The sequence below is a fragment of the Gordonia sp. McavH-238-E genome (assembly GCF_022348225.1).
Classification (GTDB): domain Bacteria; phylum Actinomycetota; class Actinomycetes; order Mycobacteriales; family Mycobacteriaceae; genus Gordonia; species Gordonia terrae.
This window is the reverse complement of sequence record NZ_JAKRFE010000027.1, coordinates 1-46,890: the sequence shown is the minus strand read 5'-3', so window position 1 is coordinate 46,890 and position 46,890 is coordinate 1. Positions and strand designations below refer to the sequence as shown.

The 46,890-nt window shown below is 69.1% G+C and carries 27 protein-coding genes and 1 rRNA gene; 22 read left to right on the top strand and 6 right to left on the bottom strand.

The genetic code is table 11. The features are described from left to right. Positions 1 to 13,324 (top strand): non-ribosomal peptide synthetase (locus MHN80_RS24865; protein ID WP_275448150.1); only part of this gene is annotated, 13,324 nt, incomplete at its 5' end. Between the two features lie 34 nt (positions 13,325 to 13,358). On the opposite strand, the gene MHN80_RS24860 is transcribed toward MHN80_RS24865, so the two are convergent. The 4 genes from MHN80_RS24860 to MHN80_RS24845 all read right to left on the bottom strand — a co-directional run bounded on the left by MHN80_RS24860 (position 13,359) and on the right by MHN80_RS24845 (position 18,511). Continuing rightward, positions 13,359 to 15,707 (bottom strand): ATP-binding domain-containing protein, encoded by a 2,349-nt coding sequence (locus MHN80_RS24860; protein WP_239404043.1) that lies wholly within the window; start codon positions 15,705 to 15,707, stop codon positions 13,359 to 13,361. Then, positions 15,704 to 16,399 (bottom strand): hypothetical protein, encoded by a 696-nt coding sequence (locus MHN80_RS24855; RefSeq protein WP_033206411.1) that lies wholly within the window; start codon positions 16,397 to 16,399, stop codon positions 15,704 to 15,706. Before MHN80_RS24855 ends, MHN80_RS24860 begins: the two co-directional genes overlap by 4 nt. A gap of 106 nt (positions 16,400 to 16,505) precedes the next feature. Beyond that, positions 16,506 to 17,600, bottom strand: coding sequence for a DoxX family protein (locus MHN80_RS24850; RefSeq protein WP_101821517.1), 1,095 nt, complete (start codon positions 17,598 to 17,600; stop codon positions 16,506 to 16,508). Between the two features lie 212 nt (positions 17,601 to 17,812). Continuing rightward, complete coding sequence (locus MHN80_RS24845; RefSeq protein ID WP_239404042.1) at positions 17,813 to 18,511, bottom strand: MBL fold metallo-hydrolase; 699 nt, start codon at positions 18,509 to 18,511, stop codon at positions 17,813 to 17,815. A 243-nt stretch (positions 18,512 to 18,754) separates the two neighbouring features. Between MHN80_RS24845 and uvrA the strand changes: the two genes are divergently transcribed. After that, complete coding sequence (uvrA, locus tag MHN80_RS24840; protein WP_064572033.1) at positions 18,755 to 21,637, top strand: excinuclease ABC subunit UvrA; 2,883 nt, start codon at positions 18,755 to 18,757, stop codon at positions 21,635 to 21,637. 45 nt (positions 21,638 to 21,682) lie between these two features. On the opposite strand, the gene MHN80_RS24835 is transcribed toward uvrA, so the two are convergent. Together MHN80_RS24835 and MHN80_RS24830 are read right to left on the bottom strand one after the other, a co-directional pair. After that, positions 21,683 to 21,970 carry a hypothetical protein gene (locus MHN80_RS24835; RefSeq protein WP_004018749.1) on the bottom strand — a complete coding sequence of 96 codons (288 nt, stop codon included), beginning with the start codon at positions 21,968 to 21,970 and terminating at the stop codon, positions 21,683 to 21,685. An 89-nt stretch (positions 21,971 to 22,059) separates the two neighbouring features. Then, the gene (locus MHN80_RS24830; protein WP_064572034.1) at positions 22,060 to 22,485 is read right to left on the bottom strand and encodes a DUF1844 domain-containing protein; all 426 of its coding nucleotides are present in this window, start codon (positions 22,483 to 22,485) and stop codon (positions 22,060 to 22,062) included. Between the two features lie 266 nt (positions 22,486 to 22,751). On the opposite strand from MHN80_RS24830, the gene infC reads away from it, so the two are divergent. The 20 genes from infC to MHN80_RS24730 all read left to right on the top strand — a co-directional run. Then, the gene (gene infC, locus MHN80_RS24825; RefSeq protein ID WP_239404045.1) at positions 22,752 to 23,393 is read left to right on the top strand and encodes a translation initiation factor IF-3; all 642 of its coding nucleotides are present in this window, start codon (positions 22,752 to 22,754) and stop codon (positions 23,391 to 23,393) included. Positions 23,394 to 23,524: 131 nt separating this feature from the next. Beyond that, positions 23,525 to 23,719, top strand: a complete 195-nt coding sequence (rpmI, locus tag MHN80_RS24820; RefSeq protein WP_004018754.1) for a 50S ribosomal protein L35 — start codon at positions 23,525 to 23,527, stop codon at positions 23,717 to 23,719. A gap of 43 nt (positions 23,720 to 23,762) precedes the next feature. Further along, on the top strand, positions 23,763 to 24,143 hold the full coding sequence (gene rplT, locus MHN80_RS24815; RefSeq protein ID WP_004018755.1) for a 50S ribosomal protein L20: 381 nt from the start codon (positions 23,763 to 23,765) through the stop codon (positions 24,141 to 24,143). A 47-nt stretch (positions 24,144 to 24,190) separates the two neighbouring features. Next, positions 24,191 to 25,000: an RNA methyltransferase gene (locus MHN80_RS24810; protein WP_064572035.1), complete on the top strand. Its 810-nt coding sequence runs from the start codon at positions 24,191 to 24,193 to the stop codon at positions 24,998 to 25,000. Positions 25,001 to 25,046: 46 nt separating this feature from the next. Next, positions 25,047 to 27,518: a Tex family protein gene (locus tag MHN80_RS24805; protein WP_308219801.1), complete on the top strand. Its 2,472-nt coding sequence runs from the start codon at positions 25,047 to 25,049 to the stop codon at positions 27,516 to 27,518. Between the two features lie 162 nt (positions 27,519 to 27,680). Beyond that, positions 27,681 to 29,090 (top strand): acyltransferase, encoded by a 1,410-nt coding sequence (locus tag MHN80_RS24800; RefSeq protein ID WP_239404041.1) that lies wholly within the window; start codon positions 27,681 to 27,683, stop codon positions 29,088 to 29,090. A 125-nt stretch (positions 29,091 to 29,215) separates the two neighbouring features. Further along, a complete protein-coding gene (pheS, locus tag MHN80_RS24795) occupies positions 29,216 to 30,268 on the top strand; it encodes a phenylalanine--tRNA ligase subunit alpha (protein ID WP_004018759.1) in 1,053 nt (350 codons plus the stop codon). Positions 30,269 to 30,331: 63 nt separating this feature from the next. Further along, positions 30,332 to 32,809 carry a phenylalanine--tRNA ligase subunit beta gene (gene pheT / locus MHN80_RS24790; RefSeq protein ID WP_239404040.1) on the top strand — a complete coding sequence of 826 codons (2,478 nt, stop codon included), beginning with the start codon at positions 30,332 to 30,334 and terminating at the stop codon, positions 32,807 to 32,809. A gap of 65 nt (positions 32,810 to 32,874) precedes the next feature. Beyond that, a complete protein-coding gene (gene argC / locus MHN80_RS24785) occupies positions 32,875 to 33,933 on the top strand; it encodes an N-acetyl-gamma-glutamyl-phosphate reductase (protein WP_239404039.1) in 1,059 nt (352 codons plus the stop codon). Then, positions 33,930 to 35,198 (top strand): bifunctional glutamate N-acetyltransferase/amino-acid acetyltransferase ArgJ, encoded by a 1,269-nt coding sequence (gene argJ / locus MHN80_RS24780; RefSeq protein ID WP_101821501.1) that lies wholly within the window; start codon positions 33,930 to 33,932, stop codon positions 35,196 to 35,198. Before argC ends, argJ begins: the two co-directional genes overlap by 4 nt. After that, positions 35,195 to 36,112: an acetylglutamate kinase gene (gene argB / locus MHN80_RS24775; RefSeq protein ID WP_239404038.1), complete on the top strand. Its 918-nt coding sequence runs from the start codon at positions 35,195 to 35,197 to the stop codon at positions 36,110 to 36,112. Before argJ ends, argB begins: the two co-directional genes overlap by 4 nt. Continuing rightward, on the top strand, positions 36,109 to 37,302 hold the full coding sequence (locus tag MHN80_RS24770; protein ID WP_239404037.1) for an acetylornithine transaminase: 1,194 nt from the start codon (positions 36,109 to 36,111) through the stop codon (positions 37,300 to 37,302). The genes argB and MHN80_RS24770 overlap by 4 nt, the downstream gene beginning before the upstream one ends. Then, on the top strand, positions 37,299 to 38,222 hold the full coding sequence (gene argF, locus MHN80_RS24765) for an ornithine carbamoyltransferase (protein WP_004018765.1): 924 nt from the start codon (positions 37,299 to 37,301) through the stop codon (positions 38,220 to 38,222). Before MHN80_RS24770 ends, argF begins: the two co-directional genes overlap by 4 nt. A gap of 47 nt (positions 38,223 to 38,269) precedes the next feature. Beyond that, positions 38,270 to 38,776 (top strand): arginine repressor, encoded by a 507-nt coding sequence (locus MHN80_RS24760; RefSeq protein ID WP_004018766.1) that lies wholly within the window; start codon positions 38,270 to 38,272, stop codon positions 38,774 to 38,776. Between the two features lie 159 nt (positions 38,777 to 38,935). Beyond that, a complete protein-coding gene (locus MHN80_RS24755) occupies positions 38,936 to 40,135 on the top strand; it encodes an argininosuccinate synthase (protein ID WP_004018767.1) in 1,200 nt (399 codons plus the stop codon). Continuing rightward, on the top strand, positions 40,132 to 41,604 hold the full coding sequence (gene argH / locus MHN80_RS24750; RefSeq protein ID WP_239404036.1) for an argininosuccinate lyase: 1,473 nt from the start codon (positions 40,132 to 40,134) through the stop codon (positions 41,602 to 41,604). Before MHN80_RS24755 ends, argH begins: the two co-directional genes overlap by 4 nt. 94 nt (positions 41,605 to 41,698) lie before the next feature. Next, positions 41,699 to 44,695, top strand: coding sequence for an AMP-binding protein (locus tag MHN80_RS24745; protein WP_101821497.1), 2,997 nt, complete (start codon positions 41,699 to 41,701; stop codon positions 44,693 to 44,695). 5 nt (positions 44,696 to 44,700) lie between these two features. Next, the gene (locus MHN80_RS24740) at positions 44,701 to 44,916 is read left to right on the top strand and encodes a Trm112 family protein (protein WP_033206417.1); all 216 of its coding nucleotides are present in this window, start codon (positions 44,701 to 44,703) and stop codon (positions 44,914 to 44,916) included. A gap of 87 nt (positions 44,917 to 45,003) precedes the next feature. After that, a complete protein-coding gene (gene tyrS / locus MHN80_RS24735) occupies positions 45,004 to 46,320 on the top strand; it encodes a tyrosine--tRNA ligase (protein WP_239404035.1) in 1,317 nt (438 codons plus the stop codon). Positions 46,321 to 46,767: 447 nt separating this feature from the next. Continuing rightward, positions 46,768 to 46,890: ribosomal RNA gene (locus MHN80_RS24730) — 16S ribosomal RNA — on the top strand; the annotation flags it as partial.

The following is a 46,890-nucleotide window of genomic DNA, read 5'->3' as shown; positions in this document are numbered from 1 at the left end:
GTATCGGACGGGTGATCGGGTGCGGTGGAGTGGTGTGGGTGAGTTGGAGTATGTGGGTCGTGTTGATTTTCAGGTGAAGTTGCGGGGGCAGCGGGTTGAGTTGGGGGAGATCGAAACCGTCCTCGCCGGCGCCGACGACGTGGTCGCCGTGGCGGTGGTGGTGCGCGACGACCGACTGGTCGCCTATGTCGCCGGCCCGGAAGGGTCTGCGGTACCGCGGATACGAGAGCACGCTGCCCGCCGGCTCGCGTCGTACATGGTGCCCGACACGGTCGTGGTGCTGGATGCGCTGCCGCTGAACACGGCGGGCAAGGTCGACCGCAAGGCGCTGCCCGCACCGGACTTCGTCTCCGCTGCACGGGTCGAACCCGACACCGACACGGAACGAGCCATCCTGGCCATTGTCGCCGAGGTGCTCGGGCGCGAGCGGGACGCCCCGGCCATCTCGGTGGTGGACAGCTTCTTCGAGATCGGCGGGCACTCGCTGTCGGCAACTCGGGTTGCCGCGCGCATCGCGCACGTCTTCGGTGTCCGGTTCGGCGTGCGCGAACTGTTCGACGCGCCGACGGTGCGGACGATGGCCGCGTATGTCGATGCCATGTTCGGCGATCGCGGGGGTCGCCGGGCCGGCATCGTCCCGGTCACGGACACAACGGAATTGGGGTCCGTCCCGCGTCCCACACGTCCGCCGCTGTCGACCGCACAGCAGCGCATGTGGTTCATCAACCAGTTCGACCCGACGTCATCTGCCTACAACATCCCGATCGCGCTGCGCGTGCAGGGGCGTCTCGACGTGGTCGCTCTCCGCGCGGCGCTGGCCGATGTGATGGAGCGGCACGAGGTCCTGCGGACGCGATACCCGCAAGGCGCCGACGGCCGGCCGTGGCAGGACGTTGCCCCGGCATCGGAGATCACCGTCGATCAGTGGTGGCGGAACACCGGCGTGGACACGTTGTCCGCGGAACCGTTCGACGTCACCCGCGACCTGCCGATCCGGGCGGGGATCGCCGATTCCGTCCCGACTCGGGACCGTCCCGACGACCAGGTGCTGGTCGTCGTCGTGCATCACATCGCAGCCGACGGCGAGTCCATGGTGCCGCTCGTCGACGATCTCCTGCAGGCCTACCGCTCTCGAGTCGCCGGTGTCGCGCCGGTCCGCGCTCCGCTGGCGGTGCAGTACGCGGACGTGGCCCTGTGGCAGCAGCGGGCACTGGGCTCGGTGGACGACCCGGCCTCCGAGCTCGGTCGACAGGCCCGCTGGTGGCGGAGTCGGCTTGCCGACCTACCCGAGGTCCTCGAACTGCCCGCCGACCGGCCCCGGCCGCCGGTGGCGTCTCACCGCGGTGCGGTGGTGGAGTTCGATCTCCCGGATGACCTGGCGCCTCGGATCGAGCAATTCGCCCGGACCCACGGTGTGACGGTCTTCATGGTGCTGCATGCGTCGGTCGCCGTCGTGCTCGCCCGTCTGTCGGGTACCTCGGACATCGCGGTGGCTTCGCCGGTCGCCGGCCGTGGGCGGGCCGAGCTCGACGCCCTGATCGGGATGTTCGTCAACACCCTGGTGCTGCGCACCTCCGTCGATTCCGCGGCGACATTCGGTGAGATGGTTCGGCTGGTGCGGGACACCGATCTCGACGCGTTCGCGGCGGCGGACGTGCCCTTCGAGTACCTGGTCGAGGCGCTGGCACCCACTCGCAGCGAGGCCTTCGCCCCGCTGGCCCAGGTGCTGCTGACCCTGGAGCAGACGTCGGTGGGGGAACTGACGGCACCGGGCCTGACGCTCACGCCCGTCGATGCCGGTCCGCCGGCCGCCCGGTTCGACCTGATGATCGGGATGACCGCCGACCGGGATCCCGATGGTGCCCTCGCCTCGCTGGCCGGCCGGATCGTCTACGCGACCGACCTCTTCGACGCGCGCACGGCGCACCGCGTCGCTGCCCGCATCGTCGATGTTCTCGACGCGGGCCTCGCCGATCCCGAGGTGATCGTCGGCGACATCGATCTCGTGGACGAGGGGGAGCGCGCGGCCATCGAGGGTTGGTCGCGTGGTGTGGGTGTGGGTGTGGGGTTGGGGTGGTCGGGTCGTTCGGTGGGGTCGGTGGTTGCTGAGCGGGTGGGGTTGTCGGTGGGTGATGTGGCGGTGTGGGTGGGTGAGCGGGTGGTGTCGTATGGGGAGTTCGGTGGGTTGGTGGGGGGTGTGGCGCGGGAGTTGGCGGGGTTGGGTGTGGGTGTGGATTCGGCTGTGGGTGTGGTGATGTCGCGGTCGTTGGAGTTGTTGGTGGCGGTGCATGCGGTGGTGGCTGTGGGTGGTCGGTATGTGCCGGTGGAGGTGGATGCGCCTGCGGAGCGGGTGGGGTTCATGTTGTCGACGGCTGGTGTGGGTGTGGTGGTGGTGCGTGCGGGTGATGTGGGTGGGGGTGATGTGTTTTCTGGCGTTGAGGGTGTTGGGGGTGTGCGGCGGTTGGTGGTGGATTGTGGTGAGGGGGTGGGTGTTTCGGGTGTTGGGGGTGCGGGGTTGTTGGGTGGGGTGGTGTCGGGTGTGGGGGAGGTGCCGGGTGGTGCGGGTGTGTACACGTTGTTCACGTCTGGGTCGACGGGGCGGCCGAAGGGTGTGACGGTGTCGCAGGCTGCGGTGGTGAATCGGTTGGGGTGGATGCAGTCGTTGTTCGGGTTGGAGCAGCGGGATGTGGTGTTGTGGAAGACGCCGGTGTCGTTTGATGTGTCGGTGTGGGAGTTGTTTTGGCCGTTGATGGTTGGTGCGTCGGTGGTGGTGGCGGAGCCGGGTGGTCATCGGGATCCGTGGTATGTGGCGTCGGTGGTGGAGCGGTTCGGGGTGTCGGTGTGTCATTTTGTGCCGTCGATGTTGTCGGTGTTTGTGGATGCGTTGCGGGATTCGGGTGTGGGGGATTCGGGTCGGCGGGGTGTGGCTGGGTTGGGGTCGTTGCGTGAGGTGTTTTGTTCGGGTGAGGCGTTGGGTGTGGGTGCGGTGGAGGGTTTGCGGGGGTTGGTGCCGTCGGTGCGGGTGGTGAATTTGTATGGGCCGACTGAGGCTGCGGTGGATGTGACGTCGTATGTGGTGGCTGGTGGTGAGGTGGTGGTGCCGATTGGTCGGGCGGTGCCGAATGTGTCGGTGTGGGTGTTGGATTCGCGGTTGCGTCCGGTGCCGGTGGGTGTGGTGGGTGAGTTGTATCTGGGTGGTGTGCAGGTGGCGCGGGGGTATGCGTCGCGGGCTGGGTTGACTGCGGAGCGGTTTGTGGCGGATCCGTTTGGTGGGGTGGGTGTGCGGTTGTATCGGACGGGTGATCGGGTGCGGTGGAGTGGTGTGGGTGAGTTGGAGTATGTGGGTCGTGTTGATTTTCAGGTGAAGTTGCGGGGGCAGCGGGTTGAGTTGGGGGAGATCGAAACCGTCCTCGCCACCGCCCCGGGTGTCGCCCAGGTGGTCGTCTCGGTCATGGAACTCCCTGCGGGACAGCAACTCGTCGCTCACGTCACCGGAACGGGCGTCGAGGTCGAGGCGCTGCGCGCGACGGCCGAGCAACTACCTGCGTACATGCGTCCCACGTCGTGGGTCGTGCTGGATGCGTTGCCGCTGAACACGGCGGGCAAGGTCGACCGCAAGGCGCTGCCCGCACCGGACTTCGTCTCCGCAGCGCGGGTGGAACCCGACACCGACACCGAGGTCGCCATCGCCGGTGTCTTCGCCGACGTACTCGGATTGCCGGCCCCGGACTCGGTGTCGGTGACCGACACCTTCTTCGACCTCGGCGGCAACTCGCTGGCCGCCACCCGGCTCGCGGCCCGCGTCTCCCGGATGCTCGGCATGACGGTACGGGTCCGGGACGTCTTCGACGCGCCGACGGTCCGCGACCTGGCGCGCCTCGTCGACACTTCCCTCGCCGACACCGTCACACCGGCGGTCGGCCGTCCCGCCGTGGTGCCCCGACCTTCCGTGGTGCCCCGCCCTTCCGTAGTACCTCTGTCCAGTGCGCAGCAGCGTATGTGGTTCATCAACCAGTACGAGCCCGACGTCGCGTCGTACATCATCCCGTTCGCCTTCCGCATTCGCGGCGAGGTCGACGTCGAGCACGTTCGTCGCGCGATCGCCGACGTGGTCGCCCGCCACGAGATCCTGCGGACCACCTACCCGATCGGCCGCGACGGGCGACCGGAACAGCTGATCCGCGACGTCGACCCGGGGGATTCCGGCATCGACGGTTCCACGTTCGACTGGGCGACCGTGGAGTCTGATTCCGAGGCGCTGGCCGTGACCACGGAACCCTATGACCTGACCCGCGACCTGCCGCTCCGCGCTCGCGCCCATGTCGAACCCGGCGCGGGTGCGCTGCTGGTGATCAGCATTCACCACGTCGCGGCCGACGGTGAGTCGGGTCGAGCGCTGTCACGTGATCTGCTCACCGCGTATGCGGCGCGACGTGACGGTCGGAGGCCGGATTGGATGCCCCTGCCGATCCAGTACGCAGACCATGTCGTGCGGTCGGCCGGGCGTGCGGGCGAGCAGGACGAACGCCGTCGGTGGTGGGTGCGGCAACTCGACGGCGCGCCGGTTCTGCTCGATCTACCGACTGTGCATCCGCGTCCGGTCACACCGACCATGCGCGGCGCGACAGTCGATTTCGTCATCCCGGGGCGGGTCGCGCAGGGGGTGGGCGCAGTCGCACGGAACGGCGACGCCACCGCCTTCATGGTGTTGCACGCGGCGTTGGCCGCCGTGCTGGGCCGGTTGTCGGGGACGCGGGATGTCGTCATCGGTACCGCCGCGGCGGGCCGGGACGGCGACACCGACGACCTGATCGGCATGTTCGTCAACACGATTGCGCTGCGTACCCCGATCGTTCCCGGACGGTCATTCGCCGACCTCCTGCGGGTTGTGCGCGAGGTGGACCTCGATGCGCTCGATCACGCTGACGTGCCGTTCGACGACGTGGTCGACGAACTCGGTGTGACCCGCGCCGCATCCCACGCACCTCTGGTCCAGGTGCTGCTGACCACCTCCGAAGTCGCCGATCCCGTCGCAACCGACGGCGGCGTCGCCGATCTCGACATCGAACCCGTTGCCGTCGCGGACAACTCGGCGAAGCTGGACCTCACCCTCGGTGTGCTCACCGACCCGGCTCCGGGGTCACCGTGGCGCGGTTCCCTCACCTTCGCGACGGACCTCTTCGACGAACCCGCCGCCCGCCGGCTCACCGAGCGATTCGTCCGCGTGCTGGCCGCCGCGGTCGAGGACAGCACGCGCCCGGTCGGTGACCTCGAGTTGCTGACCGGCGACGAGGAGATGGTGCCGGTCGTGTCGGGCGACCCCGATCCCGATCCGACGCTCCTCCCGGACCTGCTCGTCGGTGCGGCGCGGATGCGGCCGGGCCACCCGGCTGTCGTCGACCCGGCCGCCACCACCGGCGGGGAGACCTGGACCTACGCCGAACTCGATTCGGCGAGTTCGCATCTCGCGGCCGCGCTGATCGAGCGCGGCATCGGTGCGGAGGATGTGGTCGTGTGCGCCTTCCCGAGGTCGGCGACCGCGCAACTGGCGTTGTGGGCGGTGGCCAAGACCGGTGCCGTGTACTGCCCGATCGATCCCCGGTACCCGGCCGAGCGCATCGCCCGCGTCCTCGCGGCCGCGGATGCCGCACTCATCCTCACCGATGGGACTGTCGACGGACTGGGCGCCGGCCCGGTCGCGTCCACGGCGCGACTGCTGCTCGATCCGGCGCGCGTCAGTGACCTGCGGTCGCGTCCCGCTATCGCCCTGCGTCGTCGCCGTCGTCCGGTGACGCCCGATTCCGGCGCCTACATGATCTTCACCTCGGGGTCGACCGGAACCCCCAAGGGAGTGCTGGTGACGCACCGCGGGCTGGCGGGCGTCACCGCGGTCCTGCGCGACCGGCACCGCTCCGGGCCGGAGTCGCGCTGGCTGGGGATCAGCTCGCCGGCCTTCGACGCCGCCATGCTCGAGGTGCTCGGCGCCCACGGCAGCGCCGGGACGCTCGTCGTCGCCCCCGCCGACGTCTACGGCGGCCGAGAGCTCGCGGACTTCATCACGACGAACACGACCACGCACGCCTTCCTGGTGACCTCGGTGGCGGCGTCGCTGCCGGACCCCGGGCGTCTGCCGATGACCGACGTACTCGTGGGCGGTGAGTCCGTCCCCGACACCGAGAAGAACCGGTGGGCCCCGCATGTGCGATTCCACAACGGCTACGGACCGACCGAGACCACCATCATCAGCGTCACCTCGGCCCCGATCGGCGTAGACGAGCCGGTCCATCTCGGCAGCCCGGTTCCCGGTGCGAGCGCCGTCGTCCTGGACGAGCGGTTGCATCCGGTACCTCCGGGTGTCGTCGGGGAGCTGTACCTCGCCGGACCCGAACTCGCGCGCGGATATCAGGGGCGGTCGGCCCTGACCGCCGAGCGCTTCGTCGCCGCCCCGGCCGGTGAGCCGGGGGCACGGATGTACCGGACCGGAGACCTCGTACGACGATCCCGCAGTGGCGAACTGACCTACGTGGGCCGGTCGGACTTCCAGGTCAAGCTGCGCGGCCAGCGCCTCGAACTCGGTGAGATCGAGGCCGTCCTGACCGCACACCCCGAGGTGCGGACGGCCGCGGTCATCGGCGTCGGGAACCCCGTGAGCTCGCTGGCCGGTTACGTGGAACCCGTCGATCCCGGTGCCGGCCGGGTCCAGGTGCGACAGTTGACATCCGCGCTGCGGGAGCATCTCGCCGTCCACCTGCCGTCGCACATGGTGCCGGGCGCCCTCACCGTCCTCGAGTCCATGCCGCGCAGCCCGATCGGCAAGATCGACCGCACTCGGCTCCCCGCGATCGAACCGTCGGCCACCGACGCCGAACGGGTGCCGCCGTCGACCCACACCGAGCGGGTACTCGCCACCGTCGTCGGCGACGTCCTCGGCCTCGACGGCATCTCGGTGACCGCCGACTTCTTCGCCATCGGCGGCAACTCGCTCTCAGCCACGCGCGTCAGTGCCCGCGCCGGGGACGCCTTCGGGGTGCGCGTGGGGGTCCGCGACGTCTTCGAGGCGCCCACGGTGCGCCGGCTGGCGCGTCGCATCGACGCCGCCCATGACGACGCGTCCCGACCGCCGCCGTTGCGTCGCGCCGATCCGCGGCCGGCGCACATCCCACTGTCGTATGCGCAGCAACGGATCTGGTTCCTCAACCGGCTCGACCCGGAGTCGGGTGCCTACACCATCCCGCTGGCCGTCCGCCTGCGCGGACAGTTGGATCGACGTGCCCTGCACGACGCCGTCGTCGACGTTCTCGCCCGCCATGAGGTCTTGCGGACCGTGTTCCCGGCGCAGGGCGGTGAACCCCGGCAGGACATCCTGCCGATCGACGAGGCACGGGCCCGACTGCGCTGGGAGATCGTCGCGGCGACCTCGGGGCCCATCGATCCGGCCGGGCTCGTGGGCGATGCGACGTTCGACGTCACCACCGAGCTCCCGCTGCGGGTCCGACTCGTCGAGGTCGAGAACACCGAGCACATCCTGGTCGTGGTCTTGCATCACATCGCCGCCGACGGCGAGTCGATGCGTCCGCTCGTCGCCGACCTGTGGGGTGCGTATCTGGCACGTGCCGAGGGGCGGTCCACCGAGGTGGAGGCACCACTGATCCAGTTCGCCGATCACGCTCTGTGGCAGCGGGAGGCGCTCGGGGACATCGACTCGGCGGAGTCCGTCCTCGGTCGGCAGGTGGGCTACTGGACGAACCGGTTGTCGGGGATCCCCGACCTGCTCCCGTTGCCGACGGACCGCCCGCGACCGGCGGTGGCGTCGCAGCGTGGTGGTCGGGTGACGGCGAACCTCCCGGCCGATCTGCCGGCGCGGATCGCGGCCACCGCCCGCGCACACGGCGCCACCGAGTTCATGGTCGTCCACGCGGCTCTGTCGATCATGTTGGCGCGACTGTCGGCCACCCGCGACATCGTGATCACGACACCGGTCGCCGGACGCGGGCACGCAGACCTCGATGACCTCGTCGGCATGTTCGTCAACACCGTGGTCCTGCGCCTGGACGTGGACCCGCGGACGCCGGTCGGCGAGTTCCTCGACCGAGTGCGCGTCGACGACGTCAACGCTCTCGCGCGGACCGACGTCCCCTTCGAATACCTGGTGGATCGCCTCGCCCCGGTCCGGTCGGAGGCGTTCGCCCCGATCAGCCAGGTGATGCTGTCGGTGCTGCACGATCGCGACGGTGACGACGCGACCGGAACCGTCGCATCGCCATCGCGGGCGCTGGCCCTCGAACCGGTGGAGGTGTCCACCGACACCACCCAGCTCGACCTGACCGTCGCGGTGACGATCCGGCCCGACCGTCCGTGGGCCGTCGAGATCGTCTATGCCACCGACCTGTTCGACGAGCACACCGCGCGGACGGCGATCATCCGGCTGACCCGGGTTCTGGAGGCGGTCGTCGCCGCTGACGACCTGGCGGTCGGTGCCATCGATCTGACCGACCACGACGAGCGCGCGCGGATCGCCGCACTCGTGTCCGGACCTGACCTGCCGGTGCCGTGGACGACCGTCACCGATGCGATCGTGGCCGCCGCGCGACGCTCGCCGGAGTCGATCGCCCTCGTGGCAGGCGATCGGACGCTGACCTATTGCGAGTTCCTCGACCGGACCACCCGGCTCGCGGAGACCCTGAGCGCCCACGGCGTGGGTCCGGATGTCGCAGTGGGCGTGTGCATCCCGCGTTCCGTCGAACTCGTACTCGCGATCCATGCCGTGGTCATGGCCGGCGGCGGCTACGTCAGCATCGACCCGACGACGCCGACCGATCGGGTCGCGGCCATGGTCGACTCGGCATCGATCGCGATGGTGCTGACGGCGGACGTCCGCCCGCCGGCGCTGTCCGGTCTGGCCACGCCGACACTCGTCGTCGACGGAAGTGGACCGCTCGACGGCATCTCGCGTCCGGGTACGGACCTGCGCCGTCCGTATCCGGGCAACGCCCTCTACACCTTGTTCACCTCCGGATCGACCGGAACGCCCAAGGGCGTCACCGTCAGTCACGGTGCTGTGCTCAACCGCCTGGCATGGATGTCGGTTCGTTCCCCGCTGCGTCCTGATGACGCGGTCATGCTCAAGACACCGGTCACCTTCGACGTGTCCGTCCCCGAACTGTTCGAACCGCTGATGGCCGGCGCGCGCCTGGTCATCGTCGAGGACGGCCTGCACGTGGACCCGGCCCACGTCCTCGCCGAGATCGAGCGGCATCGGGTCACCTCCGTCCACTTCGTGCCGTCGATGATGGCGGCGTTCGTCGAGTACATCGGTGACCGCCCGCAACGGCGGGAGGCGCTGTCGTCGCTGCGGCGGATCAACGCCTCCGGTGAGGCCCTGCCCGCGGCGACCGCCGAGGCGATGGCCGCGTTGGCCCCGCAGGCCGACATCGACAATCTCTACGGCCCGACCGAGGCCGCCGTCGAGGTGACGGCGTATCGCTTCACTCCCGGTGACGCGGTCGTTCCGATCGGACGGCCCAACGCGAACACCACGACGTGGGTGCTCGACGACAGGATGCGCCCGGCGCCGGCCGGGGTGGTCGGCGAGCTCTACGTCGGCGGGGATCAGCTGGCGCGCGGCTACGCGGGCCGGCCCGATCTCACCGCCGAACGGTTCGTGGCCGATCCCACCGGGCCGACGGGCGGACGGCTCTACCGGACCGGCGACCTCGTACGCTGGGATGCCGACGGCGCTCTCGAGTATCTCGGCCGAGCCGACTTCCAGGTGAAACTGCGCGGGCAGCGCATCGAACTCGGGGAGATCGAGACCGTTCTGGCCCGCGTCGACGGCGTCACCCATGCCGCCGTCACCGTCCGGAGCGGCCCGGCGGGCGATGCGCTGGTCGGGTACGTGGCCGGCAACGTCGACCTCGAAGTGATCCGCGAACACCTCCGACAATCGTTGCCGCAGTACATGCATCCCACTCGATGGGTGATCCTCGATGCGGTCCCGATCACCGCGACCGGCAAACTGGACCGCCGGGCCCTCCCCGCGCCGAGCGACGACGCGACCGAGATGGTGCCGCCGGCCGACGCCGCCGAACGCGCGGTCGCGGTGGTCTTCGCCGAGGTTCTGGGACTCGCCGAGATCTCGGTGACAGCGCCGTTCTTCGACCTGGGTGGCAACTCGCTGGCCGCGATGCGCGTCGTCGCCCGGATCGGCGAACAACTCGGCATCGACCTCGATGTCCGCGACCTCTTCCGCGCCCCGACGGTCCGCGACCTCGCGCGGACCCTGGCACGACGCCGAGTCGCCGAGCATCCCCTCGTCGCGCGTCCCCGACCCGCCCGTATCCCATTGTCGTATGCGCAGCAACGACTCTGGTTCATCAACCAGTTCGACGTGACATCCCCGATGTACAACATGCCCGTCGCCTTCGACATCCGCGGGTTCCTCGATGTCGAAGCGCTGCGTGCCGCGGTGGTCGCCGTGATGACCCGTCATGAGCCCCTGCGAACCGTCTACCCGCTCGGCGAGGACGGCGTGCCCGCGCAGCACATCCTCGATCCGGCGACGGCCGCGGACGAACTGCGCTGGGAGTCGGTCGGCACGCCCGCGGACGCGATGGCGTGGTGCACGGAGGGATTCGACGTGTCGACGCAACTGCCGCTGCGGGTGGTGATCTCGGCGGTATCGGCGGAGGGTACGACGCCGCCGGTGCATCGGGTCGTGCTGGTCCTGCACCACATCGCCGGCGATGCGGCGTCCCTGTCGATCCTGGCGGCGGAGGTTCTCGGCGGATACCGCAGTGGCGGAGGCCCTTCGGCCGGGTCGATCGACGTCCCGGACATCGCATACGCCGATCACGCGCTCTGGCAGCGCGACGTGCTCGGGGACGTCGACGACCCGATGTCGCCGATGGCCGCGCAGTACTCGTTCTGGGCCGAGACACTGGCCGGTGTTCCCGCCGCGCTGGAGCTGCCCGGCGACCGTCCGCGCCCGCCGGTCGCCGACCCGACCGGTGGCCGCCTACCCCTCGAACTGGGCGAGCCGCGCAGCGCGGCGGTCATGGCGACCGCACGCGCACACGGGATGACCCCGTTCATGGTCTGTCACGCCGCGTTCGTCCTCACCCTGGCGCGGGTGGCCGACGTGGACGACGTCAGCGTCGGCGCCGCCGTGTCGGGACGCGGTCACGCGGCCACGGCGGGACTCATCGGCATGTTCGTCAACACCGTCGTGCTCCGGACCCCGCTGCGGGCCGAGGACACGGTCGGGGATCTGCTCCGTCGGGTCCGCGACGTCGATCTCGCGGCGTTCGCACACGCCGACATCCCGTTCGAGATGCTCGTCGAGCACCTCACGCCGGTTCGTTCCACCGCCCACGCGCCGCTCGTCCAGGTCATGATCAACTACCTCGCCGAGTCCTCGGGTGACAGCCCGCTTCCGGGGCCGGGTTCCGGCATCGAGGCAGCGGGTTTCACCGTGGACGGTCTCGAGGTGGTGCCCGTCGAACCGGGGTCGCCGCCCGCCAAGGTCGATCTGACACTCGGTCTCGCGGAACGGCCGGTCGGCACCGGCGTCGAGCTGGTCGGCGAGATCGATTATGCCGCAGCACTGTTCGATGTCGAGACGGTTGCGACGATACGCGACGTCTTCCTCCGCATGCTCGACGCGGTCACCGGCGATCTCGACACCGTCGTGGATCGAGTCCCGCTGGTCGCGGCCGACGCGACCGTTGCCGAGGATGGAGGGCCGGTGATCCTCGACAGCGCGGGCCGGGCGGTGCCGCCACGGGTGCCGGGCGAGCTGTACGAGCGCGGCGACGACGGTGCGCCGGCGCCGACCGGCCTACGAGCACGGTGGGTCGACGCGTCCACGACACGGCCCGAGATCCTGGGGCCGGTCGCGCGGCATCCCCGAATCGACGGTCGGCGAATCGATCTCGATGCGGTGGAGCGAGCGTTGGCCGAGGTGACGGGCGTGGCCGCGGCCGCCGTCGTGAGTGCGCCGACAGCCGACGGCGTCGAGGTGGGTGCCTGGGTCGTTGCCGACGGCGACCTGGGCGTGCCCGAGCTCCGGCGTGCGCTGTCGCAGGTGCTGCCCGCGCATTGGGTTCCCACTGCGATCGGCGTCGTCGACGCGATCCCGGCCGGGGCGGACGGCCGACCGGGGCGCCGCGAGATCGCAGCACTTCTGGAAGGGGGCGGAACCGGGCATGACGATGCCGGATCCGCGGCGCCGACCGGACGATGGGAGGTGGCGGTCGCCGAGGCGATGGCGGAGATCACCGGGAACCCGGTGGTGGACGCGGACCAGGGCTTCTTCGATCTGGGCGGAACGTCGCTGTCCGCGGTGCGGCTGGTGTCGCTGTTGCGCAGGCGAACCGGTGTGCCCGTCGAGGTCGCATGGGTCTTCGCCGGACCGACGCCGCGCGATCTCGGCGCCCGGCTCGCCGCCCACGAGGACCCGGCCGCCACGGGCGCCCCGGGGGACCAGGTGGTCGTGCCGCTGCGAGCAGAAGGCGGTCGCGCCCCGGTCTTCTGTGTCCACCCGGCCGATGGTCTGGCGTGGCTGTTCGCCGGTCTCACACCGTATCTCGACGACCGGCCGGTCTTCGGTCTGCAGGACCCCTTCGTCGTGGTCGGTGACACGGCCGACGCGTCGATCCGTGACCTCGCCGAGCGGTACGTGGCCGAGATCCGAAAGATCGTTCCGCAGGGTCCCTACCACCTCGTCGGCTGGTCCATCGGTGGCTTGATCGCCCAGGAGATGGCCGCCGAACTCCGTGCGCGGGGTGCGGAGGTCGGTTTCCTCGGGCTCCTCGACAGCTTTCCCGCCGTCGGCGACGAACTCGAGATCGACGACGCGGCAGGGGTTTCGGAGGTGTCACCGGACGACACGCGGTCGACGGTCGCGGACCTGCTCGGTGGGTGGCAGGCCGTCATCGACGTCGACGCGGTGGCGACGTCGGACGATCCGGCTGCCGTGGCCGCCGCGATCCGCGAGCGGGTCACCGGACTCGGCCTGCTCGACGGCGATGCGTTCGACCGCATGCTGCAGCGGATGGCGACGTCGGCCCGGCGCACCGTCGACCACCGGCCCCGACCCTACGACGGTGACGCGATGCTCGTCGTCGCCGCGGCCGGAGACGCGGATCCGGACAGAACGTCCGGACGTTGGGCGCCATTCCTCGGTGGACGGATCACCCGGGTCGATGTCGACGCCGATCACCTCGGGATCGTCGGCAGTGACGCACTGGTCGAGATCGGACCGCGGATCGACGCCGCGATCACCGCGGCCGAGGCGCGAGCCGGCGACGGCCCCGCGGCTCCCTGATCCGAACAATCGCGGACCCACCGGACCCCGCCGGTCAGCCGGCCGGCAGATCAGCGAGTGCGTCGGGGAGATCGTCGCGATGGACGACGACGAGTCGCTGCGTCGCCCGGGTGAGGGCCACGTACAGGTCGCTGAGTCCCCGTGGTGACTGATCGATGACGGCGGCGGGCTCGACGACGATCGTGGTGTCGAACTCCAGGCCCTTGCAGCTCCGTACGGTGTAGACCCGGGGCGGCTCGCGGTCCTCCAGGGCGAATCGTTCCGGGGACAATGCCGCATCGACGACCTCGCGCAGGTGGTCGGGGACCACGACGGCGGTGAGGCCGTCGGGTTCGGCGAGCTCGACGGCCCGGCGGACGGCGTCGACGATGTCCGCCGGTGCTCCACCGTCCGCGCGGATGGCTACCGGCTCGATCCCGTTGCTGCGCAACGAGGTCGGCGCCTTCTCGCCGTTGCCGATCTCATCGAGGACGCGGGCGGCGTACACCATGATCTCGCTGGGGGTTCGATAGTTGACCGAGAGTTCCTTGAACTGCCAGCGTTTGGCGACATAGGGTTCCAGGACCTCGCCCCATGAGCGGGTGCCCGCCTCATCGGATGTCTGTGCGGTGTCGCCGATGATCGTCATCCACCGATTCGGGATGCGCCGCATCACCATTCGCCATGCCATCGCGGAAAGCTCCTGGGCCTCGTCGACGATGACGTGGCCGAAGGTCCAGGTGCGGTCGCCATAGGCGCGTTCGGCTGTCGTGGCGCGCCGGGTCTCGGTCTGGCGGGAGGCGAGTTGTTCGGCGTCGATCAGGTCGTAGGCCATCAGGATCTCGGGGTCGAGTTCGTCCTCGAGGTCTTGCGGTGCCGAGCCGGTCAGGATGTCCAGGGCATCCTGGGCCTCGGCGAGCTGGCGGCGCCACCGTGCGCGCTCGGCCCGCTCGGCGTCCTCGGTGCCGTACCCGATCAGCTCGGCCAACTCATCCAGCAGTGGCACGTCCGCAGGGGAGAAGTCCTCACCTGATGTCGTCGCCGGCCGCGACGGCCGGTGCAGCGCTGCGCGGTCGGCGTCCGACCAGCCCGGGGTGGCCTTGCGGATCGCGCGTTCGTCGCCGAGGAGGTCGCGCAGCAGTGCCTGCGGGGTGAGGGTCGGCCAGTAGCGCAGCAGCGCGGCACGGATGTCGGGATCGCGACTCATGTCGTCGCGGATGTCGGCGATGTCCGCGGGGCTGAGCAACTGCGAACCGTCGAGCAGGCTCGATCCGATCGTCGCCGCATGCCGGGCGGCGAGTTCGGCGAGTCCGGCCTTGAGGAAGGCGTTCTGCGACAGGTTGTGCGCGCGTCGCGTCGCGCGGGCTTTGGCGCGCGCGGCCTTGATCAGCGCCGAGTCGATCTCGACCCGGTAGCTGTCGAAGTCCACTGCTTCGGGTCGGGACGGCAGTGACTGCTGGGCGCGCACCGCTCGCTTGAGGACGTCGACCATGCGTAGGCCGCCCTTGACCGCCGCGGCCGTCCGCGGATCGTCGGTGCCCGCCCGCACACCGGGGAACAAGTCGCCGATGGTCGAGAGAAGCACGCCGGACTCGCCCAGCGAGGGGAGCACCTGACCGATGTAGTTCAGGAAGTCGTCATTGGGCCCGATGATGAGAATGCCGCTGCGGGAGAGGTTCTCACGATGGGTGTAGAGCAGGTAGGCCGCGCGGTGGAGCGCGACCGCGGTCTTGCCGGTACCGGGTCCGCCCTGGATGACGGTGACCCCGCGGTGCGTCGAGCGAATGATCAGGTCCTGCTCGCGCTGGATGGTCTCGACGATGTCGGTCATCTCACCGGTACGCGCCGCGTTGAGGGCGGCCACCAACGCCGATTCGTTGACGACGTCGCCGTGTCCGAAGTCGTCGAGCAGGGCGTCGCCGGCGGTCAGGGACTCGTCGCTGACACCGCGGACCTTGCGGCTACGGGTCCGGATGTGGCGTCGGCGTGCGACGTCCTCGGGGGCCGCAGGCGTCGCCAGATAGAACGGCCGGGCCAGGGGAGCACGCCAATCGAGCAGGAGGGTGGCGTCGGTGGCGGTGGCGTCGAGCTCGCCGTCGTCGGCGAAACCGTCGTCGAGCACACCGATCCGCCCGATGCGCCGGATCTCGCCGTCGTCGAGATCGAGACGGCCGAAGTACAGATTGTGTTCGGCGGCATCGAATTTGGCGAGGTCTTCGTTGTACATCCGCTCGTACGACTCGCGTTCGGACAGTGCCTGTGGCGTGCCGCCGCGTTCGGACAGGGTCGACGACAACCGGCGCTGGGTGGTCCGCCGCATCCGATCGAGGCGGCCGTACACGCGGTCGAGGTGCCGCTGTTCCTCATCCACCCGGGGATCGGTGTCCGGCGAGAGGGCGGTCATCGATCGTGTCCGATCGACCGGGGTGAGCGGAGATCGTCGGACCGGGACAGGCCGGCGGCCCGCAATCGGGCGGTCACCGCCGGGGGATCGCCCGCCAGACGGGTACAGACGTCCGGCACCGGATCGGCGAGGGTCGCATCGTCGAGGCGTCGGGACAACCACGACAGAACGTCGGCCTGTGGGCCGAAGGGGATCGGGTCGCCGGTGACCGGGTCGGCGAGGACGCCGTGACGGGACACGTAGAGGTCGAACTCCGTGGGCAGGGGCGGCCGATCCTCGGGGAGGAAGGGGGTGGGCCGGCCATGGATCAGGGGGTGGTCGCGCGTATTCACTGTCTGTCGATGATAGTTCGGTTCGGTGGCGTCGAGCGCCTCGATGTGGTCGGGACCCAGCCATGCCGCGATGGTCGTGATCGACCGCTGACCTGCGAAGATCGGGGCGGCAGGTAGATAGCCGCGGGCCGCGACGTGTGCGGAATGGCCGACTGTGATGTTCGTGACGTGGACCGGTTGCAGACAGACGATGTCCGACGACCGCACATGTGCCAGCTTGCGGCGCAGGACGTGTGGGGCGGCGTTCGACCCGACCGCGACCACCAACCGGGAATCGGGAGAGGGAACGGACCCGAAGGCCGGATCACCCAGGATCACGTCCCGTAGTGCGACGTCTCTCAGCGCCACGGACGCGGGCACCCAGGGATAGTCGCCTGGCGGGTGCACCGCGTCCGTGGTCGTGAGATCGGTTGTGTTCAGGGTCGTGCTCGTATCTTCTGCTCGTGCGCGAGAGGATCCCGAGGGATCAGCGACGTGCCTTGCGCAGACGCTTGCGGCTCTGTTCTGCCGAGTCCTCGGCGGACGCGGCGAGCTGCCGTGCGGTCTCGGCGAGTTCGGCCGATCGAGCGCGGGCGACGTCGGCCAGCTCGGCGGACCGATCGCGCGCGACGTCGGCGAACTCCGGGGCGCGCTTGCGTGCGGTGTCGGCGAGTTCGGACGCGCGGTCGCGTGCCGAGTCGGCGACCTTCGGAGCCTTCTTCTTCGCCTGCTTCTGTGCCTTCGCGGCCTGCTTCTGGGCCTTCTCGGCGCGCTTCTGCGCTTCCTTGACGAGCTTCGGGCCTCGCTTGCGCGCGGTGTCGGCGAGATCGGACGAGCGCGCGAGAGCCGTGTCGGCGAGTTCCGACGAGCGGGTGAGAGCCGCATCGGCCAGAACCGGGGCCCGGTCACGGATGCGGTCGGCGACGTCGGAGGCGGTGTCGGCGGCCTTCTCGGCGAACTCCAGCGAGCGCTTCTGGGCGGCTTCGGCGATCTCCGGAGCGTGCTCGCGGAACTTCGCCGCGGCATCGGCCGACCGCTCGGAGACGATCTCGGCGCCGTCGTGGGTGCGCTCGACGAGGTGCTCCCACGTCGACGACCCGGCGGCCGCGCCGATCGGCAGGGCCGCCGCAACCGCGGAGGCCTTTTGGCGTCCACGCCACGCGAGCGAGGGCTTGCCCTCGGTGTCGACAGCCGCCAGCAGAACTCCGCCGAGGAGGCCGACGTTCTTGATGAAGGCGTTGCGCTGGGCCTCCTTCTTGACCGGGTCCGCCTCGTTCCAGAAGTCGGTGCCGGCGGCCGTCGTGGGGATCAGCGTCCCGGCCAGGACGACCGACGCGAAGCGCGGGAACTTGCCGGTCGCGAGGAGGATGCCGCCGCCGATCTGGGCGGCCGCGTTGATCTGTACGAGCGTCTCGGTGTTCTCCGGGATCCGGCCGGCCACCTCCGGCGGGAGCGACGACCGGGCCTTGTCCACGACCGGTTCCGCGGATTGCGCAATCGGCTTGGGGCTCCGGATGGCGTCCACGCCGCTGGCGACGAACGCCGAGGCGAGGAGCGGACGGGCTATACGGCGGAGAATCATCGGTCACAACCTTCTTCAGTCGGGTTTGGCTATCGAGATCCGTCGGGTGGAGCGCGTTTCTGGCCCGTTCAACGCTACCCTCTCGCGACGAATCTGCAGGTCGCTCGGCGTGCCGTGATCAGATTGCGCGTGTGCAGGCGTCTCGGGTCACGACTCGCCGAACGATCCGAGGAACAGGTAACCGTCTGCGGCGAAGACCAAACACGCGGTGCTCACCAGCGGCGCTCACGCCACTCGGGCAGCGAGTCGCGCTCAGCACCCAGGGTGGTGTCGGTGCCGTGGCCCGGGTAGACCACGGTCGAGTCGTCGAACCGGTCGAACAGCTTCGTCGAGACGTCCTCGAGAAGGGTGTCGAAATCCTCCGGCTTCCAGGTCTTGCCGATCCCGCCCGGGAAGAGACAGTCCCCGGTGAACAGGTGGACGGTTCGCTCGCCGTCGTCGGCCACGTCGGTGAGGGCCAGGGCGATCGAACCGGGGGTGTGACCGACCAGGTGGATGGCCTCGAACGAGAGGTCGCCGACCTCTATGACGTCACCGTCGTCGACGAGGCGGTCGGGGGTGACGGGCAGTTCGCCGGCGTCCAGGCGCCCGGCCGCGGTGGGCACCCCGGTGTGCTCGGCGACGGCGGCGAGGGCCTGCCAGTGGTCGAAGTGCTGATGGGTGGTGAAGATCAGTTTCGGCGTTCCCTCGACGGCCGACAGGACTCCGGTGATCGTGTCCGCGTCGTTGGCCGCGTCGATGATCAACTGATCGCCGGTGGCGCGCGAGGTCACCACGTAGACGTTGTTGTCCATCGGACCGACGGACAGCTTGACGATGGTGGCCGCCGCCAGCGTGCGGCGCTGCGGGGTCTTCGACTCGGAGAGGTCGCCGGTGTAGGTGTCGCTGATCGGTGTCGCTGGGGAGGTCATGTCGACAGGCTATGACAGCAGGCCGTCGGAATGTGACGGTCGTGACCATGGGAGTTCGCGTGGCGCGCGTATCCTGGATCATCGGTTCGGGGAATGACACGCGGGCGGCGAGACCGATCGCCCGGTCACCGAACCCGCGAATCTTTCCGGGGCGAGCTCGTGATGACAATCTTGTCGGTGGCCGTCGGTACTGTGCCCGTGCGCCGGCCGTGCGCCCCGTGACTCGAGAATGTAAGGACTGCAGTGGTTGATCGCTTGATCGTCCGAGGTGCCCGCGAACACAACCTTCGCGGCATCGATGTCGACCTGCCCCGGGACAGCCTCATCGTGTTCACCGGGCTGTCCGGATCGGGCAAGTCGTCCCTCGCCTTCGACACGATCTTCGCGGAGGGACAGCGACGCTACGTCGAATCGCTGTCGGCCTACGCGAGGCAGTTCCTCGGGCAGATGGACAAGCCGGACGTGGACTTCATCGAGGGACTCTCGCCCGCGGTGTCCATCGATCAGAAGTCGACGAACCGCAACCCCCGGTCGACCGTCGGCACGATCACCGAGGTCTACGACTACCTCCGACTCCTGTACGCCCGCGCGGGCAAGGCGCACTGCCCGATCTGTGGCGAGCCCATCGCCAAGCAGACACCGCAGCAGATCGTCGATCAGGTCCTCGCGATGGAGGAGGGCACCCGCTTCCAGGTGCTCGCACCGGTCGTCCGCACTCGGAAGGGCGAGTTCGTCGACCTCTTCGCCGAACTCCAGACCCAGGGTTTTTCGCGCGCCCGCATCGACGGAGTCGTCCACCCGCTGACCGATCCGCCGAAGCTGAAGAAGCAGGAGAAGCACGACATCGAGGTGGTCGTCGACCGCCTGGTCGTCAAGACCAGCGCCAAGCAGCGTCTGACGGATTCGGTCGAGACCGGTCTGCGTCTGGCCGACGGCATCATCGTGCTCGATTTCGTCGACCTCGAGGAAGACGATCCGGAACGTGAGCGTCGGTTCTCGGAGCGGATGGCCTGCCCGAACGCACACCCGATCGCGATCGACGACCTCGAACCGCGCTCGTTCTCGTTCAACTCGCCCTACGGCGCGTGCCCCGAATGCGACGGCCTCGGCGTCCGCAAGGAGGTCGACGAGGAACTCGTCGTGCCCGACCCGGAGATGTCGCTCGCCGAGGGGGCCATCGCACCATGGTCCACCGGGCACAACGCCGACTACTTCCTTCGCCTGATGTCGGGGCTGGCCGACCAGATGAAGTTCGACATCAACACGCCATGGAAGAAACTGCCCATCAAGGCTCGGCGGGCACTGCTCAACGGCAGCGATCACCAGGTGCACGTCAAGTTCCGCAACCGGTACGGCCGCACCCGCTCGTACTACACCGAGTTCGAGGGTGTGCTCTCGTTCCTTGCGCGCCGCATGGACCAGACCGAGTCCGAGCAGATGAAGGAGCGCTACGAGGGCTACATGCGCGATGTGCCGTGTCCTGCCTGCCAGGGTGCGCGGTTGCGTCCGGAGATCCTCGCGGTGACCCTCGACCACCCGGAGTACGGACCCAAGTCGATCGCCGAGGTGTGTGCACTGTCGGTCGCCGACTGCGCCGACTTCCTCGACCAGCTGCGGCTCGACTCACGGCAGGCGGCCATCGCGGGTCGGGTCCTCAAAGAGGTCCAGGCCCGCATCCGCTTCCTGCTCGACGTCGGGCTCGAGTACCTGTCCCTGGAGCGCGCAGCGGGATCGTTGTCGGGCGGTGAGGCGCAGCGCATTCGTCTGGCCACCCAGATCGGGTCGGGTCTCGCGGGCGTCCTCTACGTCCTCGACGAGCCGTCGATCGGTCTGCATCAACGCGACAACCGCCGGCTCATCGACACGCTGACCCGTCTTCGGGACCTGGGCAACACGCTCATCGTCGTCGAACACGACGAGGACACCATCCGCGCCGCCGACTGGATCGTCGACATCGGTCCCCGCGCGGGTGAGCACGGTGGTCACGTCGTGCACAGCGGTAGCTACAAGGACCTGCTGAAGAACCGCAAGTCGCTGACCGGTGCGTACCTCGCCGGACGCGACACCCTGCCGGTGCCGGAGATCCGCAGGCCGATCGACCGCAAGCGGCAGCTGACCGTCGTCGGCGCACGGGAGCACAACCTGCGCGGCATCGACGTGTCGTTCCCGCTCGGTGTGATGACCGCGGTCACCGGCGTCTCGGGATCGGGCAAGTCGACGCTCGTCAACGACATCCTCGCGACGGTGCTCGCCAACAAGCTCAACGGCGCGCGCCAGGTGCCCGGACGCCACACGCGCATCAAGGGCCTGGACAACCTGGACAAGCTCGTCCAGGTCGACCAGTCGCCGATCGGCCGCACCCCGCGGTCCAACCCGGCCACCTACACCGGCGTCTTCGACAAGATCCGCACCCTGTTCGCGGCGACCACCGAGGCCAAGGTGCGCGGCTACCAGCCGGGTCGCTTCTCGTTCAACGTCAAGGGCGGCCGCTGCGAGGCATGTACCGGCGAGGGCACGATCAAGATCGAGATGAACTTCCTGCCGGACGTCTACGTGCCGTGCGAGGTCTGCCACGGTGCGCGCTACAACCGGGAGACCCTCGAGGTCCACTACAAGGGCAAGACCATCTCCGAGGTCCTCGACATGCCGATCGAGGAGGCGGCCGACTTCTTCGAGCCCGTCAGCTCGATCCACCGCTACCTCAAGACCCTCGTCGACGTCGGCCTCGGTTACGTCCGGCTCGGGCAGCCGGCCCCGACCCTGTCCGGTGGTGAGGCGCAGCGCGTGAAGCTGGCGGCCGAGTTGCAGAAGCGGTCGATGGGCCGGACGGTCTACATCCTCGACGAGCCCACCACCGGCTTGCACTTCGAGGACATCAAGAAGCTGCTCACGGTGATCAACGGCCTGGTCGACAAGGGCAACACGGTCATCGTGATCGAGCACAACCTCGACGTCATCAAGACCGCCGACTGGGTCATCGACATGGGACCCGAGGGCGGCGCAGGCGGCGGGACCGTCGTCGGCGAGGGCACCCCGGAAGACATCGCCGCGACCCCGGGCAGCCACACCGGCAAGTTCCTGGCCGAGATCGTCGACATCGACCAGGCGGTGGCGTCGGTCGGCTGACCGCAGACCGGTGGCGCGGAACGCGATTCGGGGGAGTGAGGTCGGTCAGGACCCCATCGACTTGCGGATCTCCTCGAGTCGCTTCTTCGCGGCTTCGTCGCGCTTGCGCATCATCTCGTCGACGCTCTGTCCCTCAGGGCCGGCCTCCGCGAGCTCCTGGGAGCCGATCGCAGTCGTGATGCGGTTCTCGATCTTGTCGCGGACGAAGTCGAAGGTCGGGACCCCGCTGTCGGAGTAATTCGGATCAGGGAACGCTCCCGGCACCGGGCCGGTCGGCACGATCTCCGCATCGACGATCTCGTCGGACCGCCCGGGCTCATCGGCATTCGTCATGGGTCCAGGGTAGTGGTTTCGACACGGCTCGTCGCTACGCTCCTCGCCTGCTCAACCAGCGGGGCTCGGTCGCCGCGTGTCGAGGCCACCTACTTCCGGGGCGCTCGAACCGGACCGGTGTACTTCTCGCCCGGGCCCTCGCCGGGCTCGTCCGGATAGGCACTGGCCTCGCGGAACGCCAGCTGAAGACTCTTCAGGCCGTCACGGATCGGTGCCGCATGGATGCCGAGATCCGCTTTCGACGCGTCGACGATGCCGGCCAGGGCGGTGATAAGGGTGCGCGCCTCGGGCAGGTCGATGCGTTCCGCGGGGGTGCCCTCGGCAAGCCCGAGCTTCTCGGCCGCCGCACTCATCAGCATGACGATGGACCGGGTGATGACCTCGATCGCCGGAATATCGCCCAGGTCACGGACGTTGTCGAGATCGGTGTCCGCCGGAGCTCCCGTTCCGGCGCCGCCGTCCGTCGCACCCTCCGGGGGTAACGGTGCAGGTGACGAATAGGAGTTCTCGGCCATGGCTGTTAGACTCCCATAGCACGACCGCCCTGGTATGCGCCGGGGTCGTAAGTGGAGTTCCGCTCCCACCGTTCGACGCGAGGTTCTCGCAGTTGCACGGTCCGGTTCACGCCGATCGTCGCAGATCGCATCCTACGATGCTGAGCTGCATGTCGACGGCGACGTGTGTCAGTTCTGGCATGCGGAGAACGAACCGGTCGGTATCGGAGCCCCGCGGACATCAGTCCCGGGGCTTCCTTGCTGAGGTGTCCCGCAGGTTCTCTTGCATACGTCCCTCGCCACGACGCGACGGTTACCACTGCAGGATTGAACAAGGAGGCCCCATCAGCACTGAGACCCGCATCAACGAGCGCATCCGCGTCCCTGAGGTCCGACTCGTCGGACCCAACTCGGAGCAGGTGGGCATCGTGCGTGTTGAAGATGCGCTTCGCTTGGCCTACGAGGCCGACCTCGACCTGGTCGAGGTGGCTCCGGACGCCCGTCCGCCGGTCTGCAAGATCATGGACTACGGCAAGTTCAAGTACGAGGCAGCCCAGAAGCAGCGCGAATCGCGTCGTAATCAGCAGATGACCGTCATCAAGGAGCAGAAGCTCCGGCCCAAGATCGACGACCACGATTACGAGACCAAGAAGGGTCACGTCATCCGGTTCCTCGAGGCGGGTTCCAAGGTGAAGGTCACCATCATGTTCCGCGGCCGCGAACAGTCCCGTCCCGAGCTCGGCTACCGCCTGTTGCAGCGGCTGGGCAACGACGTCGCCGACTACGGCTTCGTCGAGACGTCGGCCAAGCAGGACGGTCGCAACATGACCATGGTCCTCGCCCCGCACAAGGGTGCGAAGACCCGCCAGAAGGCACAAGAGAGCCGCGAACGTTCCGGTGGCCCGAAGGCCGCCCCGGACGAGAACTGAGCGGACGAGAACTGAGTCGATCGGCCGGACGAGAGTCCGATCCGTTCCGGCCGAGATCAGACACGCGAACCCGGACACACACCGGACCTCGCCAGGTCCGGTGCCCGAGTTCGCCCGAGAGAAGGAAGAACATGCCGAAGAGCAAGACCCACAAGGGCACCGCGAAGCGCTTCAAGGTGACCGGCAGCGGGAAGATCGTGCGCCAGAAGGCCAACCGTCGCCACCTGCTCGAGCACAAGTCGTCCAAGCGCACTCGCCGTCTCGACGGCACCACCGTCGTCAGCGAGAACGACGCCCCGCGCATCAAGCGACTGCTCAACCGCTGACGCCAGCGACCCCAGACATCTGACAAGCAAAAGGATCTAACACATGGCACGCGTGAAAAGGGCCGTCAACGCCCAGAAGAAGCGTCGGTCCACCCTCGAGGCCTCCAAGGGCTACCGCGGACAGCGGTCGCGCCTGTACCGCAAGGCGAAGGAGCAGCAGCTCCACTCGCTGACCTACGCCTACCGCGACCGTCGCGCGCGCAAGGGTGAATTCCGCAAGCTGTGGATCTCGCGTATCAACGCCGCGGCCCGCGCCAACGACATCACCTACAACCGCCTCATCCAGGGCCTCAAGGCCGCTGGTGTCGAGGTCGACCGCAAGGTGCTCGCCGACATCGCCGTCACCGATCCCGAGGCCTTCACCGGTCTCGTCGAGGTCGCCCGCAAGGCTCTGCCGGCCGACGTCAACGCCCCGGCTGCCTGATTGCACCCCAGCACCCACGACCCGCGAGTCGCGCGGACGAGTCTCCGATGACGGAGATCCTGTCCGAGCGATCCTCGCGGGTCGTGTCGTATGCAAAGCTCCATCGCGCCGCCGAGCGGCGCGAGCAGGGCCGATTCCTCGCCGAAGGGGCGAACGCCGTCGCGTCGGCGCTCGCCGTCGGACGAATCGAGGTGCTCCTGGTCGCCGAAGACGAGCAGCCACGCCACCGCGAACTGGTCGACGCCGCGACGGCGGCGGGCGTCCCGGTGTCGGTGATCACGGCCCGCGCCGCGTCGAAACTCGGTGAGACCTCTACGCCCGCAGGAATCTTCGCGATCTGCCCGCTCCTCGACGTGTCGCTCGAGGCAGTCCTCACCGAGGCGCCGCGGCTTCTCGCCATCGCCGTCGAGGCGCGTGAACCCGGAAACGCGGGCACGCTGATCCGGTGTGCGGATGCGATGGGCGCGGACGCCGTCGTCCTGCTCGGCGACGCCGTCGACCCGCACAACGGCAAGTGTGTCCGGGCGAGCGCGGGGAGCGTGTTCACGGTGCCCGTGGTGCGCGAGCGTTCCGTCGACGACGCGCTCGACGCCATCCGCGCCACCGGCATCACGCTGCTGGCGACGGCGGCCGACGGCGAGGTCGACCTGGACTCCGCGGCCGATGTGCTCTCCGGCCGGGTCGCCTGGCTGTTCGGCAACGAGGCACATGGGTTGCCGGCCGACGTGCAGCGTTCGGCCGACCACCGTGTGTCCATTCCGATCCGCGGACGCGCGGAGAGCCTGAATGTCGCTGCCGCGGCGGCCATCTGTCTGTACGAGAGTGCGCGTGTCCACGGCGCGGCGGGTCGAGTCTGACCGCTGTCCGAGTCGGCCGGTAGGGTCGGCGATCGTGTCAGAAACTGTGTCACCCGACTCCGCGCCCGAACCCGCACCCGCGACTCCCGGCTCGCCGGCCGCGGCACCGCAGACGGTGCCCGCGCCCGATCCCGCGGTCGTGAACTCCCGCATCGCCTCGGCGATCGCCGCCGAACTCGGGGTGGGGGTCGGTCAGGTGCGTTCGGCCATCGAACTGCTCGACGGCGGGTCGACGGTCCCGTTCGTCGCCCGGTACCGCAAAGAGGCCACCGGCGGCCTCGACGACGCGCAACTCCGCACGCTCGACGAGCGTCTCGGCTACCTCCGCGACCTCGAGGCCCGTCGCCAGGCGGTCCGCGAATCGATCGCCGCGCAGGGCAAGCTCGACGCCGCCCTCGACGCACGCATCCTCGAAGCCGACACCAAGGCCCGCCTCGAGGACATCTACCTCCCGTACAAGCCCAAGCGCCGCACCAAGGCCCAGATCGCGCGCGAGGCCGGGCACGAGCCCGTGGCCGATGCGCTGCTCTCGGACCCGACGACGGATCCGTCGACGTTCACCGCCGAACAACTCGACGGTGCCCGCGCGATCGCCGTGGAGCGGTTCGCCGAAGACGCCGACCTGGTCGGCGAACTCCGCGAGCTGATGTGGCAGACGGGCGTGCTGCGCACTGCGGTTCGCGAGGGCAAGGAGTCGGCCGGCGCCAAGTTCGCCGACTACTTCGAGTTCTCCGAGCCGTTCACCTCGTTGCCGTCGCACCGGGTCCTGGCCGTGCTGCGCGGTGAGCGCGAGGAGATCCTCTCGGTCACCCTCGACGCCGACCCGGAAGCGGCTGAGCGACCTGCCGGCCCCGGCCCGTACGAACAGCGGATCGCCGCCCGGTTCGGCATCGCCGATCAGGGCCGCCCCGCCGACCGCTGGCTCACCGACACGGTGCGCTGGGCGTGGCGCACCAAGCTCTTCGTCGGGCTGTCGCTCGACGTCCGGATGCGGCTGCGTCAGGCCGCGGAGGCCGACGCGGTCGCGGTGTTCGCCACGAACCTCAAGGACCTCCTGCTGGCGGCGCCCGCCGGGTCCCGAACGACGATGGGCCTCGATCCCGGTCTGCGCACCGGCGTGAAGGTCGCGGTGGTGAACGCGACCGGCAGGGTCGTCGACCACGCGACGATCTATCCGCACGAGCCGCGACGCGACAAGTCCGGCGCGCTGGCCGTGCTGGGCGCACTCGTCGAGAAGCACGGTGTCGAACTCATCGCGATCGGCAACGGCACCGCTTCGCGGGAGACCGACGCGCTCGCCGGTGAACTCCTGTCCGCGATCAAGGAAGCCGGCAAGAAGCCGCCGACGAGCGTCGTCGTGTCCGAGGCGGGTGCCTCCGTGTACTCCGCATCGGCCTACGCGTCGAAGGAGCTGCCCGACCTCGACGTCTCCATCCGCGGCGCGGTCTCGATCGCCCGCCGTCTGCAGGACCCGCTCGCGGAACTCGTGAAGATCGACCCGAAGTCCATCGGGGTCGGCCAGTACCAGCACGACATCTCCGAGACCCTGCTCGCGCGGTCGCTCGGCGCAGTCGTCGAAGACGCGGTGAACGCGGTCGGTGTGGACGTGAACACGGCCTCGGTGCCCCTGCTGTCCCGGGTGTCCGGCATCACCGCGGGACTCGCGGAATCGATTGTCGCGCATCGTGACACCAATGGTGCGTTCCGGGACCGCAAGCAGATCACCGCGGTGCCCCGGCTCGGACCCAAGGCGTTCGAACAGTGCGCAGGCTTCTTGCGCATCGCCGATGGCGACAACCCGCTGGATGCGTCGAGCGTGCACCCCGAGGCGTATCCGGTCGTCACCCGCATCATCGAGAAGGTGGGCACGGATGTCCGGTCGCTGATCGGTGACACCCCGACCCTCACCAAGCTGCGTCCCGAGGAGTTCGTCGACGAGACCTTCGGTCGTCCGACCGTCGTCGACATCATCGCCGAACTCGACAAGCCAGGACGTGACCCGCGTCCTGAGTTCAAGACCGCGACGTTCGCCACCGGCATCGAGAAGGTCTCCGACCTGACGCCGGGCATGGTCCTCGAGGGTCAGGTCACCAATGTGGCCGCCTTCGGTGCGTTCGTCGACGTGGGTGTGCACCAGGACGGGCTCGTCCATGTCTCGGCGATGGCGCATCGGTTCGTCTCCGATCCCCACGAGGTCGTCAAGTCCGGTGACATCGTGAAGGTGAAGGTCATGGACGTGGATGTGGAGCGCAAGCGCATCGGGCTCTCGTTGCGGCTCGACGATGAGCCGGGCTCCGACGGCAAGCCTGCTCGCGCACCCCGTGGGCAGGGACGTGACGACAGTCCGCGTGGTGGTCAGCCGCGCCGGAACGACCAGCGCGGCGGTACTCGCGGCGCCCCGCAGGGCCAGGGCGCTCGGGGGAGCCAGGGCAACCGGGGCGGGAACCGCAACGATCGCCGGCCGGCGCCCAGCGGGGCGATGGCCGACGCGCTCAAGCGGGCCGGTTTCGGCAAGTAGGGTCCTGGCCCGGCGGTCCGGTCAGCACGGACCGGGCCGCCGCGGTCGTCGACGCTGCCGGGCTCCGAGCGTCCCGGAGCGGTTGGTCGGCACGGGGATTGCTGACCCCGGCCGAGTAGTTTTGCTCAGGCCCGCCCGGCGACGGCGGCCGAGACTGACGCCATGCTCAGCACCGAATCAGGCCGACCGGCCGGAATACGCTCGGTTCCGACGGGTCTGCCCACTCCCCGCGAACTCGACGCCCTCACCGGACACCGGGACCGCGTCATCGACCTCATCCGCATCGTGTCCCTCGTCGTGGTCGTCGCCGGTCACTCGATCATGCTCACCGTCGAGGTCGCCGACGGCTCGATCGAGCTGGGCAACACACTCGGCGAGGTACCCGCGCTGCAACCGGCGACCTGGCTGCTGCAAGTGCTGCCGCTGTTCTTCTTCGCCGGCGCCGCCGCGGCGACCCGCGGCTGGACCTCGCGCGGCGAGAGCGACACCCCGACGGCGGGGCAGTGGCTCCTCGCGCGGACTCAGCGGCTGCTGCGTCCGGTCTTCTGGTACCTCGGTGCGGTCGTGGCCGCCTACGCCGTCCTGTCCCGTATCGGTGCCGTGGCCACGGCCGACGTCGTCGCGCGCCTCGGGGTGCAACTCCTGTGGTTCCTGGGCGCCTACCTGCTGGTCCTGGCCGTGGTCCCGTTCCTACAGCGGCTCTCCTCCGCCGGTGGTGTGGCGGTCGCGCTGGGCGTGTGCTGGGGGAGTACCGCACTGGTCGACGCCGTCCGGCTCGCGGACGGACCCGCTGCGCTGGGCTATCTGAACTTCCTCACCGTGTGGACGATCCCCGCTGTTCTCGGGATCGCCTACGCCAAGAGGATCCTGCGGCCCGGGATCGCCCTCATGGTGGCCGTCGGCGGGCTCGCCGTCGACGCCGCCCTCGTCTCGTGGGGACCCTATGAGGTCTCGCTCGTCACCGTGCCGGGTCAGCAGCTGTCGAACATGAGCCCGCCGAGCCTGCTGCTCGCCGGCCACGCGATCGTGCTGTGCGCGGGCGCGATCGCCGTGCGCCGGTTCCTCGCGGTCCTCGCCGACCGTCCGATGATCTGGTGGTGGGTCGTGCTGGGCAACCGCGGCGCGATGACCCTCTACCTCTGGCATCTGCCGGTGCTCGCCGCGATCGTCGGAACGTGCGCCGCGCTGGGTGTCGACCGCGCCGACGTCCACTCGGCGTCGTTCCCGGTGATCGTCGGGGCGCAGACCGTGCTGCTGCTCGCGGTCATGGTCCCGGTGGTCGCAGTGCTGTCTCCGCTCGAGAACCGGTCCCTCCCGTGGTGGGACGAACCGGTCGCCCGGCGCAGCGGGCCGGTGCGGAGCGCGGCCCTGCTGACGGTGCTGGCCGGCCTCGGCGTGGCGATCCTGATGCTCGCGCGTGGCGGTCTGACCGGGGACGGCGTGTGGTGGCTGGTCCTGGGCCTCGCGTGTGCCATCGGCGCCCGTCGGCTGGCGGTTCCCGCCGGTCGCCGGACCGCGGCGGGATCGCCTCCTGGAGACGACGCCTCCCTGCAGGTCAGCGCCCCGCGGTAGTCGTCTACCCTCGACGGGAGTCATCGTCGGCACCCGAGGCGCCCGTCGGCCCCGCTGGGTCGGCGTGCACAGCGCGACGACGATGCCGACCATCCACCGATCGACGCATGAGGAGCACGCCCACCGTGGCCACTTCCGCCGACGCAACGGCATTCCCGGGACCCGACGACCTCGAGGCGGCCGCCTCGGCGGCGATCGCGGCGTTCGAGGCGGCGGCCGACCTCGATCAGCTCGCGGCGGCCAAGTCGGCGCACCTCGGCGATCGTTCGCCGATCGCGCTCGCCCGACGCGCGCTGGGCTCCATCCCCAAGGATCAGCGCTCCGAGGCGGGCAAGCTGGTGAATCAGGTCCGCGGCCGGGTGTCGGCGGCATTGGAGGCGCGGACCGCCGTCCTCGACGCCGAGCGCGACGCGGCGGTGCTCGTCGCCGAATCCATCGACGTGACGTTGCCGAGCGGCCGACGTCCGGTGGGTGCACGCCATCCCATCACCGTGATCGCCGAGCAGGTGGCCGACGTGTTCGTCGGCATGGGCTGGGAGATCGCGGAGGGCCCGGAGGTCGAGACCGAGCATCACAACTTCGACGCGCTGAACTTCCTCCCCGATCACCCCGCACGGTCCATGCAGGACACCTTCTACATCGCACCCGAGGGGTCCCGGCAGGTCCTGCGGACGCACACGTCACCGGTGCAGGTCCGCTCCATGCTGAGCCGCGACCTGCCCATCTACGTCGCGTGCCCCGGCCGTACGTTCCGTACCGACGAACTCGACGCGACCCATACCCCGGTGTTCCATCAGATCGAGGGCCTCGCCGTCGACAAGGGACTCACGCTCGCCAACCTGCGCGGCACCCTCGAGACCTTCGCCCGTGCGCTCTTCGGGCCGGAGACGACGACCCGCATGCGGGCGAGCTACTTCCCGTTCACCGAACCCTCCGCCGAGGTCGACGTGTGGTTCCCCGCCAAGAAGGGCGGGCCGGGCTGGGTGGAGTGGGGCGGTTGCGGCATGGTCAACCCGAATGTGCTGCGCGCCAGCGGTATCGACCCGGACGTCTACTCGGGATTTGCGTTCGGCATGGGTCTGGAACGGACCCTGCAGTTCCGCAACGACATCTCCGACATGCGCGACATGGTCGAGGGTGACATCCGCTTCACCCTCCCGTTCGGTCCGGCCGCCTGACCTCGTCCGGCCCGGACCGACCCCGCCGACTTCTCACGACGCGACGAAAGTAGTTGATACACAGTGCGTGCACCACAGTCCTGGTACACCGAGGTCCTCCGCGCCGGCGACCCGCAGTGGTCGGCCACGACCGAGGAGATCGACGCCGGTTTCGTCCGCGTGGGTTTCGAGATCGAGGACATCGAGCGGTTCCCGGAGATCACCGGCCCGCTCGTGATCGGTCGCGTCGAGACCATCGAGGAACTCACCGAGTTCAAGAAGCCGATCCGATTCTGCACGGTCGCGGTCGGTGAGGCCGAGCCACGCGGAATCGTCTGCGGTGCACGCAACTTCGCCGAGGGTGATCTGATCGTCGCGGCCCTGCCCGGCGTCGTGCTCCCCGGTCCGTTCGAGATCGCCTCGCGCAAGACCTATGGACGCGTTTCCGACGGCATGATCTGTTCGGTCTCCGAGCTGGGGATCGGTACCGATCACAGCGGCATCCTCGTCCTCGCGCCCGGAACCGCCGAGCCCGGTGCCGACGCCCGCGAGGTGCTCGGACTCGACGACGCGGCCATCGACGTGAACGTGACGCCGGACCGCGGTTACGCGTTCTCGGTGCGCGGACTCGGGCGCGAACTCGCCGGCAGCTTCGGGGTTCCGTTCGTCGATCCGGGACTGCGATCGGCGGACCTGCCGGACGACGGTTCGGTCCCGGCGTGGCCCGTCGCCATCGACGAGAACTCCGGCGCCACGCGCTACACCGCGCGGGTGATCACCGGCGTCGACCCCACGGCCATCTCGCCGTGGTGGATGCAGAAGCGGCTCATGGTCGCGGGGATCCGCCCGATCTCGGCGATCGTCGACATCACCAACTACGTGATGATCGAGCTCGGGCAGCCACTGCACGCCTTCGACGCCGACCGGATCACGGGCACCGTCTCCGTCCGTTCGGCACAACCGGGGGAGAAGCTCACCACCCTCGACGACACCGTGCGCGTCCTCGACCCCGAGGATGTGCTGATCACCGATGACACCGGGCCGATCGCCCTGGCCGGCGTCATGGGCGGCGCGAGCACCGAGGTGGGGCCGGAGACCACCACCGTGCTGCTGGAGTCGGCGACGTTCGACCCGGTTCGTGTCTTCCGCACCGCGAAGCGCCACAAGCTGACATCGGAGGCCAGCAAGAGATTCGAGCGGGTCGTCGACCCTGAGATCACCGCGGTGGCCTCCGACCGTGCGGCCGGACTGATCGTCGAGATCGCCGGCGGTACCGTCGCATCCCCGCTGTCGGAGACGCACGTCCAGACCCCGATCCGGTCGACGATCTCGATCCCGGCCGACGAACCCGATCGCGTCGCGGGTATCGGGTATCCGCCCGGCACCACCCTGACCAGGCTGACCGAGGTCGGCTGCGTGGTGACCGGAACCGAAGAACTCGACGTGTTCCCGCCCTCGTGGCGCCCCGACCTCCGGCAGCGCGCCGACCTCGTGGAGGAGGTCCTCCGGCTCGAAGGCCTCGAGGACATCCCCGCGGTGGTGCCCCGAGCGCCGGGCGGCACCGGACTCACCCCGGTTCAACGTCGTCGACGCAGCGTCGGCCGCACCCTGGCGCTCGACGGCTACGTCGAGGTCCTGCCGTACCCGTTCATGCCGTCCGGCGTCTTCGACCTGTGGGACCTCCCGGCCGACGACGAACGCCGACGCACCGTCAAGGTCCTCAATCCGCTCGAGTCCGACCGTCCCGAACTGAACACCACTCTGCTTCCGGGCCTCCTGGAAATGGCGGCGCGCAACATCGCCCGCGGACAGCGTGACCTGTCGCTGTTCACGATCGGACAGGTCGTCATCGCCGGTGATCACGTGGCCGCTGTCGACGCGCTCGATGTGACGCGTCGCCCGACCGACGAGGAGATCGCCGCACTCGACGCCTCACTGCCGCATCAGCCGCTGCACGTCGGCGTCGTGCTCACCGGATTGCGCGATCCCGCCGGGCCCTGGGGGCCGGGACGCGCTGCCGATCACCTCGACGCCTTCGAGGCGGCCCGCACGATCGGCCGGGCGGCGGGGGTGACCGTCGAGCTCACCGCCGACGATCACCGGCCGTGGCATCCGGGCCGCTGTGCGCGGCTCACGGTCGACGGTCGCACGGTCGGTTACGCGGGCGAGCTGCATCCGGCTGTGCTGGAGCGGGCGCACCTGCCCAAGCGGACCTGCGCCGTGGAGATCGACATCGATGCGCTTCCCCTGGACCAGCGACTCCCGGCGCCGTCGGTGTCGGTGTTCCCGGCTGTCCTGCAGGACGTCAACGTCGTGGTCGGCGGTGAGGTCCCGGCCGCAGACGTCCAGGCCGCACTCCGCGACGGAGCCGGCGACCTGCTCGAGGACATCGCATTGTTCGACGTCTTCACCGGGGAGCAGGTCGGCGCGGGCAACAAGTCGCTCACGTTCTCGCTGCGGTTCCGCGCGGCCGATCGGACTCTCACCGAAGACGAGGCCAACGAGGCGAAGCTGGCCGCCGTCGACGCCGCGGCCTCCCGGGTGGGTGCCCGTCTGCGCTGACCCGGTCCCAGCGCGGGAACCACCCCGCCGTGAATTGATTTGCATCCTGCTGCATAATGATCAACATGGCTTCGACGAGCTCAACCAGCGGTGTGAAGGTGGCGGTGGCCGGTGCAAGCGGCTACGCGGGTGGCGAGATCCTCCGACTGTTGTGCGGGCACCCCCGCCTGCGATCGGGTGACCTCGAGATCGGTGCGCTCACCGCCGGCGGCAATGCCGGCACGCCCCTGGGGACCCATCACCCGCACCTGTTGCCGTTGGCCGATCGGGTGCTGGAGGACACGACCCCGGAGGTCCTGGCCGGACACGACGTCGTCTTCCTGGGCTTGCCGCACGGTGCGTCGGCGGTGATCGCCGACGCACTGCCGCCGACCACACTCATCATCGACTGCGGTGCGGACTTCCGGTTGCGGGACGCAGGCGAGTGGACCGCCTACTACGGCGGCGATCATGCCGGGACGTGGCCCTATGGTCTGCCCGAGCTGCCCGGCAATCGGGAGGTCCTCAAGGATGCGAGCCGGATCGCGGTACCCGGCTGCTATCCGACGGTGTCGATCCTGTCGTTGCTGCCGGCCATCGCGGCCGGGATCGCGGACCCGCATGTCACGGTGGTCGCCGTGAGCGGCGCCTCGGGTGCCGGCCGGTCTCCGAAGGTCGATCTGCTGGCCTCGGAGGTCATCGGGTCCGCGCGCGCGTACGGAGTCGGCGGCGTCCATCGGCACACGCCGGAGATCTCCCAGGCCCTCTCGGCTGCGGCCGAGCAGCCGGTGACGGTCTCGTTCACGCCGATCCTGGCGCCGATGGCGCGGGGCATCCTCGCCACGTGCACCGCGCGGACCGGTGCATCGGCCGCCGAGGCACGCGCGGTGTATGAGAAGGCTTATGCCGACGAGGAATTCGTGCACGTGCTGCCGGAGGGCAGACTGCCCGCGACCGGATCGGTCATCGGGTCGAACGCCGTGCAGCTCGGCGTCACCGTCGACGAACGCGCCGGGACCCTCGTGGTCGTCGGTGCGGTGGACAACCTCACCAAGGGGACCGGCGGCGCCGCGGTCCAATCGATGAACCTGGCGCTGGGCTGGACCGAGAACGAGGGACTGAGCACCGTGGGAGTGGCACCGTGACCGGAACCGGACAGACCGACAGCGCGGGAACAGAGCAGGATCGGATCGAAGGTGGTGCGCCCGGCGATCACCCGCGGCTCGTGCGGGGCCAGGGTGTCACGGCGCCCCTCGGCTTCCGAGCTGCCGGCATAGCCGCCGGGATCAAGGTCTCCGGCGCCCCCGATCTCGCTCTGGTCTTCAACGAGGGGCCCGACTACGCCGCTGCCGGCGTCTTCACCCGCAACCAGGTGAAGGCCGCGCCCGTGCTGTGGTCGCAGCAGGTCCTCACCACCGGCCGGCTGCGCACTGTCATCCTGAATTCCGGTGGTGCGAATGCCTGTACGGGCCCGGGCGGGTTCCAGGACACCCACCGGACCGCGGAGGCGGTGGCCGACGCGCTCAGCAACTGGGGGACGAGTACCGGCGCGGTCGAGGTCGCGGTCTGCTCGACCGGCCTGATCGGCGATCGACTGCCGATGGACAAGGTCCTGGCGGGGGTCACCGAGATCGTCCAGGACATGGGTGGCGGTCTGTCCGGCGGGACGGATGCCGCGCACGCGATCATGACCACCGACACCGTCCCCAAACAGGCTGCGCTGCATCACCCGCAGGGGTGGAACGTCGGCGGCATGGGTAAGGGCGCGGGGATGCTCGCGCCGTCGCTGGCCACCATGCTGGTGGTCCTCACGACCGACGCCAGTGCGACCGCCGAACAACTCGACACCGCCTTGCGCAGGGCGACGGCACGCACGTTCGACCGGTTGGACATCGACGGCTCGTGTTCGACGAACGACACGGTGCTGCTGCTGAGTTCGGGCGCCAGCCAGATCCCGGTCGACCAGACCGACCTGGACGACGCGGTCTTCGCCGTCTGCGACGATCTCGCCGCGCAGATGATGGCCGACGCGGAGGGCGTCACGAAGCGGGTCGTCATCACGGTCTCCGGTGCCCACACCGAGGACGATGCGCTGACGGTCGCCCGGGCCGTCGCACGCGACTCGCTCGTCAAGACCGCCCTGTTCGGTTCGGATCCGAACTGGGGTCGGGTACTGGCCGCGGTCGGTGCGACGCCGGTCACCATCGACCCCGATCGCATCGCGGTGTCATTCAACGGCAGTCCGGTGTGCGAGAACGGGTTCGGCGTCGAAGGCGCACGGGACGTGGACCTGTCGGGCACCGACATCGCCGTCGTCGTCGACCTGAAGCTGGGAGAGTCCGCGGCGAGCGTCCGGACCACCGACCTCTCGCACGCGTACGTCGAAGAGAACTCGGCGTACTCGTCATGAGCGAGACGACATCGGGAGTCCACCCGATCGACCCCGCCGACGGTCTCGCGAAGGCGACGGTCCTCGCCGAGGCGCTGCCCGCGCTGCAACGACTCGCGGGCGCGACCGTCGTCGTCAAGTACGGCGGCAATGCCATGGTCGACGACGACCTGAAGAAGGCGTTCGCCGCGGACATGGTCTTCCTGCGCGCATGTGGGATGCACCCCGTGGTGGTTCACGGTGGCGGCCCGCAGATCTCGGCGATGCTGAAGCGGCTGGGGCTCGCCGGAGAGTTCAAGGGCGGGTTCCGGGTCACGACCCCCGAAGTGATGGACGTGGCCCGGATGGTGCTGTTCGGACAGGTCGGGCGCGAACTCGTCGGGTTGATCAACTCGCACGGCCCGTACGCCGTCGGCATCACCGGCGAGGACGCACACCTGTTCACCGCGGCGCGGCGGACGGTGCTCGTCGAGGGGGTTCCGACCGACATCGGCCTCGTCGGCGACATCGCGTCGGTCAACACCTCGGCGGTTCTGGATCTGGTCGCCGCCGGCCGTATCCCGGTCGTCTCCACGATCGCCCCGGACCGCGACGGCGTGGTCCACAACATCAACGCCGACACCGCCGCCGGTGCGCTGGCCGAGGCGCTCGGTGCGTCCCGACTGGTGATGCTCACCGACGTCGAGGGTCTGTACACGAACTGGCCCGATCGCGGATCCCTGGTGTCCCGGATCGACACCGACACACTGACCGGACTGTTGCCGTCACTCGACTCGGGCATGGTCCCCAAGATGGAGGCCTGTCTGCGCGCGGTCACCGGTGGCGTCGACCGTGCCCACGTGATCGACGGCCGCGTGGCACATTCCGTGCTCGCCGAACTGCTGACCGAGAGCTCGACGGGCACCACCGTCGTCGTACCGGAGGAGGAATCATGACCGCGCCACTGCAACAGCGCTGGGCACAGTCGCTGATGAACAACTACGGCACACCGGCGATCGCCCTCGTCGGCGGATCGGGCGCCCACGTGACCGACGCCGACGGCAAGCGCTACCTCGACCTCCTCGGCGGGATCGCGGTCAACGCACTCGGCCATGCGCACCCGGCGATCGTCGAGGCGGTGACCACCCAGCTCCAGACGCTCGGGCACGTGTCGAACCTGTACATCGCCCCGCCGGTCGTCGAACTCGCCGAGAAGTTGCTCGACCGTTTCGGCCACCCGGGCCGCGCTTTCTTCTGCAACTCCGGGACCGAGGCCAACGAGGCGGCCTTCAAGCTCGCCCGGCGGACCGGGCGGCCGGAGATCGTCGCCGCGGAGAAGGCCTTCCACGGCCGCACGATGGGTGCGCTCGCCATGACCGGTCAGCCGGCGAAACGGGAGCCGTTCGAGCCGATGCCCGCCGGCGTCCGCTTCGTCCCCTACGGGGACATCGACGCTCTCGACGCGGTGGTCTCCGACCGCACAGCGGCGGTCATCCTCGAACCGATCCTCGGTGAGGCGGGCGTCATCGTGCCGCCCGCGGACTATCTGGCCGCGGCTCGCCGGATCACCGAAGAGCGTGGCGCGCTGTTGGTCCTGGACGAGGTCCAGACGGGGGTGGCCCGGACCGGCACCTTCTTCGCCCACCAGCAGGTCGGGATCGTCCCCGACGTGATGACCCTGGCCAAGGGACTGGGCGGGGGACTGCCGATCGGGGCGTGCATCGCCACCGGCCGCGCGGCCGACCTGTTCGAACCGGGCCAGCACGGCACCACCTTCGGCGGCAATCCCGTCAGTGCCGCAGCCGCGCTCGCCGTACTGCGCGTCATCGACTCCGAGGGTCTCGTCGACTCCGTTGCGGCGGTGGGCAAGTCGATCGCCGCCGGCATCGAGGACCTGCAGCACCCGCTGGTCTCCCATGTCCGGGGCGCCGGTCTGTTGCTCGGCGTGGTGCTGACCCAGCCGTTGTCGCAGCGCGTCGAGGCCGCGGCCCGGGATGCGGGGTTCCTCATCAACGCGCCCGCACCCGACGTCCTACGGCTGGCGCCGCCGCTGATCCTCACCGAAGAGGAGGGCCAGAGCTTCGTGGCTGCTTTGCCGGGACTGCTCGACACCGCCGCCACATCGACCGAGGGAGACAAGGCATGACCCGACATTTCCTGCGTGACGACGACCTGTCCCCGGCCGAACAGGCCGAGGTGCTCGCCCTCGCCGCCGAGGTCAAGGCGAAGCCGTTCGACTTCCGACCGCTGGAGGGACCCCGCGGAGTCGGCGTCATCTTCGACAAGAACTCGACCCGCACCCGCTTCTCGTTCGAAGTCGGCATCGCCCAACTCGGCGGGCACGCCGTCGTGGTCGACGGCCGCACCACGCAGCTCGGGCGCGAGGAGACGCTGGAGGACACCGGCCTCGTGCTGTCCCGGTTCGTCGACGCGATCGTGTGGCGCACCTTCGGCCAGGATCGACTCGATGCGCTGTCGTCGGCCGCCACGGTCCCGGTCGTCAACGCCCTCTCCGATGAGTTCCACCCGTGCCAGGTGCTCGCCGACCTGCAGACGATCATCGAGCACAAGGGTTCTCCCGCCGGCCTCACGATGACCTACCTGGGTGACGGCGCCAACAACATGGCGCACTCGCTCGCCCTGGGCGGTGTCACCGCCGGGATGCACGTTCGGATCAGTGCACCGGACGGCTTCCAGCCGGATCCCGGCGTCATCGCCGACACCGAGCGCCGCGCGGCGCAGACGGGTGGTTCGGTGGAGCTCGTCGGCGATCCCGTCGCCGCGTCCACCGGTGCCGATGTCCTGGTGACCGACACCTGGGTCTCGATGGGGCACGAGGACGACGGCAAGGACCGCACCGCGCCGTTCCGTCCGTACCAGATCAACGACGCGCTGCTCGCGCACGCCGCCGACGACGCGATCGTGCTGCACTGCCTGCCGGCACATCGCGGCGACGAGATCACCGCATCGGTCATCGACGGGCCGCGCAGCGTCGTGTTCGACGAGGCGGAGAACCGCCTGCACGCGCAGAAGGCCCTGCTGATCTGGCTGCTGGAGCACCAGTGACTCGCGAATCGCAGTGAGCAGGAGTTCGTCATGACCGGGAATCCACGATGACCGCCGGGGCCGAGCCCTCGGAGAGCCGGCTGGCCGCCACCCGGGCGGGACGCCATGCGCGGATCATCGAGATCCTGTCCACGCATCAGGTCCGCAGCCAGTCCGAACTGCAGCGGCTGCTCGCCGAGGAGGGCGTCGACGCCACGCAGGCCACCCTGTCGCGCGACCTCGACGAGCTCGGCGCGGTGAAGCTGCGCGCGGCAGACGGCGGGGCGGGCGTGTACGTCGTTCCCGAGGACGGTTCGCCCGTCCGCGGGGTGTCCGGCGGTACCGACCGACTCGGCAGGCTGGTCTCCGACCTCCTGGTGTCGACCGACAGCAGCGGCAACCTCGCGGTGCTGCGCACGCCTCCGGGCGCCGCGCACTACCTCGCGGCCGCGCTCGACCGGGCACGCCTGCCCGACGTCGTCGGGACGATCGCCGGGGACGACACGATCTTCGTGGTGGCTCGCGAACCGCTCGACGGCGCCGGGCTCGCGCGGCGGATCGAGGGACTCGTGTAGCCGCGCCCGGACCTGAACCGAACCAGCCGACCAGCACAGAACAGACACACCACACCAAACGAACAGCCGCGACACCGCCAATCGGTACCCGGACGGTGTCGCCGGAACACCGGGGCCGATGATGGACTCGGTCAACGCGCAGAACAGGAGCTTCACCTCATGGCAGAACGTGTCGTACTCGCATACTCGGGCGGCCTGGACACCTCGGTCGCGATCAGCTGGATCCAGAAGGAGACCGGCAAAGAGGTTGTCGCCGTGGCCCTGGACCTCGGTCAGGGCGGCGAGGACATGGAGGTCATCCGGCAGCGCGCACTGGACTGCGGCGCGGTCGAGGCCGTCGTGGTCGACGCCCGCGACGAGTTCGCCGATGAGTACTGCCTCGGCGCGATCACCTCGAACGCGCTCTACATGGACCGGTACCCGCTCGTCTCGGCACTGTCCCGGCCGCTGATCGCCAAGCACCTCGTCACCGCGGCCCGCGATCACGGCGGCACCGTCGTGGCCCACGGATGCACCGGCAAGGGCAACGACCAGGTCCGCTTCGAGGTCGGGTTCGCCACTCTCGCACCGGATCTGCAGGTACTCGCCCCGGTCCGCGACTACGCGTGGACCCGCGAGAAGGCCATCGCCTTCGCCGGCGAGAACGACATCCCGATCAACGTGACCAAGAAGTCGCCCTTCTCCATCGACCAGAACGTGTGGGGTCGTGCGGTGGAGACCGGCTTCCTCGAGGATCTGTGGAACGCTCCCACCAAGGACGTCTACGACTACACCGAGGATCCGACCGTCAACTGGAATTCCCCCGACGAGGTCATCATCGGCTTCGACAAGGGCCGCCCGGTCAGCATCGACGGACGTCCGGTGAGCGTGCTCGAGGCCATCCAGGAACTCAACCGACGCGCGGGTGCGCAGGGTGTCGGACGACTCGACGTCGTCGAGGACCGGCTCGTGGGCATCAAGAGCCGTGAGGTGTACGAGGCCCCCGGCGCCATGGTCCTCATCCGCGCGCACGAGGAGCTCGAGCACGTGACCCTCGAGCGCGAGCTCGGTCGCTACAAGCGCGGCACCGACCAGAAGTGGGCCGAGCTGGTGTACGACGGTCTGTGGTTCTCGCCGCTGAAGCGGTCGCTGGACTCCTTCGTCGCCTCGACGCAGGAGCACGTGACGGGCGAGATCCGGCTGACCCTGCACGGCGGCACCATCGCCGCGACCGGTCGCCGCAGCTCCGAGTCGCTCTACGACTTCAACCTCGCCACCTACGACGAGGGCGACACCTTCGATCAGTCCGCCGCGCGCGGCTTCGTCGAGCTGCACGGCCTGTCGTCGAAGATCGCCGCGAAGCGGGACCTGAATCTGTGAGTGCGGGCACCGGCGGCGGTAGCGGCCCGGAGACGGGCGGGACGACCAACCAGGGTTCGCTCTGGGGTGGTCGTTTCGCCGGTGGCCCGGCCGAGGCGATGGCCGCGCTCAGCAAGTCGACCCACTTCGACTGGGCGTTGGCCCCGTTCGACATCGAGGCGTCGAAGGCGCACGCCCGCGTCCTGAACAAGGCCGGGCTGCTCACGGCTGACGACCTCACCGGGATGATCGACGGTCTCGATCGTCTCGCCGCCGATGTCGCCGACGGCAGCTTCGGGCCGGCCGAGTCCGACGAGGACGTCCACGGCGCCCTCGAACGCGGGCTGATCGAGCGGGTCGGCCCCGAACTCGGTGGCCGGCTACGCGCGGGACGGTCGCGCAACGATCAGGTCGCGACCCTGTTCCGGATGTGGCTGCGCGCCGCGATGCGTCGGGTGGCGGTCGGGGTGCTCGACGTCGTCGAGGCGCTGACCGCGCAGGCGGCCGCCCATCCGGACGCGATCATGCCGGGCAAGACCCATCTGCAGGCGGCGCAACCGGTCCTGCTGGGGCATCATCTGCTGGCACATGCACAGCCGTTGCTGCGCGACATCGATCGGCTCGCCGACGCCGATCGTCGGACAGCGGTGTCGCCGTACGGTTCCGGTGCACTCGCCGGCTCGTCGCTCGGGCTGGATCCGGCGGCGATCGCGGCCGACCTCGGTTTCGACGCGCCCGCCGAGAACTCGATCGACGCCACCTCGGCGCGTGACTTCGCCGCCGAGGCCGCGTTCGTGTTCGCGATGATCGCGGTGGACCTCTCCCGGTTGTCTGAAGAGGTGATCATCTGGAGCACACCGGAGTTCGGCTATGTGACGCTCGCCGACGCGTGGTCCACCGGCAGCTCGATCATGCCGCAGAAGAAGAACCCGGACGTCGCCGAGCTGATGCGCGGCAAGGCCGGGCGGCTCATCGGTGACCTGACCGGGTTGCTCGCGACACTCAAGGCACAACCGCTGGCCTACAACCGCGACCTCCAAGAGGACAAGGAACCGGTCTTCGACGCGGTCGCCCAGCTGGAGCTGTTGCTGCCGGCGGTGACCGGACTGGTCTCGACGCTGGAGTTCCACACCGACCGCATGGCCGAACTCGCTCCGGCGGGCTTCACCCTGGCCACCGACATCGCCGAGTGGATGGTCCGGCAGGGCGTGCCGTTCCGCGTCGCCCACGAGGCCGCGGGCGCCTGTGTCCGCGAGGCGGAATCACGCGGCGTCGGCCTGGACGAGCTCGACGACGCGACGCTGGCCGGTGTGCATCCCGCGCTGACAGCGGCCGTGCGCGAGGTCCTGACGGTGCGCGGTTCGGTCGAATCGCGCAGCGCGCACGGCGGTACCGCGCCCGAGCAGGTGCAGCGACAGATCAAGGTGGTGACGGCTGCGACCAACGATCTGCGGACTCGTTGGACTGCTGGGCCCGGCGGGCGACGCTGATCCGGTACGACTGAGTACAGTGACCTGTGTCACCGACGCTGTGTGTTCGACACGCGGGTGAGACCGGGACACCGACGACTGGAGGATCGACACGATGGCGGTGTGGGACGGGGGCCCCGATATCGCGGGGGTGGTCGGCAGGGTGTTGGCCACCGCGCAGAACGGCCTCGAGGTGTTGCGGTTCGGCGGACTGGAGACAGGTACCGAGCCGGCGCCGTTCGCGGTGGTCGAGACGCACAAGATGTTCCGGCTGCGCCGGTATTTCCCGAACGATCCGTCGACCGGCCCCAACATCGTTCTGGTGCCGCCGATGATGGTGTCGGCCAACGTCTATGACGTGACCGAACACAACGGTGCGGTTTCCATCCTGCACCGCAACGGCATCACGCCGTGGGTCGTCGACTTCGGATCGCCGGACTCCGAAGAAGGGGGGATGGAGCGGAACCTCGCCGACCACGTGGTCGCCATCAGCCGGGCGATCGACCTGATCGTCGAGGCCACCGGGCGCGACATCCACCTGGCCGGTTACTCCCAGGGCGGCATGTTCGCGTACCAGACCGCGGCGTATCGCCGATCCAAGGGGATCGCGAGTCTGATCACCTTCGGCAGCCCGGTGGACGTGCTCGCCGCGCTGCCCCTGGGGCTGCCCGCCGGCCTGGTGGCGCCGGCGGCCGAATTCCTGGCGGACAAGGCTTTCTCACGCAATCTCTGGGTGCGGGATTGGATGGCGCGCACCGGCTTTCAGCTACTCGACCCGGTGAAGACGGTGCGCAGCCGGATCGACTTCCTCCGTCGACTACACGACCGCGAGGCACTCCTGCCACGTGAGGACCAGCGCCGCTTCCTCGAAGCCGACGGCTGGGTCGCCTGGTCGGGCCCGGCGATCGCCGAGCTGCTGCGGCAGTTCGTGGCGCACAACCGGATGGTGTCCGGGGGCTTCGTGATCAACGGCGACCTCGTCTCGCTCGCCGAGATCACCTGCCCGGTCCTCGCGTTCGTCGGCGATGCCGACGACATCGGCCAACCCGCGGCGGTGCGCGGGATAGTCAGGGCCGCGCCCGACGCCGAGGTCTTCGAATCCGCGCTCCCGGTCGGACATTTCGGACTCGTGGTCGGCAGCGCGGCCGGCGAGCACACCTGGCCGACGACCTCCGACTGGGTGAACTGGCTCTCCGACAACGGTCCGCGCCCCGAGCTCATCACCGAGATGTCGCTCGTCGAACCGGGCCACGGCGGCGGGGTCAGTCTGTCCTCGCGCATCACGCACGGAGTGGGCTCGGTGGCCGACGCCGGCACCGCTGCGTCGCGCGAACTGCTCGGTCTGGCCAACTCCCTGCAACGGACCTCGCGGGCGGTGGCGTCGGAATCGGTGCGGACCGTGCCACGACTGTTCCGCCTCGGACAGATCCAGAGCGGGACGCGCATCTCCCTCTCGAAACTGATGGCCGAGAACACCAAACGCGGCGGCGACAGCGAGCTGTTCCTCTTCGAGAACCGCGTGCTCACCCACGCCCAGGTGAACGCACGCATCGACAACGTGGTCGCCGGCCTCGTCGACTGCTGCATCCGTCCGGGCCAGCACATCGGTGTGCTGATGGACACCCGGCCCAGCGCCCTGGTCGTCATCGCCGCGCTCTCCCGCCTGGGGGCGGTGGCGGTGCTGCTCGCCGCGGATGCCGACGTCCGCGAGATGATGCGGCTCGCCGACAGTTCGGTGATCGTCACCGATCCCACCAACCTCGACCTCGCGACCGCCGCCTCGGACCGGGTGCTGGTGCTCGGCGGGGGGAGTGGCGATTCCCGTGCGATCGACGGCGCCGACGGGACATCTATCGTCGACATGGAGCGCATCGACCCCGACGAGGTCGTCATGCCGACCTGGTACCGACCCGATCCCGGGCTCGCGGGAGATCTCGCATTCATCCTGTTCAGCCGTGCGTACGGCAAACTCGTCCCCTGGCCGGTGACCAACCACCGGTTCGCGATGTCGGCCTTCGGCGCGGCGTCGGCGGCGGCGCTCACCGACCGCGACACCGTGTACTGCCTGCCTCCGCTGCACCATGCGTCGGGACTGCTCACGACGCTGGGCGCGACGGTCGTCGGGCGCTCACGCATCGCGCTGTCCAACGGCATCGATCCCGCGAACTTCGCGGTGGAGGTGCAGCGCTACGGGATCACCGTCGTGTCCTACACGTGGTCGATGCTCAGCGGCATCGTGCGCGACCCCGACTTCCACATCAACCAGCACAACCCGATCCGGTTGTTCATGGGCTCCGGCATGTCGGCGGGACTGTGGGAGGACGTGTGCGCCAGCTTCCCTCGCGCGCGCATCCTCGAGTTCTTCGCCACCGCCGACGGTTCGGCGATCCTCGCGAACGTGTCCGGGGACAAACTCTCCTCCGTCGGCCGGCCGCTGCCGGAGACCAATCCCGTCGAGGTCGCGGCCTACGACATCGTCGGCGACCGGTTGCTCATCGACGACTCCGGCTTCGTCCGGCGTGCCGAGACGGGGGAGCCCGGTCTGCTCCTGGCCAAGGCGAAGCACAAGTTCGACACCAACGGGACGGTCCTTCGCGACGTCTTCACGACGCGGGACCGGTGGGAGGTGTCGGGACACCTGTTCGTCCGGGACGCCGACGGCGACCTGTACTTCCTCGGGGCGACCGACCGCGTGCTGCGAACCGCCGACGGGCCGGTGTTCATCCCGCCCCTCACGCACGCGCTCTCGCGGCTCAAGAGTGTCGACCAGGTCGTCGTGTACGGCGTCGGCGAACCCGGACACCAGGTCGTCGTCGCCGCGATGACCCTTCGGCCCGGAGTCAAACCGGACTCGCTGACGGTCAGCCAACTGCGGATCGCGCTGGGGGAGTATCGAGCCGACGCCCGACCGCACCTGATCCACGTCGTCGAGGAGATCCCGAAGTCGGCGTCCTTCCGACCGCTGAGCACCGGCCTGGTGGAGGAGGGACTGCCGAAACCCGGCGCGCGCGTCTGGTACCGGGACGATGACGGCCGCTACCGCAGGTACACCCGGACCGTGGCGGAGAAGCTGGACTGGACCGGCTCCCGGACGAGCGATGCCCTAGGGTGATCGGGGTGACGACACGCGCTGAGGCCATCGACCCGATCGTGCGCGAACGCCTGGCCTGCCCGCAGGACCACGGTCCGCTGATCGACGCCGGCGACGAGCTCTACAACCCGCGGCTGCATGTCGCGTACCGCATCGACTCCGACGGCATCCCGGTGATGCTGGTCGACGAGGCGCGGGCGGTCGACGACGCCGAGCACGAGCGCATCGTCTCCTCGAAGTAGTCCGATCGTCGGTCGGGTCCGGGTGCCGGGCTCCGGCGCGCCTCACCTCACCCGCGACCCGATCTCGTCGGATGACAAGATCGAGGGGTGAGTGCTGACAACGTCGAGACCCCCGAGCCGACCGCCGTTCCCGCAACCGTCGACATCCTCGACGAGCTGCACTGGCGTGGGCTGATCGCTCAGTCCACCGATCTGGCTGCCCTGGGTGATGCCCTCTCGACCGGGCCGGTCACCCTGTACGCGGGGTTCGATCCGACAGCGGCGAGTCTGCACGCCGGACACCTCGTACCGCTGTTGACCCTCAAGCGGTTCCAGCTCGCCGGCCATCGTCCGATCGTCCTCGCCGGCGGAGCCACCGGTCTGATCGGTGACCCCCGTGACGTGGGGGAGCGGACGATGAACTCGGCCGACACCGTCGCCGAGTGGGCCGGACGCATCGACGCGCAGCTCCGACGATTCGTCGACATCGCCGACTCCCCGACAGGTGCGGTGGTGGTCAACAACCTCGACTGGACCGGTCAGCTGTCGGCGATCGAGTTCCTGCGCGATCTGGGCAAGCACTTCTCGGTGAACGTGATGCTCGCCCGAGACACGGTGAAGCGTCGTCTCGACGCCGACGGCATGAGCTACGCCGAGTTCAGTTACCTGCTCCTGCAGTCGAACGACTTCGTCGAGCTCCATCGCCGGTACGGATGCACGCTCCAGATCGGTGGCTCCGATCAGTGGGGGAACATCGTCGGCGGGGTCGACCTGGCCCGACGACTCGACGGCTCGGCGCTACACGCGTTGACCGTTCCCCTCGTGACGTCGGCGGACGGCAAGAAGTTCGGCAAGTCCACGGGCGGCGGGAGTCTGTGGCTCGACCCGGAGCTGACGAGTCCCTACTCCTGGTACCAGTACTTCGTGAACACGGCGGACGCCGATGTCGTCCGCTACCTGCGCTGGTTCACGTTCCTCGGGCGGGAGGAGATCGACGAACTCGAGCGCGCGACCGTCGAGACCCCGCACCTGCGTCGCGCGCAGCGACGTCTCGCCGCCGAGATGACAACCCTCATCCATGGCAAGGCCAACACCGATGCGGTCGAGCTGGCCAGCCAGGCGCTGTTCGGCCGGGCCGAGCTCGACGAGCTCGACGAGGCAACCCTCGCGGCCGCTCTCGGCGAGACCTCGGTCGCCGACTACCCCGATGGCCGACCGACCATCATCGAACTACTCGTCGACACGAAGCTGTCGGAGAGCAACAAGGCCGCACGTCGTGCGGTGTCGGAGGGGGGCGCGTACGTGAACAACACCAAGATCACCGACCCGGAGTGGCAGCCGGCTGATGCCGACCTGCTCCATGGACGGTGGTTGGTGGTCCGTCGCGGCAAGAAGAGTTTCGCCGGCGCCAAACTAGGCCGCTGACCAGGCGATTTGACGCGTTGTTCGCGCCTGTGTAACTTAATCGACGCACCGCAGAGAGCAACTCCCCCGGAGCCGCAAGCACCGGGGAAGCAAAAGTGCCCGAGCCACTCGCTCGGGCCGCCTGTGCGGGGCCACTCCCGAGAACAAGAGCGTGTGTATTCATCACGCTCTGGGAAGCTCGTCGGAGCCGGCTTCACATCGAAGACGTCTGGCGGGTGTGTGTTCTTTGAGAACTCGATAGTGTGTTGGTGGATTGTTTGATGCCATATTTTTGGTGTCAGATGGTTTGCTTGGATGATGTGTCCGCGACCTCGAAGTCGCGAGATGCTGATGAGTTTATTTTTTGATGCCAGTTTTTTTGAGGATTATTTGGTCAGGTTTTGCTTTCCTGGTTGAAACATTTGTGTTGAAACGTCGGCTTTCGGGTCGGTTTGGTTTCTGCATTTTTTCATGGAGAGTTTGATCCTGGCTCAGGACGAACGCTGGCGGCGTGCTTAACACATGCAAGTCGAACGGAAAGGCCCAGCTTGCTGGGTACTCGAGTGGCGAACGGGTGAGTAACACGTGGGT

Excerpts from the sequence above, each read along its gene's own strand:
- MHN80_RS24860 (WP_239404043.1), bottom strand. The coding sequence starts at position 15,707 with ATGACCGCCCTCTCGCCGGACACCGATCCCCGGGTGGATGAGGAACAG.
- MHN80_RS24850 (WP_101821517.1), bottom strand. The coding sequence starts at position 17,600 with ATGATTCTCCGCCGTATAGCCCGTCCGCTCCTCGCCTCGGCGTTCGTC.
- MHN80_RS24845 (WP_239404042.1), bottom strand. The coding sequence starts at position 18,511 with ATGACCTCCCCAGCGACACCGATCAGCGACACCTACACCGGCGACCTC.
- MHN80_RS24835 (WP_004018749.1), bottom strand. The coding sequence starts at position 21,970 with ATGACGAATGCCGATGAGCCCGGGCGGTCCGACGAGATCGTCGATGCG.
- MHN80_RS24830 (WP_064572034.1), bottom strand. The coding sequence starts at position 22,485 with ATGGCCGAGAACTCCTATTCGTCACCTGCACCGTTACCCCCGGAGGGT.
- rpmI (WP_004018754.1), top strand. The coding sequence starts at position 23,525 with ATGCCGAAGAGCAAGACCCACAAGGGCACCGCGAAGCGCTTCAAGGTG.
- rplT (WP_004018755.1), top strand. The coding sequence starts at position 23,763 with ATGGCACGCGTGAAAAGGGCCGTCAACGCCCAGAAGAAGCGTCGGTCC.
- MHN80_RS24810 (WP_064572035.1), top strand. The coding sequence starts at position 24,191 with ATGACGGAGATCCTGTCCGAGCGATCCTCGCGGGTCGTGTCGTATGCA.
- MHN80_RS24800 (WP_239404041.1), top strand. The coding sequence starts at position 27,681 with ATGCTCAGCACCGAATCAGGCCGACCGGCCGGAATACGCTCGGTTCCG.
- argC (WP_239404039.1), top strand. The coding sequence starts at position 32,875 with ATGGCTTCGACGAGCTCAACCAGCGGTGTGAAGGTGGCGGTGGCCGGT.
- argB (WP_239404038.1), top strand. The coding sequence starts at position 35,195 with ATGAGCGAGACGACATCGGGAGTCCACCCGATCGACCCCGCCGACGGT.
- MHN80_RS24770 (WP_239404037.1), top strand. The coding sequence starts at position 36,109 with ATGACCGCGCCACTGCAACAGCGCTGGGCACAGTCGCTGATGAACAAC.
- argF (WP_004018765.1), top strand. The coding sequence starts at position 37,299 with ATGACCCGACATTTCCTGCGTGACGACGACCTGTCCCCGGCCGAACAG.
- MHN80_RS24760 (WP_004018766.1), top strand. The coding sequence starts at position 38,270 with ATGACCGCCGGGGCCGAGCCCTCGGAGAGCCGGCTGGCCGCCACCCGG.
- MHN80_RS24755 (WP_004018767.1), top strand. The coding sequence starts at position 38,936 with ATGGCAGAACGTGTCGTACTCGCATACTCGGGCGGCCTGGACACCTCG.
- MHN80_RS24745 (WP_101821497.1), top strand. The coding sequence starts at position 41,699 with ATGGCGGTGTGGGACGGGGGCCCCGATATCGCGGGGGTGGTCGGCAGG.